Raw genomic sequence first — 55,542 nt, 5'->3', positions numbered from 1 at the left:
GCGGCCTGCAGCTTGCCGTTCTCGCCCTTCAGGCCGGTGACCTGGCCGAGCTTCATGTCCATCTTGCCCTCGGCGACGAGGCTGCGCATCTGTTCGACCGAGTGCGGCGCGGCGCGAAAATCGTCGCGGCGGTGCATCAGCGTGACGCGCTTCGCGATGGGCTGGAGGTTCAGCGTCCAGTCGAGAGCGGAATCGCCGCCGCCGACGATCAGGATGTTGCGGCCACGGAAGGTTTCCATCTTGCGCACGGCGTAAAAGACGGAGCCGTTCTCATAGGTCTCGATGGCGGGGATCGGCGGCTTCTTCGGCAGGAATGACCCGCCGCCGGCGGCGATGATCACCGTCTTGGTGTCGAAGACCGTGCCGGCATCGGTGACGACGCGGAAGCGCGGCGCCGCGGCGGTGCCTGTCGGCTCCAGCGTTTCGATCATCTGGTTCAGATGGAAGGTCGGCCCGAACGGCTTGATCTGCTCGAGCAGGTTGTCGACCAGCGCCTGGCCCGTCACCATCGGGAAGCCCGGAATGTCGTAGATCGGCTTCTCCGGATAGAGCTCCGCGCACTGCCCGCCGACCTTGGGCAGGATGTCGACGAGATGCGCGCGGATGTCGAGCAGGCCGAGTTCGAATACGGTGAAGAGGCCGCACGGACCGGCGCCGATGATGACGACGTCGGTGGTGATGACCTCATTCTCGTTGGCGGCAGCCGCTTCGCTCATGATCTACCTTCGATCCGGTCCAAACTGTCCGATTTAACGAACCTGGTGACGGTGAGGAGATGAGCTCTCGATAGCCGGATGACAAGTGCAAAAACGCGGGTCAAGCCCCCGTATCGGCGCTGAGGCCGGCCGCTGCGATGCCCGTGCAGGCCGCCGCTTCGTCATTGTCGGAAGTGTCGCCGGAGATGCCGATGGCGCCGAGAACCGCGCCTTCGGGCGAGCGGATCAGCACGCCGCCGGGCACCGGCACCAGCGAGCCGCCGACGGCGTGCGTCGCCGCCTCGACGAAGTAGGGCCGGTCCAGCGCCATCTTGTGCAGCGCGCGCGAGCCGATGCCCAGCGCGATCACGCCATGGGCCTTGCCGAGCGCGATCTCGCCGCGCTTCAGGCTGGTTCCGTCCTGGGCTGCGAAGACCTTCTGGGCGCCGCGCGAGTCCAGGATCGCGATGGCGAGCGGCTTGAAGCCATTGGCTTCGCCGTGGGCGAGGGCTGCCTGGAGGATGGTCTGGGCCTGGGCGAGGGTCAGCATGGGGAACTCCCGTTTCGATACGGCGTTCTTGCCAGTCGCCGGGCGGGCAGGGAAGAGCCCTCTCGCCAGGCTGTCGCGCGCGACCGTCTCTCGAGAAACGTCGGCTGCTTGCGTGCGACGCCACGACAGGGCTTGATAGTCACCCGAGACAAGGAGGGCATACCATGGGTTTGTTCAGTTTCATCAAGGAAGCCGGCGCCAAGATCTTCGGATCGGGCGCGGCGAAGGCGGCCACCGCCGATGACCTGCAGAAGGAACTGGCGGGGCACGGCCTGCCATCCGACGTCAATATCCAGATCGACGGCGACAAGGTGAAGGTGTCCGGCAAGGCCGTTTCGACGGAAGAGGCGGAGAAGATCATCCTTGCGCTCGGCAACACCACCGGCGTCGCGCAGGTCGAATCCGACCTCGCCGTCAACAAGGAGGCGCCGGCCGCCGTGTTCTACACGGTGAAGAAGGGTGACACGCTCTGGAAGATCGCCGAGGAGCATTACGGCAAGGGCCAGGGCGCGAAATATACCGAGATCGTCAAGGCCAACACGCCGCCGGTGAAGAACCCCGACCTGATCCAGCCCGGCTGGGTCCTGCGCATCCCGCCGAAGGCTTGAGGATTTCGCATCGGCGCAGCCGCGGGCCGGTCCCGCGGCTGTTTTCATTTGTTCGGTTTCCCGGAGCGCCTCGCGCTGGCCATGGCCGTCGCGCCGCCTTATCTGGGCGGTACGACGAGTCTGCGCGAAAGAGCTGCCCATGATCGTGAACGACCTCGACATCGACGACATCAAGGCGGGCCTGAGCGACGGCTCGATCCTGCTCGTCGATGTCCGTGAGCCGTATGAATTCGCCGCCGGCCATATCCCCGGCTCGGTCTCGCGGCCGCTCTCGCAGTTCGACCCGGCGGATCTGCCGAATGAGCCGGGCAAGCGACTCGTGCTGTCCTGCGCCGCCGGAGTGCGCTCACGGCGGGCGCTGGAATTCGCGCAATCGGCCGGTCTAGACATCGACAGCCATTATGCCGGCGGCTTCAAGGACTGGCTGATGCATGGCGAGCCGGTCGTGCAGGATTGACGGCGCATGCCGCGCTCTCCCGAGATTTCGCCTACCAGGGATCGGACCATGTTGACCCGAGCGTTCTTCTTCGGCGCTGCCTGCGCCGCCGCCGCCCTTCTTGCCGCGCCGAATGCCACCCTGGCCCAGCCGGCCGCGACCGTCCCGGCCGGCAGCGCGAGCAAGGCGGGGGACGAGGATCTCCAGGCCGCGATCACCAAGTCGAACGCCTATACGGCGCTGATGAACCGCACGCTGCGCGCGATCCAGTCCTGGGAGCGCTATGCGAGCTGGGTCGACATGAAGAAGGGTCCGACCGGCAAGGAGCGCTACATCACCTACGGGCTCTACAGCCTTTATGACGTCGCGGGCGAGATCAAAAAGGCCGAGGAGGCGATGGCGCGCGAGCCGAAGCTGCCGGCAATCGACGCCACCGTCGGGAACTACATCAAGGCCTATCAGGAGCTGGCGCCGTCGATCACCCGGGCCGAGCGCTATTACGACCGCAAGGACTATCGCGACGACAACCTCGCGGAGGGGCAGAGGCTGCACGCGCTGATGGTGCCGGCCGCCAAGACCTTCCTGGAGGAGCGGGCCAAGCTCGATGCGCTGATGCGCGTCTACAAGAAGGGGCTGGACCAGCGCGAGCTTGCCTCGGTCGAGCAGCGGGAAGGGCGCTCGGCGCGCTGGCAGGTGCGCAACATCATGATCAATGCGCGCGCCGTGATGGATCTGATGCCGAGCAACGAGAGCCCGGTCGTCGACCTGAAGGTCTTCAATGCCGCCATCGCCGACTATGCCGGCGCGGTGCGCGAGATGGACGCGTTCAAGGACAAGAACCCGTCCGGCGTGCCCTTCATCGAGAGCCAGGCGAGCTCCTGGCTCGGCAAGCTGCGCGACTTCAGCGACAAGCTGGCCAAGAGCAAGGGCGATGTCCGGCGTGGCGCCGCGAGCGACGCGAACTGGATCGTCAACAACTATAACACCATGGTCTCGCTCTCGGAGACGGCAATCCGGACCGCGCGCTGAGAGTAATGCGCTGAACGCAGCCCCCGCGCCACGTGCCGGGGGCTGACGTAGCGCCGTTTCTGTTCCAGTCTTTCATCAGACCAAGGGTCTGTACGCACTATGGACGTTGCTCTGACGCTGGGCATTTTGGTCGGCGGCCAGGAGCGTGGACGCCGCAAACCGCCCGGTTTGCAAGGCCGCGCGACGCCGCAGCCGACCAAAAGGCCCGCGCCCCTTCGGGGTCGGGCGAAAACGGCCGATGGCTGCGTCGGTCCCTTGCCCGATGCCTGAGGCATCGGGCGGCGGGCGCCTCCTGGGCGTCGGCCGTTTTGGCCCGATCAGAACAGCGTCCATAGTGCGTACAGACCCTAACTGAGGATATGCCTCATGCGTCCCATGAAATTCGGTTTCGGCCAGCCTGTGCGGCGGGTCGAGGATCAGCGCCTGACGACCGGCACGGGCCGGTATACCGACGACATCGCCTCGGAAGGGGCCCTGCACGCCTTTGTGCTGCGCTCTCATTATGCCCATGCCCGCTTCACGATCGGCGACACCGGGACCGCCCGCCAATTGAAGGGCGTGAAGCTGATCCTGACCGGCAAGGACGTGGCCGATTATGGCGACCTGCCCTGCAAGGGGGTGATCAAGACGACCTCCGGCGAGATGGTGAAGCCGCTGCCGGTCCCGGTCCTGCCGACCGACACCGTGCGCCATGTCGGCGAGGCCGTGGCCTTCATCGTCGCCGAAACGCTGGCGCAGGCGCGCGACGCGGCCGAAGCGATCGAGATCGACTGGGACCCGCTGCCGGCCATCACCGGCATCGCCGAGGCCTTGGCCGAGGACGCGCCGCAGGTCTGGGCGGACCGGCCGGGCAATGTCGCCTTCGAAGCCGAGCAGGGCGACCGCGAGAAGACCGAGCAGGCCTTCGCCAAGGCGGCGCGCACGGTTTCATTGACCGTCGTCAACAACCGCCTCGCCTCCAACTACATGGAGACGCGGGCCTGCATCGCCGAATACGACAAGGCCGAGAAGCGCTGGACGCTGACGCTGGGCAGCCAGGGCAGCCATGGCATGCGCGACCTGATCGCGAATTATGTGCTGAAGGTCGATCCCAAGCGCATCCGCGTGGTGACGCCGGATGTCGGCGGCGGCTTCGGCACCAAGATCTTCCTCTATCGCGAATATCCGCTGGCGATGATCGCGGCCGAGAAGCTGAAGCGCCCGGTGCGCTGGGTCTCCGACCGCAACGAGCATTTCCTCGCAGATACCCATGGCCGCGCCAATCTCGCCACGGCGACGATGGCGCTCGACGCGAAGGGCAGGTTCATCGGCCTCAAGGTCGATCTCTCGGCCGAGATGGGCGCCTATCTCTCGCAGTATGGGCCTTTCATTCCCTGGGTCGGCACGACGATGACGCCGGGCTGCTACAGCATTCCGGCCGTGCACGTGCTGTTCCGCGGCGTGCTGACCAACACGACACCGGTCGACGCCTATCGCGGCGCGGGGCGCCCGGAGGCGGCCTATCTGATCGAACGGCTGGTCGATGCCATCGCGCGCGAGACCGGCAAGACGCCGGAAGCGGTGAGGATCCAGAACTTCGTCAAGCCTACAGAGATGCCGCACAAGACGCAGACCGGGCCGGTCTACGATTCCGGCGAGTTCGAGGGCCATATGCGCCGCGCCATGGACGTGGCCGACTGGAAGGGCTTCAAGGCGCGCCACAAGGCCTCGGCCAAGGCCGGCAGGATCCGCGGCATCGGCTTGGCCTGCTATATCGAGGCCTGCGGCGGCGGCGGGCCGGAAAGCTCGACCGTGATCCTCGAGAAGGACGGCACGGTCACCGTGCTGATCGGCACGCAGTCGAACGGGCAGGGGCATGAGACGGCCTACTCCCAGCTCGTCTCGCAGCATCTCGACATCCCGATGGACCGCATCCGCGTGATCCAGGGCGACACCGATCGCGTCGAGACAGGTTCGGGCACCGGCGGTTCGCGCTCCATCCCCGTCGGCGGTGCGGCGCTCAACAAGGCGACCGAAATCCTGACCGACAACCTCAAGCAGCTCGCCTCGGAGAAGCTGGAGGCGGCGGTCGGCGATCTCGAACTCGTCGATGGTGCGGTCAGGATCGTCGGCACCGACAAGGCGCTCGACCTCGCGGCCATCGCCGCGCTGCCGGGAGCATCTCCCGCCCTGCTCAAGGTGCACCAGAGTTGGCAGCCGCCGGAGGCGACCTATCCGAACGGCACGCATGTCTGCGAACTGGAGATCGATCCGGGCACCGGGGCGACCGAGATCCTCAACTATGTCGTGGTCGACGATTTCGGCGTGACGCTGAACCCGCTGATGCTGCAGGGACAGGTGCATGGCGGCGCGGCGCAGGGCATCGGCCAGGCGCTGATGGAGGAAATCCGCTTCGATCCGGACGGGCAGATGCTGACCGCGACCTTCATGGATTACGCCCTGCCGCGCGCGATCGACATCCCGAACTTCCATTTCGAGACGCGCAATGTCCGCTGCGTCACCAACGCCATCGGCGTGAAGGGCGCGGGCGAGGCGGGGGCGATCGGTGCCTGCCCGGCGGTGATGAACGCGATGGTCGATGCGCTCGATCGCGCAGCCGGCATCAAGGCCATGGACATGCCGGCGACGCCGCTCAAGGTCTTCAACGCGCTCAAGGAAGCGGGCTATCCGCTTTGATGCAAGGGCGGGTTTGCGCAGGTGCAAATCCGTTCACGCAAAAGCGACTGGCTTACGTCGCGATCATCGTTTGATCTGGACGAGTTCAAAACGGCGCCGTCCGGCACCGGCTTGCCTCAAAGGGGATAGGGATGATCCGCACTGCTTTCGTGCTCGCCGGCCTTGCGCTCGGCCTCTCCGCCGTGACGGCGCAGTCGAACCCGATCGCGGAGCGCCAGCAGGCGATGAAGGCGATCGGGGCTGCGACGCGCGAAGGCGCGGCCATCGCGAAGGGAGACGTTCCCTTCGATGCGGCCAAGGCGCAGGCCGTCTTCAAGACATATGCCGATGCGGCGAAGAAGGTGCCGGGGCTGTTCCCCGACAATTCCAAGACCGGCGAGACCACGGCTTCGCCGAAGATCTGGGAGGATCAGGCCGGGTTCAAGGCCGCTTTCGCCAAGTTCGAGGCTGACGCCGCGGCGGGCGCCGCCGTCACCAGCCTCGACGGTTTCCGCCCGGCCTTCGGTGCGGCGACGAAGAATTGCGGCACCTGCCACGAGGCCTATCGCGTCAAGAAATAGGCCGACCCGGCCACTTGTGACGTGCACCGAAGCGGGCGCCAGTGATGGCCGCCCGCTTTTTCGTGACCGAGGCAGCCTTGGCTGCTCCCTCGCCGTCATGCTCGGGCTTGACCCGAGCATGACGGAAACCAGCGCCTTCTCGTCATGAGATTCCCGGGTCTGCGCTTCGCTTCGCCCGAGAATGACGCCTTTTGCCGGGCGGCAGCGTGGTTCTATGGAAGATCGTCACGCTCAGTTTGGAATTGCTGCGTTTTGAGGGTTGCCGATGAGACGCCGGCCCGTCCAATCTGGCGGACGCGCCTTGTGGAGATGCCGATGCTGTTGCTGCGCCGCATGTTCGTGACCCTCGTCGTGTTCGTGGCGCTGGCCTTCGCCGGCTTCTACGTCCTTACCGATCCGCGCGTGGTCTCGCCCTCGCCGGAGGTCGGCGCGCTGCCGGCGGCGGATATCGAGAACGGCAAGCTGCTGTTCGCGGCGGGAGGTTGCGCCTCGTGCCATGGGACGCCGGGGCAGGACGACAAGCTCCGGCTCGGCGGTGGGCTCGCGCTCGCCTCGCCCTTCGGCACCTTCCATGCGCCGAACATCTCGCCGCATACACGCGACGGCATCGGCAATTGGGGTGTGCAGGACTTCGTCGATGCGATGGCGGCCGGCGTCTCGCCGAAGGGGCAGCATCTCTACCCAGCCTTCCCCTACACCTCCTACCGGCTGATGCCACCGCGGGCTCTGGCCGATCTCTTCGCCTATATCCGCACCCTGCCGCCGGTCGAGGGCCGGGCGGCGGCGCATGACCTGCCATTCCCATTCAACATCCGCCGTCTGGTCGGCGGCTGGAAGCTGCTGTTCTTCGAAGGGGCGTCCTTCCGTCCGGACCCGACGAAGAGCGAGGCGTGGAATCGCGGCGCCTATCTCGTCAACGGCCCCGGCCATTGCGCCGAATGCCACTCGGCTCGCAACGCGCTCGGCGCGATCATCCCGGCGACCCGCTTCGCTGGCGGCCCCGATCCTGAAGGTAAGGGCTGGGTGCCGAATATCACGCAGTCCGAAAACGGCCTCGCCAAATGGTCGAAGGAGGAGATCGCGGAGCTGCTGAAGACCGGCTTCACGCCGAGCTTCGACAATGTCGGCGGCACGATGGCGGCAGTGGTGCGCAACATCGCGCAACTCCCGGACGCCGACCGGATGGCAATGGCGGAATACCTGAAATCGCTGCCGGCGGTGGAAGGGCCGGCACGGCCGCAGGCGAAGTGAGGAGAGGCCGGCTCGACCAACCCACGGGCGCAGAGGCTGCTATCGGTGAAAAGAAGCATTCGCCCTATCATCAGCGGATGCGCTTCAAGGCCTTAATGCTCGACGTCGACGGCGTCGTAATCGTGCACCCTGATCCCCGCGGCTGGTCGGCGCATCTTGAACGCGACCTCGACCTGTCAAGCGAGCTGTTGCATGCGGCTTTCTTCCAGCCGCACTGGCAAGACATCATTCTGGGACGCGCCGATCTGCGAGCGCGCCTCGAACCGGTACTTGCCGAGATCGCGCCGCATCTCAGCGCGGAGACATTAACGCGATACTGGTTCGAAAACGATGCTCACCTCAATCATGGTCTGCTTGCGCAACTTGACCCGATCAGGTCGGCCGGAGTGAAGCTTCACCTCGCCACGGTGCAGGAGCATCAACGAGCCCGGCACATCTGGCACGGGCTGGAGCTGAAGCGCAGCTTCGACGATATGCACTACGCGGCAGAGCTTGGTTGCGCCAAACCCGATGAGCGCTTCTTTCGCGCGGTAGAAGCAAAAAGCGGCTTTTCTCCTTCGGATATATTCTTCATCGACGATAAGCAGGCCAACGTCGATGCAGCACATGCGAGGGGGTGGAGTGCGGCTTTGTGGAATGGGACGCGGTCGGTTACTGCCTTGATGGAACAGGCGGCTGATTGCGGTCCGTCTACTCCATCACCGCCGCCTTGAGATGCAGCCCATCAAGGCGTGGCCGGGTTCGTTGCCGACGCAGCGGACGACGTGGCGGCGGTCGCAGCGTTTCGCCGACCTTGGCGCGCTGGACGATGTTGCTGACCTCGACCTCGAATTCTCCTGCGGTGACCGAGAGCGCTTCGATCGAGCGCCGTCGCGAGAGTGGCAAAGCTAGCTTTGGCGAACGCCGCTGGTCGCAGTCGTATGCCACCTTTGCGCATGGCGCTCCCTATTTTGAGTGCCTCGCATCGACTTATCCTTTCTCCTGCCTCGGACTAGACTTACCCCGTCGGGCCAAAGCTTCGGGAGGGTGAATAGTGGCTGGAAAGGAAGATGTTCACCTTCTTTGCGCATCCAATACCCGGTATATCATGCCGCTCACCGTGATGTTGACGTCAGTAGTGTGCAACTACAAATCAGATCGGCCGTTGCATATCCATGTTCTGACCTCCGATATCGAGGCTGCCGCGCGGCTCGAGCTTGAGCGGGTGATCGGCGAGATGGCGCGCGAGAAGGTCGAGATCACCTTCCACTGGTCGCCAGTCGATCTCTCTTCTTTCGAGGCGTTTTTCTCACAAGGGGATCTGAAGTACATCTCGCCAGATGCCTATTCGCGACTGCTGGCCCCCCATGTCCTGCCAGCCGATTGCGAGCAGGTCATCTATCTCGACTGCGATCTCGTCGTCCTGGCGGATCTCGCTTCGCTCAGCGATGCAGCGAACCCCGAATTCGCGATTTCGGCTGTATCGAACGTTTGGTATCCTTACGTATCGTCGAAGCTGGATGCGCCACCGGCATTGAATACGTCGTCGACATCGGAATCCGATCCCGTTGTGTTCAACTATGCCGAGCTCGGCATCCCGCCATCAAACCGCTATTTTCAAAGCGGTGTACTCGTCATTAATCTGAAGCTCTGGCGAGAACGTAACGTGTCGGAGCGCGTGTTTCATTATCTCGCCGAGCACAAGGACCGCGTTCAGTTTCTCGATCAAGGCGCGCTCAACGCAGTCCTCTTCGATGACTGGTTCCGCCTTGACCAGCGCTGGAACCAGGTGTCCACCTCCCTGCTTCCGGAGCGATGGGTTGCGCCAGCCTACAGCCGTGCCGAATGGATCTCTTCCAGAAACAGCCCATTCATCGTGCACTATGACGGCAAGTACAAACCATGGAATGCTGACTACAAAAAACCGCGGTCATCATTTTTCGTCAGATACCTGAAGATGACGCCATACTGGCGCAGGGTTGATATTTCGCCTTTTGCGAAGCTTGAAAGCGTGATCGGCTATCGAGCCTTCTACGCGCTGTGGCGTCTCAAGAGGGCGGCAGTCGGCTTGCTGCAGACGGCTTTGCGGCCTGCCTGACAAATCTGTGTCCGGCGGGCGCGAGGCTCTCGTTGCATGGCCGGGGGCCTGCATCGGCCTTTCGCGCCGTGCTGGTCGAGGCCTGCTTCAACGTTGTCGCGGTCTATCTGGCGGGGGGCGTTCGCGTCGCCGGCTGATCGAGAGGAGGGGGCAGACCCCGCGCCCCGCGCCTCGCAGCGCTCCGCTGCCCTCGAATATAAACGCCCGCGCGATGCGCGGGCGGGAAGATGCGTGCGCGGGAGCCCCGGCCGCCGCCTACTCCATCACCGCCGCCTTGAGGATGCAGACCATCAGGGCGTGGCCAGGTTCGTTGCCGACGCAGCGGACGACGTGGCGACGATCGCAGCGGTAGCGCAGCGTCTCGCCGGCCTTGGCGCGCTGGACGATGTCGCCGACCTCGACCTCGAACTCGCCGGCAGTGACCGAGAGCGACTCGATCGAGCCGCGCTGATGCCCCTCGGAGTCGAGCTCCCCGCCGGGCTCGGACGAGACCTCGTACCATTGCAGCCACTCGACCGTCTTGATCCAGCCGACGATCGCGAGCCTGAGCTTGCCGTCCTCGGAAACGAGGATCGGCGTGTCGGCTCGTGTGGTCTTGTCGATGAAGGGCTCTTCCTCGCCGCTGGAGAGCACGCGCTCGATCGAGATGTCGAGTGCCTGCGAGAGCCGCCAGATCGTCGCCAGCGTCGGGTTGGTCTCGTTGCGCTCGATCTGGCTGATGATCGACTTGGCGACGCCCGACTGCTCGGCGAGATCGGAGAGCGAGAAATTATAGGCCTTGCGCAGGCGCTGGATCGTCTTGCCGAGCTGGCCCGAGATCACCTGAGCTCCGGACTCAAGCTCCCGCCCGCCGCGCTCTTTCGTCTCGATTCCCATGCATCCGGCCCCGTTTCGACTGATGTGTCGTTTGTAACGGCGGACGATCGTTTGAACAAGCGAACAATGCCCATGCGGGCGTCAGGTTATGCGGCTGGGGCCGACCTCGCGCTGCTCGCGCCGTGCGAGGCCGAGCTGGCGTTCGCGCAGGATCACATAGATGCCGGAGGTGATGACGATGAAGGCGCCGATCAGGATCGTCATCGGTGGCCATTCGCCGAACCAGAACCAGCCGATCGCCACGGCCCAGAGCATCGTCGAGTACTCGAACGGCGCGATCAGCGAGGCATCGCCGTAGCGATAGGCCTGCACGATCAGGATCTGGCCGAGCCCGCCGAGGATGCCAATGACGACCATCAGCAGGGCGTCCTGGAGATCGGGGATGTTCCAGCCGAGCAGGATGGTCGAGAAGCCGAGCAGGCTGGTCAGCAGCATGAAGTAGAAGACGATGGCGCCGGTGCGCTCGGTCTGGGTCAGGAGCCGGACCTCGACCGAGGCGAAGGCCGAGCAGAAGGCGCCGGCGAGGCCGAGCGCGGCGCCGATGGCCGAGCCCGTGCCCATCGGATGGGCGCCGGCGCCGAGATGTGGCGAGAGCATGATCAGCACGCCGACGAAACCGATCGCCACCGCGCTCCAGCGATAGATGCGGACCCGTTCCTTGAGGACGAGCGCGGCGAGCATGACGACGGCGAGCGGCGCGGCGTAACCGATCGCCACCGCTTCCGACAAGGGCAGGAACTGCAGCGCCGCGAAGCCGCAGAACATGCCGGTCGAGCCCATGATGCCGCGCTTGAGGTGGCCGCGCAGATTGCTCGTCTTCAGCGCCGCCGGCAGCTCGGAGCGCCAGGCCAGCCAGATGAGCAGGGGGATCATCGCGAAGAAGGAGCGGATGAAGACGATCTCACCCGTCGGATAGCGCGTCGAGATCGACTTGATCGCCGCCGACATCAGGGTGAAGGCCAGTGCCGAAACCAGCTTGAGGGTGATGCCGAGAAAAGGGGACAACGGAACGGTGCGCCAGGGGAGCAGGAACGGTTTCGAGCGAAACCGTTCCTGTGCTTAGACCATGTCCAGGCAGGGCGGCGAAGCGTGAACTCTGCAACCCCGCCAAGCCCGCGGCGCGCGGCTCAGAACGTGCCGCGGAAAGAGCCCCCGTCGATCAGGAAATTCTGGCCGGTAATGTAGCCGGCATGGTCGCTGGCGAGGAAGGCGCAGAGCTTGCCGAATTCGTTCGGCGTGCCGAGGCGGCCGGCCGGGACCGCGGCGAGCCGCTTCTTCGTGGCCTCCTCGATGCTGATGCCCTGCATTTCGGCGACCTTGGTGGTCGCGGTCTTGATCCGGTCGGTGTCGAACACGCCGGGCAGGATGTTGTTGATGGTGACGTTGGCATGCGCGACCTCGCGGGCCACGCCGGAGAGAAAGGCGGTCAGGCCCGCGCGGGCGGCGGAGGAAACGTCGAGGCCGGTCAGCGGCGTCACCACGCTCGCGGAGGTGATGTTGACGATGCGGCCGAAGCGGCGCTCGATCATGCCGTCGATGACGCGCTGAACCAGCTCCAGCGGCGTCGCCATGTTCTGCACGACGCCTTCCAGCAGTCCGTCGCGCGTCACGTCGCGGAAGGGCTTGGGCGGCGGGCCGCCATTGTTGTTGACGAGGATGTCGGGGTTGGGCGCGGCGGCGAGCAGGGCGTCCTGTCCGGCGCGGGTCGAGACATCGGCGACGACGGCGATGATCGTCGCGCCGGTCGCGGCGCGGATGGCGCTTGCGGTGGCCTCGAGGGTCGTGGCGTTGCGGCCGTTGATCACGACGGTGCAGCCGGCTTCCGCCAGGGCTTCGGCGCAGCCGCGGCCGAGCCCCTTGCTGGAGGCGCAGACGATGGCCGTACGGCCGGCGATTCCGAGATCCATTGCGTTCTCCGATGAGCAGGGAGGCTTTCGAGGCCCTCACCCAGACCATGGATTGGCCTCGCCGTCATCAAAGCGCAACGCAAATCAGACACACGCCCCGAGCATCGCAACAGCAGGGGCTGTCCGGTATGGGCGACGAGGACGACGCGAAGCAGGTCCGCAGCATCTTCATCTCGGATCTGCATCTGGGGACACGCGGAGCGCAGGCCGATCTCGTCCTGGAGTTCCTGCGCGCCTACGACGCGCCGCAGATCTATCTCGTCGGCGATATCATCGACGGCTGGCGGCTGAAGAGCGGCTGGTATTTCCCGCAGGCGCATAACGACGTGATCCAGAAGCTGCTGCGCAAGGTGCGCAAGTGCTCGAAGCTGATCTACGTCACCGGCAACCACGACGACTTCCTGCGCGATTTCACCGGCCTGCAGTTCGGCGGCATCACGCTGGTCGACGACATCGTCCACGAGACCGCCGACGGCAAGCGCCTGCTCGTCATCCATGGCGACCTGTTCGATCTCGTCGTGCGCAACGCCAAATGGCTCGCCCTGCTGGGTGACTGGGCGTACACGCTGGCGCTCGGACTCAACATGGCGCTGAACAAGGTGCGCCGCTGGCTGCAGCTGCCGCACTGGTCGCTCTCGGCCTGGGCCAAGCACAAGGTCAAGAACGCCGTGAACTATATCGGCGAGTTCGAAACCTGCCTTGCCGCCGAGGCGCGCCGGCACCATGCCGACGGCGTGATCTGCGGCCATATCCACCACGCGGCCCATCGCGAGATCGAAGGGCTGACCTACATCAACACTGGGGACTGGGTCGAAAGCTGCACGGCGTTCGTCGAGCACCATGACGGGCGTTTCGAGCTGATCCGCTGGCCGCAGGACCGGCTGAGGGGCGAGGCCGCCGCGCCGGTCGTCGTGCCGGTGCGCCCGGTCGCCGTGCCGGAACTGGTCGAGGCGGCCCGGAGCAAGCTCGGGCCTTTTGAGCTGGCGCGCATTCTTGGCGTTCGGCCGGAAACGGCTGAACGGAAAGCGCGCTGATGCGCGTCCTCGTCGCCACCGATGCCTGGCGCCCGCAGATCAACGGGGTCGTCCGCTCGCTGGAGCGGATGATCGCGGCGGCGCCGGATTTCGGGGTGACCGCGCAGGCGCTGACACCGGAAGGCTTCCACCAGATCGGCCTGCCGAGCTATCCCGATATCCGCCTGGCGCTGGCGACGCGCCGCGCGCTTGCCGCCCGCATCGCGGAGTTCGCGCCGGATCATATCCATATCGCGACGGAGGGGCCGATCGGCTGGCTGACGCGCGCCGTCTGCCTCGCCCAGAAGCGCCCGTTCACGACGAGCTACCACACCCGCTTTCCGCAATACATCGCCGCCCGCTGGCCGATTCCGGAGAGCTGGAGCTACGGGCTGCTGCGCCGTTTCCATGGTCCCGCCGCAGCCGTGATGGTCTCGACAGCGACGGTGGAAGAGGAACTGCGCCAGCACGGCTTCCAGCAGCTGGTGCGCTGGGGGCGCGGGGTCGATCTCGGCCAGTTCCATCCGCGCCCGCAGAGCCTGCTCGACCTGCCGCGGCCGATCTTCCTCAGTGTCGGACGCGTGGCGGTCGAGAAGAATCTCGACGCCTTCCTCTCGCTGCGCCTACCGGGCAGCAAGGTCGTCGTCGGCGATGGGCCGGCACGGGCCGATCTGCAGCGCGCCTATCCCGAAGCGCATTTCCTCGGCATCAAGGAAGGCGAGGAACTGGCGGGAATCTACGCCTCCTCCGATGTCTTCGTCTTCCCGAGCCTGACCGACACCTTCGGCATCGTGCTGCTGGAAGCTGCGGCAAGCGGACTGCCGGTCGCGGCGTTCCCGGTGCAGGGGCCGCGCGACGTCTTCGCCGGCAGCGACGCTGGCGTGCTGGACGAGGATCTCCGCAGTGCCGCCATGCAGGCGCTGCGAGTACCGCGCGAGATCTGCCTGGAACTCGCCGCCCGCCATAGCTGGGCGCACAGCGCGGCGCAGTTCTACGGGCATATCAAGCGGGTGGCGCAGCAGGCGGGTTATGTACCGCGCGAGGCGGGCGCGGTGTCGCCGTCCAGTTTCACAGCCTTCGCGAACGGGCGTGGCGTGGAACGGCGGGGGCTGTCGCGGCGCCTGCCGGCTTGAGCTGGGCGCGGAAGCCGTCGCGCCGCTCGTGGACCGAGGCGATGACGAGGCCCATCGGCACACCGAGCCCGACCAGCGCCGCCTCCGACAGCTGCAGGCTGGCTTCGATCGTCTCCGGCACGGCATCGTTGACGCCGATCTCGTAGAGATGGCGGGCATGGGCCGCGTCGCGGGCGCGGGCGACGATGACGATGTCGGGCCTCAGGGTGCGGGCGGCTTGGACGATCGCATCGACGGCGCGGGAGCCGTCGATCGTCACGATCAGCGCCGTCGCATCTTCCAGACCGCAGAGGCGCAGGAACTCCGGCTCGGTCGCGTCGCCGTAGAAGGCCGGGCGGCCGGCCCGGCGTTGCGTCGTGATCAGCGAGGCATCGGAATCGATGATGATGTGGGACTTGCCGTGCTCGTCCAGCATCGAAGCGACGAGCCGGCCGACGCGCCCGCCGCCGACCACGATGGCGCGCGGCGCATGGTCGTCGGGCGGGAGCACGGAGGCCTCGTCCGGCAGGATGACCGGCCGCGCGAACTTCTGGGCGAGGTTGCGGGCGATCCTGGCCTGCAAGGGCAGCGCGACCATCGTCAGCGAGACGGCGGCGAGAACGATGCTGGTGGCGCTCTGGTCGATCAGTCTCGCACCCGTCGCGGCATTGAGCAGCACGAAGGCGAACTCGCCGCCGGGCGCGACCATGAGCGCGGTTTCGAGCGCGGTCGCCGAGGACAGCCGGAAGCGGCGGGCGAGCGCAAAGGTGATGGCCGCCTTGACCAGAATGAGACCCGCCGACGCGCCGAGAATCGCTCCGGGATGTGCCGCGATCTGCCCCGGGTTCACGCTCATGCCGACGGCGATGAAGAAGACGCCGATCAGCAGCGACTTGAACGGGTCGATGGTGACTTCGATGGCCCGGCGGAATTCCGTCTCGGCGAGCAGCAGCCCGGCGATGAAAGCGCCCAGTCCCATCGAGAGCCCGGCCGTCGCCGCGATCAGGCCGGTGCCGAGCGCGGTGAGTAAGGTCGCCGCCATGAAGCTCTCGGTCGAGCCGGTCGAGGCGACGAGTCGGAAGAGCGGCCGCAGCGCCAGCCGGCCGATGACGATGATGGTGGCGATCGCAGCGAAGGCCTGGATGAACGCCTGCGCGAGGCCCGCGAGCAGGGAACCCGTGCCGTTCTGCGCGTCGAGGACGCTGATCAGGAAGAGCAGAGGGATGACCGCGAGGTCCTGGCAGAGCAGGATCGCGAAGCTGGCGCGGCCGGCTGAGGTCGTCATCCGCTTCTTGGCGGCGAGAAGTTCGACCACCATCGCGGTCGAGGAGAGGGCGAGGCCGAAGCCGATGATGAGGGCGGCCGCCGCCGGCTGGCCGACGGCATAGGCGACGAGCCCGATGGCGGCGGCACTCAGGCCGACCTGGCCAAGACCGAGGCCGAAGACGAGGCGCCTCATCGTCATCAGGCGCTCGAAGGACAATTCCAGCCCGATGACGAAGAGCAGGAAGGCGACGCCTAATTCGGCCGGCCCGGCCAGGGCTTCCGGACTCGAGATGGTGACCGTGCCGAGAAGCGGCACCTTCGACACGAGGCCGCCCAGTCCGAACGGGCCGAGAAGGGCGCCGCATGCGACGAAGGCGATGATCGAATTGACCTTGAGGCTCTTGGCGAGAGGCACGATCACGCCCGCCGTCGCGAGCACGACGACGACGTCCCTATAGGCGGAAGGATCGACTGTTCCGGCCAAAGCCTGACCTTACGATTCGAGGAGTGAGGTATGCCGATAATTCTTGCGGTTCGCGGCGGCGCAACACAACCTTGGAATCGCGTGGGCGGAAAGAAATTCGCGTTGCCTGATGAGGCTTTACGCCGGAGGTCTCGATCCGCGTCGACAAAAGCGGTTTCCGGCCCGAGGCAGGATGGGCTAGCGTCCGCCGGTTCGCTCAGAAGGATCGTCCATGCGCTTTTCCGGCACCGAGAACTACGTCGCGACCGAGGACCTGACCGTTGCCGTCAATGCCGCGATCCGGCTTGAGCGTCCGCTGCTGGTCAAGGGCGAGCCCGGCACCGGCAAGACCGTGCTGGCTGAGGAGATCGCCGCCGCGCTCGGCGCGCCGCTCATCACCTGGCACATCAAGTCGACGACCAAGGCTCAGCAGGGCCTCTACGAATATGATGCTGTCAGCCGCCTGCGCGACAGCCAGCTCGGCGATCCCCGCGTGTCCGACATCGCCAACTACATCAAGCGCGGCAAACTGTGGGAGGCTTTCGCCTCGCCCGTCCGGCCCGTGCTGCTGATCGACGAGATCGACAAGGCCGATATCGAGTTTCCCAACGACCTTTTGCTCGAACTCGATCGCATGGAATTCCACGTCTACGAGACCGGCGAGACGATCAAGGCGGCGCAGCGGCCGGTGATGATCATCACCTCCAACAACGAAAAGGAATTGCCGGACGCCTTCCTGCGCCGCTGCTTCTTCCACTACATCCGCTTTCCCGATGCGGAGACGATGCAGCAGATCGTCGAGGTGCATTTCCCCGGCATCAAGAAGCGGCTGATGGAGGAGGCGCTCAGGCTGTTCTTCGAGGTGCGAGAGGTGCCGGGCCTGAAGAAGAAGCCCTCGACCTCCGAACTGCTCGACTGGTTGAAGCTGCTCGTCGCGGAGGATATCGGCCCCGAGGTGCTGCGCGAGCGCGATCCGCGCAAGCTGATCCCGCCGCTGCACGGGGCGCTGCTCAAGAACGAGCAGGACGTCTCGCTGTTCGAGAAGCTCGCCTTCATGGCGCGGCGCGAGAGCCGCTGAGGCCGGCGACGGTTTCGCAGGGCGGGATCGCCGCTGCAAGATCGACCCCCGGCGCGATGGCGCGGACAGCCTCGCCGAGGTCGACATCACGCGTCAGCAGGACATAGTCCTGCGTCTCGGATGTCTTCAGATAGCTCGTCCAGGATCGGCTTGTCCGAGAGGTCGCCGAGCCGGCAGGCCTTTTCGGCCGTCAGGGCCAAGCTGCCGCGATTGCCGCTGTTCTGCGGCCCGACGAACATCTCTTCCCGGAAGGCGCCGATTCGGATGGCGTCGCTCTCGCTCAGCCTGAACACGCTGAAGCGGCGCCCGGGAGCTGTCATGGTCGGCAGCTTCGCGAGCTCGCTCGCTTCACGGAGGGAAGCGATCCGGCTTTCAGACAAAAATCAAAGTTTCGTGTAACGCAACGCCATGCCCGTCGTCGTCGAACTCGATGTCATGCTGGCGCGTCGCAAGATGCGCTCGAAGGAACTCGCCCAGCGCATCGGCCTGACCGAGCAGCAGGTGTCGCAGCTCAAATCGGGAAAGGTGCGCGGCATGCGCTTCGACACGTTGGCGCGCATCTGCGTGGTCCTGCAATGCCAGCCGGGCGATCTGTTGCGCTACGAGCCGGATGCCGAAATCGGCGGCGGCTGACCCCTCGCAAATCCTGCACGGCATCGCTAGGTTCTTCCCATGCGACGCCTCATGCTTCTGCGCCACGCCAAGTCGAACTGGCCTACCGGTGTGGCCGACCGCGACCGTCCGCTCGCCACGCGCGGGCATGAAGCCGCGCCCGTGATGGGGCGCTATCTCGCCGATGAACTGCTGCTGCCCGACCTCGTACTGGTCTCGCCGGCACGGCGGACCGTCGAGACCTGGGAGCTGGTGGCTCCCATGCTGCCGGAAAAGCCGCCGATGCATTTCGAGCCCCGCATCTACGAGGCCAAGATGGAGCGGCTGCTGGAAGTTGTGCAGGACATCGAGGGCAATGTCCGGACCCTGCTGATGGTCGGCCACAATCCCGGCTTCGCCGAACTCGCGACACTGCTCACGGGCCATGGCGACCGCTACGCGGCGGCGCGCATGAGCCAGAAATACCCGACCAGCGGCCTCGCGGTGCTCGATTTCGCGGTCGACGACTGGGGCGACGTGGCCGCGCGCGGCGGGCGGCTCGACCGCTTCGTAACGCCGGCTTCGCTGGGCGAGGGGCCGGACGAGTGATGCCGGCGTCGTCGTGAGCGACCCCTCCTATCTCGACAATGCCCGCAACGCGGCGCTGGCCTTCGGTGACAGCCTGCTCGGGCTGGCGCGGCCGCGCCTGCGGATCGGCGTCACCGGCCTGTCGCGCTCGGGCAAGACCGTCTTCACCACGGCGCTGATCCAGAACCTGATCGAAGGGGCGAAGCTGCCGGTGCTGAAGGCGGCCTCGGAAGGTCGTATCGCCCGCGTGCGGCTGGTGCCGCAGCCCGACCCGCAAGTGCCGCGCTTTCCCTACGAGGCCCATCGCGCCGCCATGAACGGGCGGGATCGGCGCTGGCCGGAATCGACGCGACGCATCGCGGAGCTGCGCGTCGAGATCGACTACGAACGCGCCGCCGGCTGGTTCAAGGGGCCGGCGACGCTGACGCTCGACATCGTCGACTATCCCGGTGAATGGCTGCTCGACCTCGCCCTGATCGGGCAGGACTACAAGAGCTGGTCGGCGCAGGCCGTGGCCGATGCGCGCAAGCCGCACCGGCGCGCGGCCGCCGAAGCCTGGCTTGCCGATCTGGAGAAGCGCGACCCGGGTGGGCCGCCGGACGAACTCGCGGCTGAGGCCGCGAGCGATGTGTTCAAGGATTATCTCGCGCGGTTGCGGGCCGATCCGGAGGCCGTGGCGGTGACGCCGCCCGGGCGCTTCCTGATGCCGGGCGATCTCGAAGGCTCGCCGGCGCTGACCTTTGCGCCGCTCGATCTCGGCCATGACCACGAGCCGCAGCCCGGCACGCTCGCCGGGCTTATGGCGGAGCGCTTCGAGGCCTATAAGCGCGTCGTCGTAACCCCCTTCTTCCGCGATCATTTCGCCCGGCTCGACCGGCAGATCGTGCTGGTCGACGTGCTCGCCGCGCTCGATGCCGGCGCCCCGGCGCTGGCCGATCTCGAAACGGCGCTGGGGCAGGCGCTCGCCGCCTTCTCGGTCGGCCGCAATTCCTGGCTGTCGAGCCTGTTCGCGCCGCGCATCGAGCGTGTGCTCTTCGCTGCCACCAAGGCCGACCATATCCACCACAGCAGCCATGACAGGCTCGCGGCGGTGATGTCACATCTGGTCGGGCGGGCGATGGGGCGGGCGCAGGGTGCGGGCGCGCGCGTCGAGGCGATGGCGCTTGCCGCCGTGCGCGCGACGCATGAGGTGCGGATCAGGCAGGGTCGCGAGGAACTGCCGGCCATCGCCGGCGTGCCGGAAGCCGGCGAGGAGATCGACGGGCAGGTCTTCGACGGCCTCACTGAGGCTGCCATCTTTCCCGGCGATCTGCCGGAGCGGCCGGAGGCGATCTTCGACCAGAAGGCGCATTGGCAGGTCAGGGCACCGCGCTTCAGGCCGCCATTGGTCGAGCCCGACGCAGGCGGGCGATCGAAGCCGCCGCCGCAGATCCGCCTCGACCGTGCGCTGGAGTTCCTGATCGGGGACCGGCTGGCATGAGGAGGTTGCGCCCATGAGCAAGGCACCGCGCGCGATCCTTTTCGGCAACAAGGCCGCGGACGCTGTGGCTGTCGACGATGGAGCCCTTCGCCGCGGCGAGGTCGCGATCCTGCCCGAGAGCGAGCCGATCGATGCCGTCGAGCCGGCGGTGGCGCCCGCTGCCAGGCGCCGCTTCTCATGGGGCACGCTTTTCGTCACCGGTCTCTCGGGCTTCCTGGCGCTGGCGGCCGGCGTCTGGGTCGAGAACACGATTCGGTCGCTGATGAGCCAGAATCCGGCGCTCGGCTATGCGGCTCTGGCCTGTGCCGCCGCTGCCGCGCTGGCGCTCCTCGTCATGCTGGCGCGGGTGCTCCGCGACATTCTGCGCGAGCGGAAGGTCGAAGCCCTGCGCGAGCGCGCGATCCTGGCGCTTGTGGGCGGAACGCCGGACGAGGGCAGGGCGATCGCGGAGGAACTCGTCGGGCTCTACAAAGGCCGCGCGCAGACGGCACAAGGCCGCGCGGCGCTGCAGGAGGCGCTGCCGCAGCTCTTCGCGGCGCGTGACATGCTGACGGTGGCGGAGCGCAGCCTGCTCACGCCGCTCGATGCGATGGCGCAGGCGCAGATCGCGATCGCGGCGCGGCGCGTCTCGCTTGTCACGGCGGTCAGCCCGCGCGCGCTGGTCGATGTCGTCTTCGTACTGGTCGCCTGCGCGCGGCTGTTGCGCTCGATCGCCGGCATCTATGCCGGGCGGCCGGGCACGCTCGGCCTGCTGCGGCTGGCTCGACAGGTCTTGAACCATCTCGTCCTGACCGGCGGCATCGCGGCGGGTGACGCGGTGATCCAGCAGGTGGTGGGGCAGGGGCTCGCCGCGCGGCTTTCGGCCAAGCTCGGCGAAGGCGTCATCAACGGCATGCTGACGGCCCGGATCGGGCTCGCGGCGCTCGAGGTCTGCCGGCCTTTGCCCTTCGTCGAAGCGAGGCCGCCGACGCTGGCCGAAGTCGCGGGCGATCTGGCCTCCTGGCGCGGGAGCAAGGACTCCGACGGCTGAGCCCGGCAGAATCTGCCGGGCCTGGGCGAATCTGCCCGGTCAAGAGTGTCCGAAAACCCTTCGTAAACGATATAACCCTCTGAAATTAAACGAACACTCGCATGGCATGGGCCGTGCAGATCAGGCCTCGAGTTGTGGCAGCCCTTGGGGGGCGGCCGGTCGAGGTGAGGGTTCCATGGGTGTTTTCAGTGCGCTGACGACGGCGGTTTCGGGGATGACGGCGCAGTCCTATGCGCTCGAGAACATCTCCGGAAACATCGCGAATTCGCGGACGACCGGCTACAAGCGCGTCGACACGACCTTCGCCGATCTGGTGCCGGATGCGGCGCTGAACCGGCAGATCGCCGGCTCCGTCGCGGCCTTCAGCCAGGCCACGAACTCGATCCAGGGCGACCTCAACGCCACCCGCATCGACACCAACGTCGCGATCAACGGCGACGGCTTCTTCGTGGTCGACCAGCGGGCGAGCGGCGTCGGCGCGAACACCCAGTTCGCCAACCAGAACCTCTACACCCGCCGCGGCGATTTCGATTTCGACGCCAACGGCTATCTCGTCAACGGCGCGGGCTACTACCTCAAGGGCCTGAAGATCGACCAGGTGACCGGCCAGCTCGTGGGCACCCAGCCCGAGGTGCTGCGCATCACCAAGGAGCAATTCCCGGCCAAGGCGACGACCTCGATCGAGTACCGCGCCAACATCCCGGCCTATCCGAAGACCAACAATGCCGACAGCACGGTTCCGGGCTCGGAACTGCTCAGCCCTGCCGCGTTCCCGGCGAGCAACCCGCTCTCGACCACGCAGGGCGGCACCGGCATCGTCGTCGGCAGCGAGGTGACGAACTTCCTCAGCCGCTCGATCCCGGGCGGCTCGGTCACGGTGTATGACCAGCTTGGCCGGGCGACCAGCGTCGAGCTGCGCTGGGCCAAGACCACCAACGCTTCGGCAGGCCCGCCGGCGACGACCGACACCTGGAACCTGTTCGTCGCCGAGAATACCGGCGCGACCGGCACCGCCGTCGCCTATCGCAACGCCAATGTCAGCGTCACCTTCGGCTCGACCGGGCAGATGACCAACCCGGCCAGCGGCGACATCCCGATCCCGACCATGACGATCGGCGGCACGACGATCACCGGCATCAACCTGACGACGGGCGGCAACGGCCTGACCCAGAACGGCGACGTCAGCGGCCAGATCGACGCCCGCAGCATCCGCCAGGACGGCTACACCGCCGGCACGCTGGATCGCGTCTCCGTCTCGGCGGAAGGGCAGGTCATCGGCACGTTCAGCAACGGCCAGGTGGTGGCGCTGGCCCAGCTCTCGGTGGCGCGCTTCAATGCCGACAATTCGCTCAAGCGGCTCGATGGCGGCGCCTTCGAGGAGACGATCGAATCCGGCCCGCCGATCATCGGCCTCGGCACCTCGCAGCTCGTCGGCGGCAGCGTCGAGCAGTCGAACACCGACATCGCCGACGAATTCTCGAAGATGATCGTCACTCAGCAGGCCTATTCGGCCAACACCAAGGTCATCACCACCGCGCAGGAGATGCTGAGCGCGGTGTTCAACATCATCCGCTGAGCCGTTTCGGCAAGGTCGGCGCGGCCCAGGAGGGCCGCTGCTAGCGACAGGAGTTGGCGATGGGTCTGAGTACCTCCCTCAATACGGCGATCGGCGGACTCAACGCCACGCAGGTCGGCATCGGCGTCGTTTCGCAGAACGTCGCCAATGCGGGGACGACGGGCTATGTCCGGCGGTCGGTCTCGACCAATGACAGCCTGTCCGGGCTAACCATCGGCGTGCAGAACACGCAGGTGCAGCGGCTGCTCGACAAGATCGTCCAGCACCAGCTCTGGCAGGAGTCCTCGGGCGCCGCCTACACCTCGACGCGGGCGAGCGCGATGTCGAACCTCGACAAGCTCTACGGCGCACCTGGCAGCGCGACGGCGCTCGACACGATCTTCAGCAAGTTCACCGGTGCGCTGCAGGCGCTCCAGAACGACCCGTCTTCCTACAGCCTGCGCTCGCAGGTAATCGACAACGCCACGCAGCTCGCGAGGCAGCTCAATACGCTCTCCAACGGCGTGCAGGCACTGCGCAGCCAGGCCGAGAGCGGCATCGCCAACGGCGTCACCAAGGTCAACGACCTGCTCGGCGCGCTGACCAAGGTCAATGCGCGCATCGTCGCGAGCCCCAACGACAGCGCGACCGCCAGCCTGCGCGACCAGCGCGACCTGATCCTGTCCGAGCTGTCGCAATACATCGACATCAAGACCACGGAAGATGCGCGCGGCTCGATCAGCGTCGTCACCGGCTCGGGCACGCAGCTCTTCGACGGCAAGCCGGCCGTCACCTTCAGCTTCGACGAGCATGCCGGGCTCGGGCCCGACGATCAGTGGAACATCGACCCGGCGAAGCGCGGGGTCGGCACGATCACGATGAAGGACGCATCCGGGAATGCCTCGGATGCGATCGCCAACAAGATCTTCCGCTCGGGCGAGATCGCCGCCAACATCGAGCTGCGCGACAAGACGCTGGTGCAGGCGCAGGCCCAGCTCGACGAGATCGCCGCGCAGATGTCGAAGGCGCTCTCGGACCGCGAAATCGCCGGCACGGCCGTGACGGCGGGCGCCGCCTCCGGCTTCGATGTCGATTTGGGAGGTCTGCAATCCGGCAATACGGTCACGCTCGACTACAAGGCGACGCCGGGCGGCCAGACGCAGCGCTTCACCTTCGTCAGGGTCGATTCCGCCGCTTCGCTGCCGCTGCCGGCATCGGCCGGCGGCGATGCCAACAATCGCGTCATCGGCATCGACTTCTCCGGCGGTCCGGCTTCGGTCGCGGCCCAGATCCAGGCCGCGGTGGGTGGCGGCTTCACGGTCTCGAACACGGGCTCCACCCTACGCATCGTCGACGACGGCGCCGCGGGCACGCGCGACGTGCTCGGCCTGACCTCGCGGCCGACGAACACGGCGCTGTCATCGGCCGGCGGAACGCCGGAGCTGCCCTTCTTCGTCGATGGCTCGGCCGGGACGCCCTTCACCGGCTCCTATGAAGGCGGCTCGCAGACCGTCGGCTTCGCGGGGCGGATCGCGATCAACCCGGCGCTCGTGGCCGATCGCTCGCTGCTCACCGTCTACAACACCTCGCCCCCGACGGCACAGGGCGACGCGACCCGGCCCAAGCAGATGCTAGAGCGGCTGACGCAGAGCCAGCGCTCCTTCACCAATGCGGTCGGGCTCGACGGCAACAGCGCGACCTCCAGCACGACGATGGCCAACTTCGTCCAGCGCGTGGTCTCGTCGCAGGGACAGGCGGTCGAGGCGGCCCAGCGCCTCGACGAGGGCCAGCAGGTCGCGCTTGCCTCGATCCAGAGCCGTTTTCAAGCGACCGCGCAGGTCAATGTCGATCAGGAGATGTCCATGCTGATCGAGCTGCAGACCGCCTACGCCGCCAATGCCCGCATCATCTCCACCGTCAAGGAGATGATGGACGTGCTGCTGAGAGTGTGAGCCCGCCATGACCATCACCTCCTATGGAACCGGTGCCTATCGCACAGCCAAGCCCAACGAGTTTGCCTCGACCCGCGCCCAGTTCGACGATCTCCAGCGCCAGCTCGACACGAAGAAGCGCAGCACCAGCTATGGCGACCTCGGCATCGACCGGCGCGTCAGCCTCGACCTGAACGCGAAGGTCTCGACGATCGATTCCTGGCTGAGCGGCATCGAGCTCAGCAATGTGAACGTGAAGCTGCAGACGACATCGGTCGAGAACTTCGCGAAGCTCGCGAGCGAAACCCGCAACGACACGCGCTCCAACAGCTATGTGCCGAGCGCCAGCGGCCGTTCCTCGCCGCAGGTCCTGGCCGAGGAAAAGTTCAAGCAGACGCTCGACCTGCTGAACATCGCGGTCAATGGCCGCTACCTCTTCTCCGGCAAGACCTCCGACACCCAACCGACGGCCGGCTTCGGCGAGATCATGAACGGGGACGGGGCCGGCAAGGCCGGGCTGAAGCAATTGATCGACGAACGCCGGCAGGCCGATCTCGGCTCCGGCCTCGGCCGGCTGACGACGGGCGGCACCGGCGCGACGGCGACCATCGCCGAGGAAGCGACGGTTCATCCCTATGGTTTCAAGATCGCCGGCGCCTCCAGCAGCACGGCCGCGATGACGACGACCTTCAATGCCGGCCCGCCGGCCGATGTCGCGGTCAATGTCGCGTCGCAGCCCGTGGCCGGCGACACGGTGCGGATCAAGCTCAACCTGCCCGACGGGACGCAGGAGGAGGTGGTGCTGACGGCCCGTGCGGCGGGCACCACGGGTTCGGACACCGATTCCTTCGAGATCGGCGCCGATGCGAACGCGACGGCCGCCAATCTGCGCGCCTCGATCGCGGCGGGGCTCGGCAAGGAGGCGAAGACGACGCTTTCGGCCGCTTCCTCACAGGTGGCGGCGCAGGACTTCTTCGCCGGCAGCCTCGGCAACCCGCCGAAGCGTGTTCCAGGACCGCCTTTCGACACCGCGACCTTGCCGCCGACCAATGCCGGCGCGGCGGCCACGACGGTGATCTGGTATCGCGGCGACGATGGGGCAGACCCGGCGCGTAGCACGGCCACGGTGCAGATCGACCAGGGGCAGATCGTCGGCACGGGTGCCCGCGCCAATGAGGAGGCGTTCCGCGTCGGCCTCGCCCAGTTCGCGATCATGTCGGCCGAGAATTACCCGGCCGGCGACGCGAATTCGCAGGCGCGCTACGAGGCGATGACATCGCGTGTCAGCGAGAAACTGGGCTTCGGCGGCAGCACCCAGAAGCCGGCCGAGATCATCACCGAATTCGGCTCGGCCCAGACGGCGCTCGCCAGCGCCAAGGAACGCCACCAGGCCACCAAGGGCTATCTGACCACGACGCTCGAGGGCATCGAGAACGTCACGACGGAAGAGGTCGCGACGCAGATCCTGGCGCTGCAGACGCAGCTGCAGGCGAGCTATCAGGTGACGTCGATGCTCTCGAAGCTGTCATTGACGAACTTCCTCTGATCATACTGATTCTTTGCGGGGCCGCGGTCATCCCGGGCTTGCCCCGGGATCCATCGGAGGGCTCCGGAGCTCTATGATGGATCCCGGATCGGCGCTGCTGCGCAGCTTGTCCGGGATGACGCTTTTGTGCTCCAGGCAAAGTCCCGAAGCGTCCCCCAAAACAGAAACGCCGCCCCGAAAGGGCGGCGTTTGTCCAACGTCGGCGGTTCGGTAGGCGCGTCAGCGCCCGCGCAGGCCGGCCGCGATGTCGCGGTTGATGTTGATGAGGATGCCGAGACTTTGCGGCTGCGGATCGGACGAAATCCGGAACGTCTGGTTGAAGATGAAATTCGCGAGGCCGAGGATGTTCTGCTTGATGCCGACCGGCAGCGGATTGTCCTCGGCGATCACGGCCGAGACCAGCAACGTCCAGAGGCGGCGATTATAGGTGAGGACCTCGTCGAGTTCCCGCTCGCGCATGCTCCAGTCGTCGGCGACGGCCTGGAGCCGGGTGGCGGCCTTGATCAGGAGGGAGGCTTCGAGCTCGCGAGGCGAAACGACGGATTGAGCTGTCTTGGCAGCGGCGGCGTAGGCGTTAAACCCGTTTTGCATTCTCGATCAATTCCGCTTCGTAGCCGATCAGCTTCTTGGCCGCCTTGAGAGCTTTGTAGAGGTCGTCGCTTAAAATGCGGTTATTGATCTCATGAACATGCGGCAGAGCGCTGGGCGCCGCGGTGATGAAATCGCGCACCAGCTGGAAATAGGTCTCGTGCTGATGCGTCGGGTCCTGAGCCAGATACATCAGCTGGATGGCGAGATAGATCTTCTTGGCCGGGCTGTCCGCGGTCGCGGCCGTGAGGATGTCCTTCTCGCGCAGGATCGGGGCGTCGCCCTCGATGAAGAAGCGCGTGCGCTGCTCGTCGTTGCGGATCACCACCTGGCCGATGATGATCCGTTCGCGCGGTTTGAGCTCGACCTTGAGGGCCATGTCTGTGCTGCCTTCTGGCGAGGGGAGGGCGGCGATCGCGGAAGCGTCAGCCGAAGAGACGCAGGACGCCCTGGTCGGCCTGGTTCGCCAGCGAGAGCGCGGTCTGCGAGAGCTGCTGGCGGGTGTTGAGCGCCAGCAGGCTCGCGCCTTCCTCGTTCGGATCGGCCAGCACCAGGTTGCCCGCGCCGGTGGTCAGCACGTTGGCGAGTTCCTTGGTGAAGTCCTGCCGGGTCTGCGCGACCGAGAGGTTGGAGCCCAGCGTCGAAGCCAGCGACTTCAGCGAGGTCAGGGCGCCGGTGAGGGCCGAGGCAGCCTTGTCCAGGTCATTGTCGTTCTGGAAATTGACGAAGCCGGTGAGCTGGGTGTTGATCGCCTGGCTGATGCCGAGGTTATCAGCGGACAGGGTCGAACCCTGGATGTCGAGCTTGGTCTGGTTCTGGCCGGTCTTCTCGTTGAACTGGATCGAGAGGCGGTCGCCCTGCAGCAGGTTGATGCCGTTGAAGCTCGAGTCCTTAGCAAGTTGATCGATCTGCGTGCGCAGATCGTTGTACTGTTGGATGAGGTTGGAACGGACGGCCGAGGTGATGTTCTGGCCCTTGATCGCACCCAAGGCAGTGGCGTCGGCGCCCAGGAAGCCGATGGCGGTGTTGTTCGTGCCGGTGCCGGCGGCGGTGATGGCCGCCGCGTTGGCAGTGGCGATTTCCGCCGGGGTGGGCGCACCCGGAGCGGCGGCGGTCACGCCGACCGAGGCGAAGCCGAACTGGACATCGTCAGAGCCCGCGCCCTTGACGTTGAGCTGGCCCTTCTCGTCGATAAAGGCAGTGGCGACGCCCGACTTGTTGATCTCGTTGACGACGTCGCGAACCGTGGTGTTCGCACCGTCGAACGAGGCCGTGTAGGTCGTCGAGCCGGCCTTGATCGAGATCGCCATCCGCACGCCATCGGCGTCGGTTGGGAGGCCGAGGTCGCCCGAGCTTGTGGCGGTCGCGGCGTCAGCGGTGGCAGCGGTGCCGCCAGCGACGTCGACGAGACGCTTGTCGAGCGCGACATCCTTCAGGCTCTTCGAGGTCACTGCTTGCTCGGCGGCGGTCGCCAGCGCCGTGCCGGCCTTGGTCGGGCGGTTCTGGGCCGCGTCGGCTTGGGCCTGCTTGATCGTCGACTGCAGGGAGCCCACCAGCTTGGTGATGCCATCGATGCCCTTGGAGGCGGTCTGAATGGTCTGGATGCCGTTCGAGATGCCGTCGAGCAGGCCCGTGAGCTGGCTGGAACGATCGTTCAGCGAGAGCGCGGTGAAGTAGTTCACCGGGTTGTCGATCGCGGAATTGACCTTCTTGCCGGTGGCGAGGCGGTTCTGGATCACGCTCTGCTGCGCCGTGGTCTGCTGGAGCGTCAGCAGGTTGTTGCGAACGCCGCTGGAAAGGATCGTGCTGGCCATCTTCGGTCCCCTGAACGCGCGATTCCGGCGCGATGCAACCTGATTTCAGGGGAGATCATCACTCGTTAAGGATAATAAAAAGTTAATCGCGGGTGCAGCTGCAATCGCCTACGCCGAAACGAAAAGCGGCGGAGCCGTAGCTCCGCCGCTCTTTGACTTCGTCCCGCGTTCTGCGGGTGGATCCGCTTCTGCGGACCGAAGATCAGAACAGGCGCAGGACCGCCTGTTCGCTCTGGTTGGAGAGCGACAGAGCCGTCTGCGAGAGCTGCTGACGGGTCTGCAGCGCGAGCAGGCCGGCAGCTTCCGAGTTGGCGTCGACATTCACCAGGTTCGAGGCACCTGTGCTGAGCACGTCGGCCATGTCCTTGGTGAAGTCTTGACGGGTCTGCGCGACCGAGAGGTTCGCACCGAAGGTCGAGGACAGCGACTTCAGCGAGGTGAGGGCGCCGGTCAGAGACTGCGTGGCGTTCTCGAGATCCGTGTCGTTCTGGAAGTTGACTTGGCCGGCGAGCGTGGTGTTGCCAGCCTTGACGAGGCCGAGGTTGTCGGACGTGACGTCCGAGCCCTGGATGTCAAGCTTGGTCTGGTTCTTGCCGGCCTTCTCGTTGAACTGGATCGAGAGACGGTCGCCCTTCAGCAGGTTGACGCCGTTGAAGCTGGCATCCTTGGCGAGGTCGTCGATCTTGCCGCGCAGGTCGTTGTACTGATCGATCAGGTTCGAACGCACCGCCGAGGTGACGCTCTGACCCTTGATCGCGCCGAGCGTGGTGGCGTCAGCCGCCAGGAAGCCGATAGCGGTGTTGCTGCCGCCGGTGCCGGCAGCGGTGACCGCGGCGTCGTTGGCGGTGGTGATTTCCGAGGGGATCGGAGCGCCCGGCGCGGCGGCGGTCACGGCGGCGGTGCCGAAGCCGAACTCGACGTTGTCGGAGCCGGTGCCCTTGACGTTGAGCTGGCCCTTCTCGTCGACGAAGGCGGTGGCGATGCCCGACTTGTTGATCTCGTTGACGACGTCGCGGACCGTGGCGGTCTTGGCGTCGAACGAGGCGGTATAGGTCGTCGAGCCGGCCTTGATCGAGATCGCAGCGCGGACGCCGTCGGCGTCGTCGGCAACGCCGAGGTTACCGGCGTAGGTCGCTGTCGCGTCGTTGGCGACGGCGAGGTTGTCGTCGACGATCTTCTTGTCGAGGGCGACGTCCTTCAGGCTCTTCGAGGTCGCGACCTGCTCGGCCGCAGTGGCAATAGCGGTGCCGGCCTTGGTCGGGCGGTTCTGGGCAGCGTCCGACTGGGCCTGCTTGATCGTCGACTGGAGCGAGTTCACCAGCTTGGTGATGCCGTCGATGCCCTTGGAAGCGGCCTGGACGGTCTGGATGCCGTTCGAGATGCCGTCGAGCAAACCGGTGAGCTGGCTGGAACGCTGATCGAGCGAAGCGGCGGTGAAGTAGTTGACGGGGTTGTCAACTGCGCTGTTGACCTTCTTGCCGGTCGCCAGCTTGAACTGGGAGGCCTGGGCCTGGGCGGCGGTCGACTGCAGGGACGAGAGAGCGGCGCGAACGCCCGAGGAGATAGAGACGGCCATCTGTGTTTTACCTTCTGGTATGGTGCCTTCTGGCGCCCCGGCCGTTCTGGCCAGGACGGGGCGACCCTGGCGGCCCAGCCGGTAACAACCGGTAAATTTCAGCGGGCGAATTGCAGAGAGGGCCGGCCTTGTAGGGCTATGGTTAAGCGCCCGCTAACGGCTCGCGGTGCCAGGAGAGTCAGGCTTTAGCTCAAACGCAAACCGCCCGCGCAGGGGCGCGGGCGGTGTGTTCAAGAGCGGTAAGGAAGAGGGAAGACGTCAGGCCGTGCGCTCGACCTGATGGCGGGTGTCCTCGGCTTCGCGAGCCCGCTCTGTAAGCTCGCGCGAATAGGCGCGCAGCTTCAGCAGGGTTTCGTCCGGCAATTGCGAGACCGTCTCCCCGGTTTCGCGGTCCTTCTTCTGCAGGACGATCGCGCGGGTCTGCGGGTCGATGATCAACTTGCGCTCGACGGTTTCGTCGAGGGTGCGATTGGCGGCGCGCCCGTTCTGATCATTGATCAAGGCGCGGCGCTCCCCGTTCGCGCGGCTCTGCGCATCGCGCGCCTCGGCCCGGACCTCGACATTAACGGCCGCTCCGGCGGATGCCGACTGGACGGTCTTCTCGGGCGGGAGATCGACGGCGACGCTGCCCGGCTGGGCGGTGACGTCGGAACGGGTGACGGCCGGCGCGCCGGGCGCGGCCACGATCCGGGGTGCGTTGCCAAATTCCACAGCCACTCCTTCTGGAGCTTTCACGGCACCGTCGCGCCGCGTTCGTCGATCGCCGGTAACAGGACAGACCTGCCCGACGATGAAAACATGACAGAAAAGATTGAATCCGCCGTTAGGAAGTTAGGTAAATATTGAGGGTTTCCGACGCAGCCGCGCCGGAAAGTATCGTGGAGAGCCGGGCTGGCGGAGGCTGGCTACAGGCGCCGCGAGACGACGAGCGGGCCGGAATTCGGACGGGCGAAGGCGCCGGCGCCGACCGAGGCCGCGGGGCCGTAGCCGTTGGCGCGCATCGGCTTGTTGGCGTCGGCTGCCAGGTCGCGGATGACGGATTCGGAGACGGCGCGGGCCGTCGCGAGCACGATCTGATTGGTTTCGATCAGGCCCTGGAAGGCGAGGTGGGCTTCCTTCAGGCGCTTCACCTGATCGGGCACGAAGCGGGCGAGCGCGACCGCATTGAGCTTCACCTGCTCGACGCCACGCATATAGATGCCGGCGAGTTCGGTCTTGCGCGGCTCGCGGCTCATCGCCTCCGGCAGGCGGCCGGCCCGGACGAGTTCGGTCTCCTCGCCGACGAGATGCGACAGGGACCCCAGCGCCTCGAGCACGGCCTCGACCAGCGCGCGGGCGCTCAGCGCATCGGCGATGCGCGGCCTCTCATCCAGGATCAACTTAGCCGCCGACATTCTGTGCCCCGCCGGCGGCCTTTTCCTGCAGGCTGATCAGGTCGCGCATGATCTGGTCGGACAGGCCGATGCCGCCGGCCTTCTGGATCTGCTTGGCGTATTGCTGGCTGAGCTGCGAACGCCAGATGCCGCCGCCCGTGCCGTTTTCGCCAAGCGGACCTTCGGTGCCGTCGCTGGCGGTCAGGCGGTCGGTCATCTGTTCGAGAAACATTGTCTCGAAGTCGTCGGCCTGCTTCTTCGCCTTGGCCTTGGCCGGATCGAGCGCATCGGCGATGCCACTGGCGACCTTGCCGGCGATACCGAGGGCGAGATTGGCGGCGGGAAGCGCGAGGGCAGCAGTCATCACATCACCTCGATTTCGGCCTGCAGCGCACCTGCCGACTTGATGGCCTGGAGAATGGAAATCAGGTCGCGCGGGCCGATGCCCAGCGCGTTGAGCCCGTCGACGAGCTCGGCCAGCGTCACGCTTTCCTTGACGAGGGCGAGCTTGTTGCCGCCGCCGGTGTCGACCTTGACGCTGGTCTGCGGCGTCACCACCGTCCGGCCACGGGCGAATTCGTTGGGCTGCGAGACTTGCGGCGTCTCGCTGATGGTGACGGTCAGGTTGCCCTGCGCCACCGCGACAGTGGAGACGCGGACATCCTTGCCCATCACGATGATGCCTGAGCGCTCGTCGATGACGATGCGGGCGAGCTGGTCGGGCTCGATGCGCAGCTGCTCGATATCGGTCAGCAGCCGGATCATGTTGCCCTTGAAGCGCGGCGGGATCTGGAGGACCACGGTCGAGGGGTCGGTCGGCTCGGCCGAGTCGCCGCCGACGAAGTCGTTGATCGCGGCGGCCATGCGGCGGGCCGTGGTCAGGTCCGGGTTGCGCAGCGAGAGGCGCAGCGTCGAGAGCTTGTTCAGGGCGAAATCGATTTCGCGCTCGACCACGCCGCCATTGGCGATGCGGCCGACGGTCGGCACGCCGCGGGTGATCTTGGTGGCATCGCCCTCGGCCGAGAAGCCGGAGATCGCCACGGGCCCCTGCGAGACGGCGTAGACCTCGCCATCGGCGCCGAGCAGCGGTGTGACCAGCAACGTGCCGCCCTGCAGCGACTTGGAGTCGCCCATCGCCGAAACGGTGACGTCGACGCGGGTGCCCTGCGTCGAGAAGGGCGGCAGGTTGGCGGTGACCATCACGGCGGCGACGTTGGCGGTGCGCATGTTGGCGCCGCGCGTGTTGACGCCGAGGCGCTCCAGCATCGCCTGCAGCGACTGCTTGGTGAAAGGCGTGTTGTTCAGCGTGTCGCCCGTGCCGTTGAGGCCGACGACGATGCCGTAACCGAGCAGCTGGTTGGTGCGCACGCCCTCGACCGCGGCGAGATCCTTGATCCGAGACAGCCCGAACACCGGCTGTGCCGACAGGCCGACCGCCACGGCCAGCAGGGCGGCCAGCGGCTTCAGCAGCGTCGTCAGGGCGGAGTTGCGGAACATGCTTCGGCACCAGGGGACAGGTTCAAGTTCACCATCCCTTGCGAGCCGCGTGCCATTCAGGTCAAAATTGAAAAGCCTTGTTTGTCAGTCGTTTGGAGTTTTGAGGCATCCTCGGGGCAGGCTTTCGCGGGCTGCGCTTCCTGCCGGGGCGGCAGTTTCTGCCGGGTCATTTACCGGCTGTTAACCATGCCGAGCGAGGCTTGGGCCACTCTTGCACAAGGCCGCCATGATCAGGATCGACCAGCGCGCGCCGGTCTCGAATGCCGGCCCGGCCAGTTCCGCGAGGCGCTCGAGCGGCGCCTCCTTCGCGCTTCCGACAGAGGATTCAGCCACCGCGACCCGCAGTGCCGGCGTCGGCACGACCGGGCCGCTCGATACCTTGCTGGCCGTACAGGCGCAGGAGGACCCGCAGGAGCGCAAGCGCCGGCAGGCTCGCCGCGGGAACGATCTGCTTGACGGGCTCGACCGGCTCAAGGCGGCGCTGCTCGCCGGCCGCGTGCTGCCCTCCGAACTCGAGCGCCTGCGCACGACGCTGGCGCTGCGGCGCGAGACGACCGACGATCCGCGCCTCGACGAGGTGCTGGCCCATATCGAGCTGCGCGCCGCCGTCGAGCTGGCGAAGCTGAAGCGGTAATGGCGTCATGCTCGGGCTTGACCCGAGCATCTCGGAAACCAGCATTGACCCTCACGAGATTCTCGGGTCTGCGCTTCGCTTCGCCCGAGAATGACGCTCAAGCAAATGTTGGCTCAGCGAATGAACTGGTCGACATACTCCGCGCCGAGGCCGTTCTGCGCGTAGTGGGCGCGGCATTTGTCGATGCGGGTGAAGACGTCGTCATAGCCGAGGCATTTGCCGTCCGGGTCGACATAGATCATCGCGCCGTTCACCTGGAACATGGTGATCATCTCCTCGACATCGGGATCGACCACTAGCGTATGCGTCTCGCCCGGCGCCTCGTAGACATAGGAGCCCTCGGTCGCGACCCAGTCATGCTCCAGGTAGCGCCACTTGCCCTTCAGCACATAGCCGTGGACCGGCAGCGGATGGCGATGGCGCGAGAGCACGCCGGCGCGCCGGACCTTGAGCAGGTTCATCCAGTAGCCGCGCGAAACACACAGGAGCAGCGGGCGGAACCAGACATTGTCGTCGACCGGCACCCAGACGCGCTCGTCGGTCGGGATGACGTTGGGTACGATCAGCTCCGGCGGCGATTCCTTCGGCTGCGGGTGGCGATAGGGCGTCCAGCGCTCTTCCTGCGTGGCTGCGACGGGTATCGGGCTCGTCGTGTTCATGGCGTCTCTCCCGTGCTGATCTTCTGATTCAAGTGATGCGCAATCTGATTCAACGCTTTCGCCGAACCCTTTGAGCGGGATCGGTTTTCTAGACTGCGAGATAGCCGCCATCGACCGGCAGGATCGCGCCCGTGATAAACTGCGCCGCATCCGAAAGCAGGAACGCGATGGCGCCGCCGACGTCGCCGGGCTGGCCCCAGCGGCCCATCGGCGTGCGGGCGAGGATCGGGGCGGAGCGTTCGGCGTCCTCGACCAGCGGCCTTGTCAGTTCGGTTTCGATCCAGCCGGGCGCGACCGCGTTTACGCGGATGCCGTCCGTCGCCCAGGCGGCGGCGAGCGATTTGGTGAGTTGGCCGATACCGCCCTTCGAGGCCGCATAGCCCGGCGCGAAGGCCGAGCCGTGGAAGGTCAGCATCGATGCGATGTTGACGATGGCGCCGCCGGCCTTGGCTGCGAGCTTGTCCTTTGCGGCGAGGCACATCCGCATGCTGCCGTTGAGGTTGACCTCGATCGTCAGGCGGAAGGCGTCGATCTCGAATTCCTTGCCACCGCGCTGGATCATGCCGGCGCAGTTCACGAGCGCATCAAGGCGCGGACAGGCCGCGACGATGGCGGCGACCTGATCGTCGCGCGTCACGTCGAGCCGGGCATGGCGGATGGCGGGATGGGCGGGAGCCGCCGCGACCTCTTCCTCCGTCAAACCGGTGGCCAGGACGTCGTAGCCGGCCTGGGCGAGGGAGAGTGCGGCGCCAGCGCCGATGCCGCGCGTGCCGCCGGTGACGAGAGCGAATTTGGTCGAAGTCGAGTGTGTCATGGCCTGGAGGCTAGTGCGGCAGGCACCCGTGGGAAAGGGCGCTGCCCGCAGGCCGGCATGCCGTGACGGCCGGTCGAATCAGCGCCACTCGTATTTCAGGGAGAGCATGGCCCGGCCGCGTGTCTCGTAATCGCTGGCGACGAGCGGGAGCTTGCGTGCCAGCGTGACATCGAAGGAGGTCTGCCAGGGCAGGTCCGCGAGCTTGGCGAGGTCGACGGAGAGCTTCATCTCCGGCGTCAGTGCCGAATGCAGGCCATCGCCCGGCGCGAAGACGTAATTGCCGGCCATGGCGAGCTGCGATGTCAGCGTGAGATGCGGCAGCAGTTCCTGGCGGTAGCCGATCAGCGCTTCGCCGATCTGCTCCGGGCTGGAGTAGAGCGAGCTGCCGCCGCCGGTGGCGACGCCCCAGATGAAACCCGCTCCCGAGCCGACCGGCTGGGCCAGCCGCCAGTTCAGCCGCGCATCGCGCGTCGCGCCCACGCTCGCCGGGGCGGACAACGTGGTCGAGAGCGAGAAGACATCCTTGCCGAGCTTGAAGCCGACGGAGCGATCCTGGGCGGCGCTCATCGTATCCTGCCGCGCAGCGAAACCGTTGCGGACGATGTCGACGGGGATGGGGGTGCGGGCGCGCAGATGCGCGCCGGAGGCTGCGTTCGCGCGGCCGATCGCGGCCAGCGCCGGATTGAAGACGATCGCGTCGGCATCGCCCGCAGTGGGCGGGGCGGCGTCCATTTCGCCGGCGTCCAGATCCTGCAAGGCCGCGCGCGGAATCGGCAGCTGCACGGCATCCGGCGGGGAGGCCTGAGCGGAGGCCGCACCCGGGAGCAAAATGACTGCGAGAAGCAGCGCGGCCGGCGGCATCGCGGCGTTGCCGGCAATGATGAATCTGAACACGTCGTTCGTCCTGTCGCTATGACGAGCGGCAGGTCAGGCTAGGGTGGGAAGGTGCCGATTTTGCGGCAGTGCAGCATAGCCGGCTGCGGCGCGCATTGCCCAAAAGCGGCGCTTCCCCCTCGGCCCCGAACCCGCTAGGAAGCGACCAGCCGCGAACCGCGGCCAAAATGCTGCGGTTTCGGATTGTTCTATCTGGAGAGCACAGGGATCATCGCATGAGCAAGATCAAGGTCGCCAACCCGGTCGTCGACATGGACGGCGACGAGATGACCCGCATCATCTGGCAGAAGATCAAGGACACGCTGATCTTCCCGTATCTCGACCTCGAGCTGGACTATTACGACCTCTCGGTCGAGAACCGCGACGCGACCGACGACCGGGTCACCATCGACGCCGCGAACGCCACCAAGAAGCATGGCGTCGCCGTGAAGTGCGCCACCATCACGCCGGACGAAGCCCGCGTGAAGGAGTTCAATCTCAAGTCGATGTGGAAGTCGCCGAACGGCACGATCCGCAACATCCTCGGCGGCGTGATCTTCCGCGAGCCGATCATCTGCAAGAACGTGCCGCGCCTCGTGCCGGGCTGGACGCAGCCGATCGTGATCGGCCGCCACGCCTATGGCGACCAGTATCGCGCGACCGACTTCAAGTTCCCGGGCAAGGGCACGCTTTCGATCAAGTTCGTCGGCGAGGACGGCGCGGTGATCGAGAAGGAGGTCTTCAAGGCCCCCGACGCCGGCGTCGCCATGGCGATGTACAATCTCGACGAGTCGATCAAGGACTTCGCGCGGGCTTCGCTCAACTACGGCCTGATGCGCAAGTACCCGGTCTATCTCTCGACCAAGAACACCATCCTCAAGACCTATGACGGCCGCTTCAAGGACATCTTCCAGGAGATCTACGAGAAGGAGTTCAAGGCCGAATTCGACAAGCTCGGCATCACCTACGAGCACCGCCTGATCGACGACATGGTGGCGTCGGCGATGAAGTGGTCCGGCGGCTATGTCTGGGCCTGCAAGAACTACGATGGCGACGTGCAGTCCGACACCGTGGCCCAGGGCTTCGGCTCGCTCGGCCTGATGACCTCGGTGCTGATGACGCCGGACGGCAAGACCGTCGAGGCCGAGGCCGCCCACGGCACGGTGACCCGCCACTTCCGCGAGCACCAGAAGGGCCGGGAGACCTCGACGAACTCGATCGCCTCGATCTTCGCCTGGACGCGCGGTCTCGCTCACCGCGCCAAGCTCGACAACAATGCCGAGCTCGCCAAGTTCGCGAGCCTGCTCGAGAAGGTCACGGTCGACACGGTCGAGGCCGGCGACATGACCAAGGACCTCGCCTTGCTGGTCGGCCCCGACCAGAAGTTCCTCTCGACCACCGGCTTCCTCGAGAAGGTCAGCGAGAACATGCGCAAGGCGATGGCGGCCTGACGCAGCCTTTCCTGCGGATATTATAAGAGCCCGGCCGAGAGGCCGGGTTTTTTTGTCGGCGATTGAGCCACTCGGAACGTGCTGGTCGGCTCGGCGTTATCGCTCACGGACTCATCGGAGACGGACGAACGCCGGAGGCATGCCATGCCGAAGATCGATCTCGCCGTCGTGCCCGAGGTAAAAGGAGCGGGCTATCCGCCGCCCTTCGACCGGCCCTGCGAGGAGCGGGTCAGGCAGCGGCTGGGCAATGCCGGCGGATTGCAGGATTTCGGTGTGAACCTCATGCATCTGCTGGCCGGCGGCTGGTCCTCGCAGCGCCACTGGCATTCGCATGAGGACGAGTTCGTGCATGTGCTGATGGGCGAGCTGGTTCTTGTCGAGGACGACGGCGAGACGCTGTTGCGCGCCGGCGACTGTGCCGCCTTTCCAAAGAACAGCGGCAACGGCCATCACCTGATCAATCGCTCGGATGCGACGGCGGTCTATCTCGAAGTGGGCTCGCGCTGGCCCGCCGACGTGACCACCTGTTCCGATGTCGATATGATCAGCGCCAACGCTGACGGACGCTTCGTGCACAAGAACGGCGAACCTTATCCCGACCGGTAGCGTTATGCTGTTCGAGCCGGCAGCAATCCTCTGGCGATCGGCGGATACGGAGAAGCAAAGATGCCTGAGAACGCCTCGGAACTCGACGACCGGATCGCCATCGCCAGGAAGAATATCTCCGAGCTCATGGAGCAAGCGACCGGTGCATCCGGCGCTGCCGTCGAGGAGAGCCTCGCCACGCGGCTCAACGAGCAGCAGGATCTGCTCAACGACCTGCTGAAGAAGCGCGAGGCGATGGGCTAAAGCCTGCCGACCTTTCACGGAGACACGCAGTCATCTCGGGCTTGACCCGGGATCCGTGCCGGAGCGCTACCGATAGAGGTTCAGGCATGGATCCCGGATCGCCGCTTCGCTCTGTCCGGGACGACCCGCTTTTCGACGAAAACGCAGCAAGCTCCAGGATGCCGGTTAATCAGCCCGAGCGTCTTTGTGGGATGGCGCCCGTCACATCCCGTCATTCCACGATGACGCGATGGCGCGCGAGGATGCGCAGCCCGCTAACCGGCGCGTTCATCACATAGCGCAACTCGTAGGTGCCGGGCTGGTCCGGCGCCTCCAGCACGGCCTCGACATTCTCTGCCGGAAAGAAGCGCGGCCCTTCCGCATCCACAGGCGCATCGGGAAAGACCAGCGCGACGCGGTCGAGTTCGCCGTTCGGGCCGATGCCTCGGACCGGCAATCCCTGGCCCCGACTGACGCGCGCAGGCGCCGCGAGCGTAGCGCTCGGCTCGGTCGTGACGAGCGGCTGGCGCAACAGGATGGCCGGCGCGCCATCCTTCTCGACTGTAAGGCGCAGCTCGTAGGTTCCGGCCAAGCCGGGCGTCGGCAGCACGGGAACCGTGTTCCTCGGTTCGATCACGACGATCGCGGTGGCATCCGGATCATCCGGGCGGGCGATGGCGAGGCGGGCGCCCTGCGGCGGGCGGCTCAGGAAGACGCTGAGCGGCGCGCCCGCGACGATGGTGCGCGCCGCCGAAAGCGCGGGGCCTTCGGCCTTGCGCGGTGTCGGCCTGGTCTGTGCCGCAGCGAGCGCCGGCCAGAGGCCGGCCGCCAGCAGCAGGGCACGGCGGGAGAGGGCGCCGGTCTGGCGCTGCCCGCCGGCCGTCATCAGCCCATCGCGGCCGCGACGGCGTCGAGCGCGGCCTGCGCCTTGCTGCCATCCGGCCCGCCGGCCTGGGCCATGTCGCGACGGCCGCCGCCACCCTTGCCGCCGAGCTGCTCGGACGCCGCGCGCACCAGCGCGACCGCGTCGAAGCGCTCGGTCAGATCGGGCGTGACGCCGACGACGACGCCGGCCTTGCCGTCATCGGCGACGCCGACGATGGCGACGACGCCGGAGCCGACGCGGGCCTTGGCCTCGTCCGCGAGGCTCTTAAGATCCTTCATCTCGATGCCGGTGACGGCGCGGGCCAGGAGCTTCGCCCCGGCGATCTCGCGCACCGGATCCTCGGCCGCACCGCCGCCGCCCATGGCGAGCTTCTTGCGAGCCTCGGTCAGTTCGCGGTCGAGCTTGCGACGCTCCTCGATCAGGGCGGCGAGGCGGTTGCCGGCCTCGGAAGCCGGAACCTTGAGCAGGCCTGCCAGCCCGTCGAGCAGGCGCGATTCCTCGTTGAGGCGGAGCCGCGCGCCGTTGCCGGTCATGGCTTCGAGGCGGCGCACGCCGGCCGCGACGGCGCCTTCGCCGACGATGCTGACGAGGCCGATATCGCCGGTGCGTGCGGCATGGGTGCCGCCGCAGAGCTCGACCGAATAGGCCCGGCCTGCCGGATTCGTGCCCATCGCCACGACGCGGACCTCATCGCCGTACTTCTCGCCGAAGAGGGCGCGGGCACCCGATTCGCTCGCCTCGTCGACGCTCATCAGCCGGGTCGTGACCGGCTCATTCCTGAGCACGATGGCGTTGGCGATCTCTTCGACCTCGCGCAGCTCCTCGTCGCTGATCGGCTTGGGATGCGAGAAGTCGAAGCGCAGGCGATCGGGCGAAACGAGCGAGCCCTTCTGCGCGACATGGTCGCCGAGGACGAGACGCAGCGCCTCGTGCAGCAGATGCGTCGCCGAATGGTTGGCGCGGATGGCGGTGCGCCGGTCATGGTCGACGATCAGCTCGACGGCCTGGCCGAGCTTGAGCTCGCCTTCCTTGACGGTGACGCTGTGGGCGAAGACATCGCCGAGCTTCTTCTGGACATCGCCGACCTCGACCAACGTGCCCGGCGCCTTGATCAGGCCGGCATCGCCGACCTGGCCGCCGGACTCGCCGTAAAACGGCGTCTGGTTGACCAGCAGGAAGCCGCTCTCGCCGGCCTTGAGCGATTGCACCTCGGCGTTGTCGCGGATCAGCGCGGTGACCACGCCCTCGGCGGTCTCGGTGTCGTAGCCGAGGAACTCGGTAGCGCCGAGCTTGTCGCGCAGCGGATACCAGAGCGTCTCGGTCGCGGCCTCGCCGGAGCCGGCCCAGGCGGCGCGCGCCTTGGCCTTCTGCTGCTGCATGGCGGCATCGAAGCCCTCGGTATCGACGGTGATCTCGCGGGCGCGCAAGGCGTCCTGCGTCAGGTCGAGCGGGAAGCCATAGGTGTCGTAGAGCGTGAAGGCGACGTCGCCCTTGAGGCTCTGGCCGGCGGTCAGATCCTTCGAGGCGTCGTCGAGAAGGGTGAGCCCGCGCGCCAGCGTGGTGCGGAAGCGGGTCTCTTCCAGCTTCAGCGTCTCGGTGATCAGCGCCTCGGCGCGCAGCAATTCGGGATAGGCGCGGCCCATCTCGCGGGTCAGTGCCGGCACGAGCTTATAGAGCAGCGGCTCCTTGGCGCCGAGCAACTGCGCATGGCGCATGCCGCGGCGCATGATCCGGCGCAGCACATAGCCGCGGCCCTCGTTCGACGGCAGCACACCGTCGGCGATCAGGAAGGACGAGCAGCGCAGATGGTCGGCGATGACGCGATGGCTCGCCTTCATCGGTCCGTCCGCATCGACCGAGGTCAGGTCGGCGATGGCGCCGATCAGGGCGCGGAACAGGTCGATGTTGTAGTTGTCATGCGTGCCCTGGAGCACGGCGGCGATGCGCTCCAGCCCCATGCCGGTGTCGATCGAGGGGCGGGGCAGGTCGGTCCGGATGCCGCCCGCAGCTTCCTCGTACTGCATGAAGACGAGGTTCCAGATCTCTATGAAGCGGTCGCCGTCTTCCTCGGGCGAGCCGGGCGGGCCGCCCCAGATATGGTCGCCGTGATCGAAGAAGATCTCGGAGCAGGGGCCGCAAGGGCCGGTGTCGCCCATGCGCCAGAAATTGGCCGAGGTCGGGATGCGGATGATCTTGTCGTCGGTCAGCCCGGCGATCTTCTTCCAGAGGGCATGCGCCTCGTCGTCCTCGGAATAGACGGTGACGATGAGCTTGTCCTTGGGCAGGCCGAATTCGCGGGTGACCAGCGTCCAGGCGTGATGGATCGCCTGGTCCTTGAAATAATCGCCGAAGGAGAAGTTCCCCAGCATCTCGAAGAAGGTGTGGTGGCGCGCGGTGTAGCCGACATTATCGAGGTCGTTGTGCTTGCCGCCGGCGCGCACGCATTTCTGGGCGGTGGTGGCGCGCGAATAGGGGCGCCTTTCCTGGCCCGTGAAGACGTTCTTGAATTGCACCATGCCCGAATTGGCGAACATCAGCGTCGGGTCGTTGCGCGGCACGAGCGGGCTCGACGGCACGACTTCGTGGCCGTTGGACTTGAAGTAGTCGAGGAAGGTCGACCGGATATCGTTGACGCCGCTCATCGGTTCTTGCGCTTCTCAACACGGGCAAAGGGCCGGGTGCGCCCGGCGGGAACGACCGGTTCTAGTCAGGCGGCTCGCCCCTGTCCAGAAAGCTGGTTGCAGCGCACAGGCCGCAAGGCCTCATCTGCTAACGAAAACGGGCGACCCGAAGGCCGCCCGCGTTTCTCAGCACGTAATTCTCGGGCGAGGCAAAGCCGATACCCGGGAATCTCTTGCAGGAGATGCTCGGGTCGAGGCCGAGCAGGACGAAACTGGACTTCTCAGGCTTCGCCTTCGTCGAGATCGTCCGCGCCCGGGGTGGCTTCGTCGAGGATGCGGTCGGCGACCAGGCCGGAGTTCTGGCGGATCGTGGCCTCGATCTTGGCGGCCATGTCGGGATTGGCCTTGAGGAAGGTCTTGGCGTTCTCGCGTCCCTGGCCGAGGCGCTGGCTGTCGAAGGAGAACCAGGCGCCTGCCTTCTCGACCATGCCGGCCTTGACGCCGAGGTCGATCAACTCGCCGACCTTGGAAATGCCCTCGCCGAACATGATGTCGAACTCGACCTGCTTGAAGGGCGGCGCGACCTTGTTCTTGACGACCTTGACGCGAACCTGGTTGCCGGTCGCCTCGTCACGCTCCTTCAGCGTCGAGACGCGGCGGATGTCGAGGCGGACAGAGGCATAGAACTTCAGTGCGTTGCCGCCTGTGGTGGTCTCCGGGCTGCCGTACATCACGCCGATCTTCATGCGGATCTGGTTGATGAAGATGACCATGCAGTTCGAGCGCGAGATCGAGGCGGTGAGCTTGCGCAGCGCCTGGCTCATCAGGCGGGCCTGCAGACCGGGCTGGACATCGCCCATCTCGCCCTCGATCTCGGCGCGGGGCGTGAGCGCGGCGACGGAGTCGACCACGAGCACGTCGATCGCGCCGGAGCGGACGAGCGTGTCGGTGATCTCGAGCGCCTGCTCGCCGGTGTCGGGCTGCGAGATCAGGAGATCGTCGAGATTGACGCCGAGCTTGCGGGCATAGATCGGGTCGAGCGCATGCTCGGCATCGACGAAGGCGCAGACGCCGCCCTTCTTCTGGGCTTCGGCGATGGTGTGGAGCGCGAGCGTGGTCTTGCCCGAGGATTCCGGCCCGTAGATCTCGATCACGCGGCCCCTGGGAAGGCCGCCGACGCCGAGCGCGATGTCGAGGCCGAGCGAGCCGGTCGAGATGGTCTCGATCTCGATCGAGGGCGAGTTCTTGCCCAGGCGCATGATCGAGCCCTTGCCGAAGGCGCGTTCGATCTGGGAGAGCGCCGCATCGAGCGCCTTGGCCTTGTCCATCGAGGAGCCTTCCACGAGCTTGAGATTTGCCTGATTCACGGTTCGGGCTCCTTATGGCAGGGCTACGGGGACATCTCAATGCGTCTTGACAGGAGGATGGTCACGCTTTGTTCCAGGCAGCAAGTTCTTTTTTTGTTCCCTCTGTCAGTTTGTGTCAGGAGGAGCCGAGTAATGGTCGCGCCATGCTCGTGGAGCTGACGCCAATAGTTATTATCGTTCCATTATGCGTATGATGCATATCAAGCCATGGCATTTCCCATGCCGCGGCCTTTCGTTTCCTGTTATTGCGCCCGGCTTCCGCATTTGTTCGCGAAAGTTGCCAACGTGTCTCCCGCCCCTGCACCTGCCGCCCTGAACTCGCCGCGCCGCATCCTGCTCGCCAGCCTGATCGGCACGACGATCGAGTTCTTCGACTTCTACATCTATGCGACGGCGGCGGTGATCGTGTTCCCGAAGCTGTTCTTCCCGGGCGGCGATCCGACCACCGCCATGCTCCAGTCCTTCGCGACCTTCGCCATCGCCTTCTTCGCGCGGCCGATCGGCGCGGCGATCTTCGGCCATTTCGGCGATCGCATCGGCCGCAAGGCCACGCTCGTCGCCGCGTTGATGACGATGGGGCTTTCGACCGTCGCGATCGGCCTGCTGCCGACCTATGCCGCTGTCGGCGTGCTGGCGCCGCTGCTGCTGGCGTTGTGCCGGCTCGGGCAAGGCCTCGGGCTCGGCGGCGAATGGGGCGGGGCGGTGCTGCTCGCCACCGAGAACGCGCCTCCCGGAAAATCTGCCTGGTACGGCATGTTCCCGCAACTCGGCGCGCCCGTGGGCTTCATCTGCGCCACCGGCAGCTTCCTGGCGCTCGATGCGTTGCTCACCGACGAGCAGTTCTTCAGCTTCGGCTGGCGCATCCCGTTCATCGCCAGCGCGCTGCTGGTCTTCATGGGGCTCTATGTCCGCCTGCGCATCAGCGAGACGCCCGCCTTCCGCAAGGCGATGGAGAAGCATGAGCGCGTGCAGGTGCCCTTCGTCAGCATCTTCGCCGAGCACAAGCTCGCGCTGCTCTGCGGCACCTTCGCGGCGCTGGCGACCTTCGTGCTGTTCTACCTGATGACCGTGTTCTCGCTGAGCTGGGGCACGACCAAGCTCGGCTTCTCGCGCGATCAGTTCCTGCCGCTGCAGATGATCGGCGTCGTGTTTTTCGGCCTGACGATCCCGGTCTCGGCCGTGCTGGCCGACCGCTTCGGCCGCCGCCAGACCTTGCTGGCGACGACGCTCGGCATCGCGATCTTCGGCTTCCTGCTGGCGCCGCTCTTCGGCTCGGGCAGCACGCTCGGCGTGCTCGCCTTCTTCGTGGTCGGCCTGTCGCTGATGGGCTTTACCTACGGGCCGCTGGGCACGGCGCTGGCCGAGATGTTCCCGACGGCTGTGCGCTATACCGGCGCTTCGCTGACCTTCAATCTCGGCGGCATCGTCGGGGCGTCGCTCGCGCCCTATGTCGCGACCTGGCTCGCGACGGAGAAGGGGCTCGCCTATGTCGGCTACTATCTCAGCCTCTCGGCCGCGTTGACGATCCTGGCGCTGCTCGGGGTCGGGGCGCTGGCCGGGCGTGACGCCAAAGATGCCAGTACAGTGCCGGCGGCGCACTGAGCCAGGTCAGCCGTCATGCTCGGGCTTGCAGGAGGAGGCTCCTGCAGCTGTTCCGGCATGAGATTCTCGGGTCTGCGCTTCGCTTCGCCCGAGAATGACGCCCGCACTCAACTCCGGGCTTGAAACCCGTCAGCCCATCGCGGCTTTCACCGTCTCGACGAGCTGCTTCATGGTGAAGGGCTTGGGCAGGAAGTGGAAGCTCTCGCCCTCCGGCAGGTTCTTGCGGAAGGCCTCCTCGGCATAGCCGGAGACGAAGACGACCTTGGTGTTCGGGTTGCGCTGGCGCAGCTCGCCCAGCAGCGTCGGGCCGTCCATCTCCGGCATCACGACGTCCGAGACGACGAGGTCGATCCGGCCATCGTTCTTCAGGAAGATGTCGAGTGCCTCGACACCGGAGGCGGCTTCGTGGACGGTGTAGCCGCGTGAGACCAGCATGCGGGCGTTGAGCGCGCGCACCGCGTCCTCGTCCTCGACCAGCAGGATGACGCCGGCGCCGGTGTGATCGGCGGCGAGCTTCTTCGGCGCTTCCTTGGCGGCGGCCTCGGCGGCGATCTCTTCCTGGCTCGGGACGTGGCGCGGGAGGAATATCTGGAAGGCCGTGCCCTTGCCGACGGTGGAATCGACGAAGACGTAGCCGCCGGTCTGCTTGACGATGCCGTAGACCATCGAGAGGCCGAGGCCCGTACCCTTGCCGACTTCCTTGGTGGTGAAGAACGGCTCGAAGATCTTGTCGAGATGCTCCTGCGGGATGCCGGTGCCGCTATCCTCGACCTCGAGCAGCACATAATCGTCGGTGGGCAGGGCGGCATGCCCGAAGCTCACGCAGTCCTCGCGGGCGACGTTGCGGGTGCGCACCGTCAGCTTGCCGCCATTGGGCATGGCATCGCGGGCGTTGACGGCGAGATTGACGATGACCTGCTCGAGCTGGCCGAGATCGGCCTTTACCGGCCAGAGGTCGCGGCCCTGGCGGACGTCGAGCGTCACCTTGTCGGCGACGACGCGCTTCAGCATCAGCGAGAGGTCGGACAGCACCTCGCCGAGCTCCAGCACCTGCGGGCGCAGGGTCTGGCGGCGCGAGAAGGCGAGCAGCTGCCTGACCAGCGCTGCGGCGCGGTAGGCGTTCTGCTTGATCTGCATGATGTCCGGGAAGGACGGATCGGTCGGCCGGTGGCTGGCGAGCAGGAACTCGGAGGCGTTGATGATGACCTGCAGCACGTTGTTGAAGTCGTGCGCGATGCCGCCGGCGAGCTGGCCGACGGCCTGCATCTTGCCCGCCTGGTCCATGTTGTCGCGCAGCTTGCGCTCGGCCGTGGTCTCGAGCGCGTAGACGATGGCGCGCTCGCCGTCGCCGTCCTCCGAGGCCGCGACGGGGGTGAGGTAGAGCTTGGCCGAGCGGCCATCCTCCCCGGCGAGCGTCAGGTCGAGTGGGTTCACGCCGGCGCTGCCGTCCACGACCTCCGCGAGGGCGCGTTCGAGGCCGGACTCGGGCGCGACCAGATCGTGGATCGTCTGTGGCTGCGCGCCGGCCGGCGTCAGACGGGCGAAGGCGGCGTTGGAGCGCAGGATCGCGCCGGTCTTGTCGACGGTCGCGATCGCCATCGGCGTCGAGTGGAAGAAGCGGGCGAAACGGACTTCGGCATCGCTGCCAACGTCGATGCCGGCCTCCCCGGAGGCCCGGTTGAGGACGAGGGTGCGGGAGGGGCCGGCGCGGCCATCCTGCCCGAAGGCGACCTGATGGTGCAGGCGCACGGGCAGGGGGGCGCCGTTGCGGCGCTTCAGGTCGACGTCGAGAACCTCGACGCGGACATCGCCCGGCTGACCACGGATCGCCTGGATCAGCGCGGCGGCGGCGGGCGTGCAGATGTCGTCGAGATGCAGGCCGCCCGAGCCGAAGCGGGCGAGATCGAAATCGAGCCAGCTCGACAGCGTGGCGTTGAGGTAGGAGACCTCGCTATCGGCATCGATCGAGATGAATCCCGCCGGTGCGTGGTCGAGATAGTCGATCGCGTGCTGGAGTTCCTGGAAGGCGTTCTCCTGCCGCTCGCGCTCAGGCGTGATGTCGGTGACCGACCAGAGCGTCGCATTGCCCGCCTCGCGACGGACCGGCGAGACGCGCACGCGGTACCAGCCGACCTCGCCGCGCCCGTTCAGGGCCGGCTCGAGGCGGACCTCCTCGATCAGGCGGCGGTTCTCGCGGGCTGCGGCCGCAAGCCGGTAGATCGCCTCCGAGACATCGGCGCGGCCGGTGAGCAGCCGCCCGACCGGCTTGATGTCGTTCGCGCCGGTGGCGCCCGCCAGCGCGAGGTAGGTCTCGTTGGCGTAGACGATGTCGTTCTCGCCTTCGGTCACGACGATGCCTTCATCGGCGGCGTCGACGATCGTCTTGGTCAGGTCGTTGCGGGCGGCGCGGCCGGAGAACTGGACCAGGCCGATGGCGAAGGCGAAGAGGCCGAAGACGCCGACAACGGACAGAATGGCCAGCAGGCCGAGGATGAGCGGCTGCGCCCATTCGTTGGCGATGAAGCCGAGCGCGATGGCGGCGCCGACCAGCAGGCCCGCGACCAGCAGGATGACGCCGATATGGCCCGGCTTGTCGGAGCGATCGATCGTTGTGGTCGCCGTGGTGCCGCTCATGCGGTGAAGTCCGTTCCCTTGCGGCCGCGCCGAAAATTCGCGGCCAACCTTCCTTCGCATCCGTGCCGAGTTAGGCGCGCCGACCCTTCAGGCGCAAGACGTAACCGATGACTTCCGCCACCGCCTGATAGTGTTCGACAGGAATTTCTTCGTCGATGCGGACGGTAGCATAGAGCGCACGCGCCAGCGGTGGGTTCTCGATGATCGGCACGCGATGCTCGCCGGCGACCTCGCGGATCTTCAGCGCCATGGTATCGACGCCCTTGGCCAGGCAGAGCGGGGCGGCCATGCCGGGCTCGTATTGCAGGGCGACGGCGAAGTGGGTCGGGTTGGTGATGATCACGGTGGCCTTCGGCACGGCCGCCATCATGCGCTTGCGCACGCGCTGGGAGCGGATCTGACGCAGCTTGGCCTTGATCTCGGGATTGCCTTCGGAGTTCTTGAACTCGTCCTTGAGCTCCTGCTTCGTCATCTTCTGGCGCTGGTACCAGGAGAAGCGCTGCCAGCCGAAGTCGCCGATGGCGACGTTGGCGAAGAGCGCGAGCACGGAGCCCATCAGCTTGATGGCGAGCGTGAGCGTTGCCGGCATCAGGGCAGCGACGTTCATCTGCACGAAGGCTTCGAGCCGGTCGTGCTGGTTCCAGAGCGTGAACCAGACCACGGCGCCGATCAGCGCCGTCTTGGCGAGGCCCTTGGCGAAATTGACCCAGGCTTCCTTGCCGAACATGCGCTTGGCGCCGGCCATCGGAGAGAGGCGGCTGAACTTCGGCATCAGCGGCTCGAAGGTCCAGAGCGGCTTGTGCTGGAGCATGGCGCCCACGAGCCCGGCGCAGAGGATGAACGCGAAGGGCATGCCGAGCGCCATGAAGCCGGTCAGCACGCCCTGCCGCGTGACCTGCATGAAGGCTGCGCCATCGGAGGGAACCTGATGGGCGTTCATCAGGAAGGAGCGCAGCGACAGCATGGCGTCACGGGCCGACCAGCCGGCGGCCACCAGCAAGGCGAGGGTGAAGCCGCTGAGCACGAAGAACGTGCCGATTTCCTGCGATTTGGGTACGTCGCCCTTGTCGGTGGCCTCGTCCAGCTTTCGCTGTGTCGGGTCTTCTGTCCTGTCTTCGTTTTCGGCATCTTCGGACATGGCGCCCTCAATTGCCGGTGAACTGGCGCAGGAAGGCGCCGAGATCGTTCAGGAAGACGCTCATCATCACACTGACGACGACGAGCAGGACGAGCATGCCGCCAATGATCGAGGCCGGCACGGCGAGGAAGAAGACCTGCAACTGCGGCATCATCCGCGCCAGCACGCCCAGCCCGAGATTGAACAGCAGGCCGAAGACGAGGAAGGGCGCCGAGATCTGGATCGCCAGGGCAAAGCCGCGCGCCGCCGACTGCACCGCGAGCGTCAGGATGTCCGTGAGATCGGGCACGCCGCCGGGCGGCAGCAGGCGGTAGCTCTCGTGGATCGCGGCGATGGCGACGTGGTGCAGGTCCGTCGTCAGGACCAGCGTGATGCCGAGCATGGTCAGGAAGTTGCCGATCGACGGGTTCTGCATGCCGCCGGTCGGGTCGACCGTCATGGCGAAGCCGAGGCCCATGGTCTGCGCGACGAGCGTGCCGGCCGTCTGCAGGCAGGCCATCACCAGCCGGGCGCAGACCCCGATGATCAGGCCGACCAGCAATTCGCCGATCAGGAGCGTGACGACGCCGGAGATGTCGGCGGGGATACGCAGGGAAGGGCGCGCCACGGGCAGGATCATCAGCGCGATGAAAAAGGCGAGTGAGAGCCGGCCGCGCGAGAAGATGAAGCGCTCGCCGATGCCCGGCATGAGCATGACGAGCGTGCCGACGCGCGCGAAGACGAGCACGAAAATGGCGCTGAGCTCGGGCAGGATCGCGATCTGCATCGTGCCGCAGGCACCCTTACGCCAGCGCGGGTGCCGCGAGGCTGCTCCGGCCAGGGCCGGCTGCAGTCGCGACAGGCTCATCCGCCCGTGGCGATTCGGACGGCGACTCGCCCCATATAACCCGCCAGCGCGTCACCCATGAACGGCAGAAACAGCAGCAGCGCGGCAAAGACCGCGACGATCTTCGGAACGAAGACCAGCGTCTGCTCCTGGATCTGCGTCAGCGCCTGGACCAGCGAGACGACGAGGCCGACGACGAGCGCGATCACCATCAGCGGCCCACCGACCTTGAGGAAGACGACGATGCCGTCGCGGGCGACGTCGAGAATGGCTCCGGAGGTCATGATGTTCGTCCGATCGCTGTGTGCATAGGTTTGTTGGGTTTCCCAGCCGTCAGACCGGCATCCGCATGATTTCCTCATAGGCCGCGATGACGCGGTCGCGCACCGCGACCAGCGTCTCGATCGCAGCCTCGCTCTCGGCGACGGCGGTCACGACATTGACGATGTCGGCCCGCCCGCCGGCGACGCTCGCCGTCTGGGTGTCGGCCTTGCGGCCGGCATCGGCGGTGGCGTCGATCGCCTTGCCCAGCAGAGCGGAGAAATCCGGCCCGGCGGCTTCCGCGCCGCCCAGGGCGGGCGGCTTGCGCATCAGATTTCCGGCGCCCATCCCCTGGATGGAGGCATAGGCTCCCGCGGCGAAGCTGGACGTGGCCATGGCGTGCTAACCCTTCAGGCGCGCAGGATGTCGATGGTGCGCTGGATCATCCGGCGCGTCGAAGAGATCAGGTTGAGGTTGGCCTCGTAGCTGCGCTGGGCCTCCCGCATGTCGACCATCTCGACCAGCGAGTTGACGTTGGGCATCGCGACGTCGCCCTTGGCGTCGGCGGCCGGGTTGCCCGGCTCGTGCTTGACCTTGAAGGCGCTCTGGTCACGCTGGACCTTGCCGAGCGCGACGAGCTGGGCGTCGAGACTGCGGTCGAAATGACGCTGGAAGGTCGGGACCTTGCGGCGGTAGGGGTCGGCGCCGGCGCGCTCGGGGCCGGAATCTGCGTTGGCGATGTTCTCGGAGATGACGCGCATCCGGCCTGACTGGCTGCGCAGGCCGGAGGCGGCGATGGCGATGCTCTTGATCAGGTCCATGACTCAGCGACCCTTGCCGATCGCGATCTTCATCAGGCCGAGACCCTTGCTGTAGAGCGAGGCGGCCAGCTGGTAGTCGGACTGGTTCTGCGCGACCTTGAGCATCTCGTCCTCGAGGTTCACGGCATTGCCGTTCGGGGTGGTCTCGAAGCGGGGGGCGCCGGTGCCGTCGAAGCCGCCATTGGCTGTGGACAGGCTCATATGCCCGACGCTGGTGCGGGCAAGCGCGACGCCGGCGCGAGCCGGGTCGACACTCGGCGGCTTGAGGTCGGCCGGGCGGAAGCCGGGGCTGTCGGCGTTGGCGACGTTTTCGGAGAGGATCTTCTGGCGCGATTGCTGGTATTGCATGCGCAGCTTCAGCGCCTGCATCAGGCCGCCACCGATGCTCAAGCCGTCATTCGCCATGGCTCCAGCCCCTCGTTCCGCTGCCGGTTACTAGGCAAATCCTGCCGGGCTCATGGTTAACAGCGGGTTAACCTCCTTGCATTTCGCAGGTGCGGTTAACCACGCGTTCACCATGTTTCCCGATAGTGAAAGCGTTATGCTATAGCCAAGGTGTTGAACCTCGTGCGGAACTTCGGCCGCCCGAGGCCGTCGTCGAAGATGAGGCAGACCTTGCAGAGCTTGTTCGGATTGGAACTCTCGACCGCGCAGAAGGTGATCGTCGCCTCTGTCGTCATCCTTGTACTTCTCGCCCTGCTCGGACTTTTCGTGCGACAGATCCAGGGCGGCCGGCTGCGCCTGCGCGGCCAGGCCGGGGGGCGCCAGCGCCAACCCCGGCTCGGCGTCGTCGACACTTACGATCTCGACCGCCAGCGGCAGCTCGTACTGATCCGGCGCGACAACATCGAACACCTCGTCATGATCGGCGGCGCCTCCGACGTCGTCGTCGAGACCAATATCATGCGCAGCGGGGGCAGGGCGGCGTCTCCGAGCTACGTCGATACGGCGATGCCGGACCGTCCGCTGCCGCCATTCGACACGCTCGTTCCTCCGGCCGAGCCCGCGCTGCGAACCGGCGAGGATGTCCGCAAGGCCGGCGCGATTGTCGAAGCGCCCGATGTCCTGCCGCCGTTGCCGAGCCGCCCGTCCTCGGCTCACGGCGACATTGCCGCCGCTGCAGCAGCCAGCGCCGGTGTTGCCGCTGCTCTCGGCTTCCCCGATTCGGAACCGCCGCCGGCACCGGCAAAGCCCGTTGCGCCTCCGCCGCCGCTGCCGATGACATCCGTCACGACCGGGCCGGCGCCGAGCTTCGCACGCGAGCATGCTCCGGCCCCGGCCGTCAGCGCCGGTGAGCTCGACGACATGACGCGCCAGCTCGAGGAGGCGCTGAAGCGCCCCTTCTCGGCCGTGCGCCCCGCCAATCTTCCGGGCGAGCCCCCGCAGGAAAGCATGGCTCCGCCGGTGAGATCGCCCGCCGCAGCGCTCAAGCCTGCCGAGAAGCCCGTCGTCGAAGCGCCGAAGCCTGCCCTAGAGCCGTTCCAGCCCGTGGCGCAGCCACCGATACCGGAGTTCAAGCCGGAATTCAGGCCTGAGCCGAAGACCGAGTTCAAGCCGGAGCCTGCGCCCATCCCGACGCCGACCCTTGCCCCTGCGCCGCGCCAGCCGATGCTCGCCAGCGACGTCGAGGCAGAACTGGCGGCTGCGCTCGGCCTGACGCCGGAGCGTGCGACTCCGACGGCCTTCGCACCCGTTCCCAAGGTGCCGGAGCCCAAGGCATCCGAAGCCAAGGCTCCCGAAGCCAAGGCTGCCGAGGTGAATACGCCCGAACCCAAGCCCGCCGAGGCGAAGGTCTCGGAGCCGACCAAGCCGGAGCCACAGCCGGCGGACGTTCCCGAGCCTGCCGTCGAGGCCAAGCCGGTGTCCGGCGAGTCTGGGTCGCTCATCGACACTGACGAACTCGATGAAGCCTTTGCCGCCGTCGAGAAGCCCGCGCCCGAGGCGAAGCCGAAGGCCGACAAGCCGGCCGAGACGGAATCGAAGGAAATCGACCCGTTCTCGGTCGATGCCATCGAAGCCGAGTTCGCTCGTCTGCTCGGGCGCGATCCCAAGGCGAAATCCTGAGCGGATAGCGAGCTGAAGGCTGTCGCCAGTCTGGCGGCGGCGACCATCAACAGGAATGTCGGGGCTCCGGCCTGCAGGCGCCGCGCAACCGTTGCGCGGCGTTTTCCCGCGACTAGCTTCGTGCTGTCCGATCGCGTGAGTCGGACGTAGCAACGGCCGCGCGTGACTCCCAGTTCCAGACCCGTGAGACGCTATCGATATGGCCGCGCCGCGCTGGCCGCGATGGTGCTGCTCACCCTGCAGGCCAGCCCGGCGCTGGCGCAGACGCTGTCGCTCGATCTCGGGCAGGGCGGAGGCGTCGCCGAGCGGGCGCTTCAGCTCATCGCCGTCATCACGGTGCTGTCGCTGGCGCCGTCGATCCTGATCATGGTGACGTCGTTCACCCGGATCGTGGTGGTGCTGTCGTTGCTGCGCTCGGCGCTGGGCACGCAGACGGCGCCGCCGAATGCCGTGATCATCGGGCTCTCGCTGTTCCTGACCGGCTTCGTCATGGCGCCTACGCTGCGCGAGGCCTACACAAATGCGGTGCAGCCGCTGGTCGCGGGGCAGATCCAGCCGCAGGAGGCCTATAACCGCGGCGTGGTGCCCTTCAAGACCTTCATGCTCCGGCATGTCCGCGAGAAGGATTTGTCGCTCTTCCTCGACATGTCGCAGGGCCCGCGGCCGCAGCAGCCGCAGGATGTCGGCGTCGAGGTGCTGGTGCCGGCCTTCATGATCTCGGAGCTGCGGCGTGCCTTCGAGATCGGCTTCCTGCTGTTCGTGCCCTTCCTGATCATCGACCTCGTCGTCGCCTCGATCCTGATGTCGGTGGGCATGATGATGCTGCCGCCGGTGACGGTGGCGCTGCCGTTCAAGCTGATCTTCTTCGTGCTGGTCGACGGCTGGGGGCTGGTGACCAGTTCGCTGGTCAAGAGCTATGGCGTCGGGGGCTGACGAGTAGAGTCGTCAGCGCTTCCTTGCGATTTCATAGACCCGCGAGCGTTCGCGCTTGCCGATCACGACGACGACGATCGTAACCGCTTCGTCCTCGACACGGTAGACCAGCCGGTAGCCGGCGGCGCGTAGCTTGATCTTGTAATGGTCGGGCATGCCGTGAAGAGCATCGGCCTGCACGCGAGGATTCATCAGCCGCTCGGCCAGTTTCCTCTTGAACTGCTCGCGCAGGGTCGCGCCAAGCTTGTCCCACTCCTTCCGTGCCGAGGGCAGGAATGCGAGCCTATAGGTCGTCAAGGCTGACGGGCTCGCTCTTCTCGTTCGCCCGCGCCTTGGCGACCTCTATGAGCGCCTGATCGTCAAGCGCGTCCATCATCGCCTCATAGGTCTCGGCGGGTACCACATAGGCCATGACACGATTGTGGTTCAGGATCGCGATGGGGTTGCCCCGCGCGCCGGCGACGACGGCGGTCGGATTCTTCTTGAGATCGGAAACGCTGACCGCGATCTCCGCTTCGACACGTTGCATGGTCCGACCTCCGGCTATCCTGAAGCAGGAGTTTTATATAGCACGAAATTTAGACCTATGTAGCGCTCTATTTAGGTTGGGCCGAGTCCTTCAGCTCACCACGACACGCCCGCGCTGGACGCGCAGGCTGAGCGAGCCGTTCTTGAGTGCCAGCGCCTTCTCGCCAAAGACCTCCCGTCGCCAGCCCTTGAGCGCGGGCACGTCCGAAAGCTCGTCGGACGCGATGGCCTCCAGGTCGTCGCTGGTGGCGATGATCTTCGGCGCGACGCGCTCGGCATCGGCAACCGCCTTGAGCAGCACCTTGAGCAGGTCGAGCACGGCACCGTTGGTCGGCCGGCCGCGCTCGCGCTCCAGCCGAGGCACGGTCTTCGGATCGATGTCCGCGGCGCGTTCGATCGCGGCAAGGACCTCGGCGCCGTTGCGCGAGCGCTCGAAGCCGTTGGGGACCGAGCGCAATTCCGCCAGCCCTTCCGTGGTGCGCGGGCCGCGCTGGACGATATCCATCAGCGCGTCGTCTTTCAGCACGCGCTGGCGCGGCACGTCGCGGGTCTGCGCCTCCCGCTCGCGCCAGGCGGCGAGCTCCATCAGGACCGGCAGCTCGCGCGGCTTGCGGACGCGGCCCTTCAGGCGAAGCCAGGCATTCTCCGGCTTGACCTCGTAGGTCCCGGGCGAGCTCAGCACCGCCATTTCCTCGGCAACCCAGCTCTCGCGGCCGCTGGCATCGAGATCGGCCTGCAGCGCGAGGTAGATATCGCGGAGATGGGTGACGTCCGACTCGGCATAGGAAAACTGAGCCTCGGTCAGCGGGCGCCGCGACCAGTCGGTGAAGCGCGAGGACTTGTCGATGCGGGCCTTGGCGAGGTCGTTGGCGAGCTGCTCGTAGCCGACCGAGTCGCCATAGCCGCAGACCATGGCGGCGACCTGCGTGTCGAATAGCGGGACGGGCAGCACCCGGCCGAGCAGCCAGACGATCTCGAGATCCTGCCGGGCGGCGTGGAAGACCTTCACCACGGCGTCGTTGACCATCAGCCCGAAGAAGGGGGCGAGATCGAGATCCGGCGCCAGCGGGTCGACCAGAACCGCCTCTTCCGGCGAAGCCAGCTGGATCAGGCACAGCTTCGGATAATAGGTCGTCTCGCGCAGGAACTCGGTGTCGACCGTCACGAAGGGATGGGCGGCAAGGCGATCGCAGGCGGCGGAGAGTTCAGCGGTGTCGGAGATCAGATGCATGGCTTTCGGCTCTTAGCAGACAGCGAGGCCGCATGTCGCGGGCGTTCTTGACATTCCGCGCCCGCGCGTGTGGTTAGCCTCAAGTTTCGGCTGGCGTTCGCGCCGGCACCCGACGCATTTCCGAAAGACCGATCCCGTGACCCTCCATCGCTATCGTTCCCACACCTGCGGCGCGCTCCGTGAGAGCGACATCGGCCAGAACGTG

Annotated in this window: 57 protein-coding genes (2 of these 57 cut by a window edge); 26 read left to right on the top strand and 31 right to left on the bottom strand. The window is 66.4% G+C overall.

All coding sequences use genetic code 11. The features are described 5' to 3' along the window. Window positions 1-716: the 5' portion of an NAD(P)/FAD-dependent oxidoreductase gene (locus AC1DVA_RS02235; RefSeq protein ID WP_265054044.1), read on the bottom strand. Its footprint begins 346 nt before the window's first position; only the first 716 of its 1,062 coding nucleotides appear in the window; the start codon lies at window positions 714-716; the stop codon falls past the left edge of the window. A gap of 100 nt (window positions 717-816) precedes the next feature. After that, entirely contained in the window at window positions 817-1,245 is a 429-nt protein-coding gene (locus tag AC1DVA_RS02230; protein ID WP_265054043.1) for a GlcG/HbpS family heme-binding protein, read from the bottom strand. Between the two features lie 164 nt (window positions 1,246-1,409). Between AC1DVA_RS02230 and lysM the strand changes: the two genes are divergently transcribed. The 8 genes from lysM (at window position 1,410) to AC1DVA_RS02190 (ending at window position 9,882) form a co-directional block, all read left to right on the top strand. Then, window positions 1,410-1,853 carry a peptidoglycan-binding protein LysM gene (lysM, locus tag AC1DVA_RS02225; RefSeq protein WP_265054042.1) on the top strand — a complete coding sequence of 148 codons (444 nt, stop codon included), beginning with the start codon at window positions 1,410-1,412 and terminating at the stop codon, window positions 1,851-1,853. A 139-nt stretch (window positions 1,854-1,992) separates the two neighbouring features. Continuing rightward, window positions 1,993-2,310 carry a rhodanese-like domain-containing protein gene (locus AC1DVA_RS02220; RefSeq protein ID WP_265054041.1) on the top strand — a complete coding sequence of 106 codons (318 nt, stop codon included), beginning with the start codon at window positions 1,993-1,995 and terminating at the stop codon, window positions 2,308-2,310. Between the two features lie 48 nt (window positions 2,311-2,358). Beyond that, window positions 2,359-3,318 carry a YiiG family protein gene (locus tag AC1DVA_RS02215; RefSeq protein ID WP_476804825.1) on the top strand — a complete coding sequence of 320 codons (960 nt, stop codon included), beginning with the start codon at window positions 2,359-2,361 and terminating at the stop codon, window positions 3,316-3,318. A 366-nt stretch (window positions 3,319-3,684) separates the two neighbouring features. Continuing rightward, on the top strand, window positions 3,685-5,994 hold the full coding sequence (locus AC1DVA_RS02210) for a xanthine dehydrogenase family protein molybdopterin-binding subunit (protein ID WP_476804824.1): 2,310 nt from the start codon (window positions 3,685-3,687) through the stop codon (window positions 5,992-5,994). Window positions 5,995-6,125: 131 nt separating this feature from the next. Continuing rightward, window positions 6,126-6,554, top strand: a complete 429-nt coding sequence (locus AC1DVA_RS02205; protein ID WP_265054038.1) for a c-type cytochrome — start codon at window positions 6,126-6,128, stop codon at window positions 6,552-6,554. Window positions 6,555-6,875: 321 nt separating this feature from the next. Next, window positions 6,876-7,805, top strand: a complete 930-nt coding sequence (locus AC1DVA_RS02200) for a c-type cytochrome (RefSeq protein WP_476804893.1) — start codon at window positions 6,876-6,878, stop codon at window positions 7,803-7,805. Between the two features lie 95 nt (window positions 7,806-7,900). Then, entirely contained in the window at window positions 7,901-8,518 is a 618-nt protein-coding gene (locus AC1DVA_RS02195; protein ID WP_476804823.1) for an HAD-IA family hydrolase, read from the top strand. Window positions 8,519-8,838: 320 nt separating this feature from the next. Beyond that, window positions 8,839-9,882: a glycosyltransferase family 8 protein gene (locus AC1DVA_RS02190; protein WP_265054035.1), complete on the top strand. Its 1,044-nt coding sequence runs from the start codon at window positions 8,839-8,841 to the stop codon at window positions 9,880-9,882. A gap of 255 nt (window positions 9,883-10,137) precedes the next feature. Here the strand turns inward: AC1DVA_RS02190 and AC1DVA_RS02185 are convergent, their stop codons facing one another. From AC1DVA_RS02185 to AC1DVA_RS02175, 3 genes are all read right to left on the bottom strand, one after another. Then, window positions 10,138-10,758 carry a helix-turn-helix domain-containing protein gene (locus tag AC1DVA_RS02185; protein ID WP_265054034.1) on the bottom strand — a complete coding sequence of 207 codons (621 nt, stop codon included), beginning with the start codon at window positions 10,756-10,758 and terminating at the stop codon, window positions 10,138-10,140. A gap of 81 nt (window positions 10,759-10,839) precedes the next feature. Then, window positions 10,840-11,763 carry a DMT family transporter gene (locus AC1DVA_RS02180; protein WP_265054033.1) on the bottom strand — a complete coding sequence of 308 codons (924 nt, stop codon included), beginning with the start codon at window positions 11,761-11,763 and terminating at the stop codon, window positions 10,840-10,842. A 122-nt stretch (window positions 11,764-11,885) separates the two neighbouring features. Beyond that, window positions 11,886-12,665, bottom strand: coding sequence for an SDR family oxidoreductase (locus tag AC1DVA_RS02175; RefSeq protein WP_265054032.1), 780 nt, complete (start codon window positions 12,663-12,665; stop codon window positions 11,886-11,888). Window positions 12,666-12,793: 128 nt separating this feature from the next. Between AC1DVA_RS02175 and AC1DVA_RS02170 the strand changes: the two genes are divergently transcribed. Next, complete coding sequence (locus tag AC1DVA_RS02170; protein WP_476804822.1) at window positions 12,794-13,699, top strand: UDP-2,3-diacylglucosamine diphosphatase; 906 nt, start codon at window positions 12,794-12,796, stop codon at window positions 13,697-13,699. Further along, the gene (locus tag AC1DVA_RS02165; protein ID WP_320109562.1) at window positions 13,699-14,811 is read left to right on the top strand and encodes a glycosyltransferase family 4 protein; all 1,113 of its coding nucleotides are present in this window, start codon (window positions 13,699-13,701) and stop codon (window positions 14,809-14,811) included. The genes AC1DVA_RS02170 and AC1DVA_RS02165 overlap by 1 nt, the downstream gene beginning before the upstream one ends. Here AC1DVA_RS02165 and AC1DVA_RS02160 read toward each other — a convergent pair. Beyond that, window positions 14,747-16,540, bottom strand: a complete 1,794-nt coding sequence (locus AC1DVA_RS02160; protein WP_265054030.1) for a cation:proton antiporter domain-containing protein — start codon at window positions 16,538-16,540, stop codon at window positions 14,747-14,749. The genes AC1DVA_RS02165 and AC1DVA_RS02160 overlap by 65 nt on opposite strands. Before the next feature lie 211 nt (window positions 16,541-16,751). On the opposite strand from AC1DVA_RS02160, the gene AC1DVA_RS02155 reads away from it, so the two are divergent. Then, on the top strand, window positions 16,752-17,597 hold the full coding sequence (locus AC1DVA_RS02155) for an AAA family ATPase (protein ID WP_265054029.1): 846 nt from the start codon (window positions 16,752-16,754) through the stop codon (window positions 17,595-17,597). 86 nt (window positions 17,598-17,683) lie between these two features. Here AC1DVA_RS02155 and AC1DVA_RS02150 read toward each other — a convergent pair whose 3' ends face one another. After that, window positions 17,684-17,917, bottom strand: a complete 234-nt coding sequence (locus AC1DVA_RS02150) for a hypothetical protein (protein ID WP_265054028.1) — start codon at window positions 17,915-17,917, stop codon at window positions 17,684-17,686. A gap of 88 nt (window positions 17,918-18,005) precedes the next feature. Here AC1DVA_RS02150 and AC1DVA_RS02145 point away from each other — a divergent pair, with 88 nt between their 5' ends. From AC1DVA_RS02145 to AC1DVA_RS02115, 7 genes are all read left to right on the top strand, one after another. Continuing rightward, complete coding sequence (locus tag AC1DVA_RS02145; RefSeq protein ID WP_265054027.1) at window positions 18,006-18,230, top strand: helix-turn-helix domain-containing protein; 225 nt, start codon at window positions 18,006-18,008, stop codon at window positions 18,228-18,230. 39 nt (window positions 18,231-18,269) lie between these two features. Further along, window positions 18,270-18,797, top strand: a complete 528-nt coding sequence (locus tag AC1DVA_RS02140; protein ID WP_265054026.1) for a SixA phosphatase family protein — start codon at window positions 18,270-18,272, stop codon at window positions 18,795-18,797. A gap of 13 nt (window positions 18,798-18,810) precedes the next feature. After that, complete coding sequence (locus AC1DVA_RS02135) at window positions 18,811-20,256, top strand: YcjX family GTP-binding protein (RefSeq protein WP_476804821.1); 1,446 nt, start codon at window positions 18,811-18,813, stop codon at window positions 20,254-20,256. Between the two features lie 13 nt (window positions 20,257-20,269). Further along, window positions 20,270-21,286 (top strand): YcjF family protein, encoded by a 1,017-nt coding sequence (locus AC1DVA_RS02130; RefSeq protein WP_476804820.1) that lies wholly within the window; start codon window positions 20,270-20,272, stop codon window positions 21,284-21,286. A gap of 175 nt (window positions 21,287-21,461) precedes the next feature. Further along, a complete protein-coding gene (locus AC1DVA_RS02125) occupies window positions 21,462-22,862 on the top strand; it encodes a flagellar hook protein FlgE (RefSeq protein ID WP_265054024.1) in 1,401 nt (466 codons plus the stop codon). A gap of 59 nt (window positions 22,863-22,921) precedes the next feature. Further along, window positions 22,922-24,793, top strand: coding sequence for a flagellar hook-associated protein FlgK (gene flgK, locus AC1DVA_RS02120; protein WP_476804819.1), 1,872 nt, complete (start codon window positions 22,922-22,924; stop codon window positions 24,791-24,793). Window positions 24,794-24,800: 7 nt separating this feature from the next. Then, entirely contained in the window at window positions 24,801-26,318 is a 1,518-nt protein-coding gene (locus AC1DVA_RS02115; protein ID WP_265054022.1) for a flagellin, read from the top strand. A 219-nt stretch (window positions 26,319-26,537) separates the two neighbouring features. On the opposite strand, the gene flaF is transcribed toward AC1DVA_RS02115, so the two are convergent. The 8 genes from flaF to AC1DVA_RS02075 form a co-directional block, all read right to left on the bottom strand. After that, complete coding sequence (flaF, locus tag AC1DVA_RS02110) at window positions 26,538-26,909, bottom strand: flagellar biosynthesis regulator FlaF (RefSeq protein WP_265054021.1); 372 nt, start codon at window positions 26,907-26,909, stop codon at window positions 26,538-26,540. After that, window positions 26,893-27,285 (bottom strand): flagellar biosynthesis repressor FlbT, encoded by a 393-nt coding sequence (gene flbT, locus AC1DVA_RS02105; RefSeq protein ID WP_476804818.1) that lies wholly within the window; start codon window positions 27,283-27,285, stop codon window positions 26,893-26,895. The genes flaF and flbT overlap by 17 nt, the downstream gene beginning before the upstream one ends. A 46-nt stretch (window positions 27,286-27,331) precedes the next feature. After that, on the bottom strand, window positions 27,332-28,720 hold the full coding sequence (locus tag AC1DVA_RS02100) for a flagellin N-terminal helical domain-containing protein (protein ID WP_476804817.1): 1,389 nt from the start codon (window positions 28,718-28,720) through the stop codon (window positions 27,332-27,334). 202 nt (window positions 28,721-28,922) lie between these two features. After that, window positions 28,923-30,296 (bottom strand): flagellin N-terminal helical domain-containing protein, encoded by a 1,374-nt coding sequence (locus AC1DVA_RS02095; protein WP_476804816.1) that lies wholly within the window; start codon window positions 30,294-30,296, stop codon window positions 28,923-28,925. 258 nt (window positions 30,297-30,554) lie between these two features. Next, a complete protein-coding gene (locus tag AC1DVA_RS02090) occupies window positions 30,555-31,007 on the bottom strand; it encodes a hypothetical protein (RefSeq protein ID WP_476804815.1) in 453 nt (150 codons plus the stop codon). A gap of 194 nt (window positions 31,008-31,201) precedes the next feature. Continuing rightward, window positions 31,202-31,690, bottom strand: a complete 489-nt coding sequence (locus AC1DVA_RS02085) for a hypothetical protein (RefSeq protein WP_265054016.1) — start codon at window positions 31,688-31,690, stop codon at window positions 31,202-31,204. Next, window positions 31,677-32,033: a rod-binding protein gene (locus AC1DVA_RS02080; RefSeq protein ID WP_265054015.1), complete on the bottom strand. Its 357-nt coding sequence runs from the start codon at window positions 32,031-32,033 to the stop codon at window positions 31,677-31,679. The genes AC1DVA_RS02085 and AC1DVA_RS02080 overlap by 14 nt, the downstream gene beginning before the upstream one ends. Then, complete coding sequence (locus AC1DVA_RS02075) at window positions 32,033-33,166, bottom strand: flagellar basal body P-ring protein FlgI (protein ID WP_265054014.1); 1,134 nt, start codon at window positions 33,164-33,166, stop codon at window positions 32,033-32,035. Before AC1DVA_RS02075 ends, AC1DVA_RS02080 begins: the two co-directional genes overlap by 1 nt. A gap of 226 nt (window positions 33,167-33,392) precedes the next feature. Between AC1DVA_RS02075 and AC1DVA_RS02070 the strand changes: the two genes are divergently transcribed. After that, a complete protein-coding gene (locus tag AC1DVA_RS02070) occupies window positions 33,393-33,800 on the top strand; it encodes a flagellar assembly protein FliX (RefSeq protein WP_476804814.1) in 408 nt (135 codons plus the stop codon). A 113-nt stretch (window positions 33,801-33,913) separates the two neighbouring features. Here AC1DVA_RS02070 and AC1DVA_RS02065 read toward each other — a convergent pair whose 3' ends face one another. The 3 genes from AC1DVA_RS02065 to AC1DVA_RS02055 form a co-directional block, all read right to left on the bottom strand. Then, a complete protein-coding gene (locus AC1DVA_RS02065) occupies window positions 33,914-34,459 on the bottom strand; it encodes a 2,4'-dihydroxyacetophenone dioxygenase family protein (RefSeq protein ID WP_265054012.1) in 546 nt (181 codons plus the stop codon). Between the two features lie 88 nt (window positions 34,460-34,547). Continuing rightward, a complete protein-coding gene (locus AC1DVA_RS02060) occupies window positions 34,548-35,273 on the bottom strand; it encodes an SDR family NAD(P)-dependent oxidoreductase (RefSeq protein ID WP_476804813.1) in 726 nt (241 codons plus the stop codon). A gap of 78 nt (window positions 35,274-35,351) precedes the next feature. Further along, the gene (locus tag AC1DVA_RS02055) at window positions 35,352-36,167 is read right to left on the bottom strand and encodes a hypothetical protein (protein ID WP_476804812.1); all 816 of its coding nucleotides are present in this window, start codon (window positions 36,165-36,167) and stop codon (window positions 35,352-35,354) included. Window positions 36,168-36,382: 215 nt separating this feature from the next. On the opposite strand from AC1DVA_RS02055, the gene AC1DVA_RS02050 reads away from it, so the two are divergent. The 3 genes from AC1DVA_RS02050 (at window position 36,383) to AC1DVA_RS02040 (ending at window position 38,446) form a co-directional block, all read left to right on the top strand. Further along, a complete protein-coding gene (locus AC1DVA_RS02050; protein ID WP_476804811.1) occupies window positions 36,383-37,597 on the top strand; it encodes an NADP-dependent isocitrate dehydrogenase in 1,215 nt (404 codons plus the stop codon). Between the two features lie 144 nt (window positions 37,598-37,741). Continuing rightward, window positions 37,742-38,203 (top strand): cupin domain-containing protein, encoded by a 462-nt coding sequence (locus tag AC1DVA_RS02045; RefSeq protein ID WP_476804810.1) that lies wholly within the window; start codon window positions 37,742-37,744, stop codon window positions 38,201-38,203. A 60-nt stretch (window positions 38,204-38,263) separates the two neighbouring features. Next, a complete protein-coding gene (locus AC1DVA_RS02040; protein WP_476804809.1) occupies window positions 38,264-38,446 on the top strand; it encodes a hypothetical protein in 183 nt (60 codons plus the stop codon). Window positions 38,447-38,657: 211 nt separating this feature from the next. Here AC1DVA_RS02040 and AC1DVA_RS02035 read toward each other — a convergent pair whose 3' ends face one another. From AC1DVA_RS02035 to recA, 3 genes are all read right to left on the bottom strand, one after another. Then, complete coding sequence (locus AC1DVA_RS02035) at window positions 38,658-39,311, bottom strand: hypothetical protein (protein ID WP_476804808.1); 654 nt, start codon at window positions 39,309-39,311, stop codon at window positions 38,658-38,660. Next, on the bottom strand, window positions 39,311-41,953 hold the full coding sequence (gene alaS, locus AC1DVA_RS02030; protein ID WP_476804807.1) for an alanine--tRNA ligase: 2,643 nt from the start codon (window positions 41,951-41,953) through the stop codon (window positions 39,311-39,313). Before alaS ends, AC1DVA_RS02035 begins: the two co-directional genes overlap by 1 nt. A gap of 260 nt (window positions 41,954-42,213) precedes the next feature. Further along, window positions 42,214-43,299 (bottom strand): recombinase RecA, encoded by a 1,086-nt coding sequence (recA, locus tag AC1DVA_RS02025; RefSeq protein WP_320109561.1) that lies wholly within the window; start codon window positions 43,297-43,299, stop codon window positions 42,214-42,216. Between the two features lie 285 nt (window positions 43,300-43,584). Here recA and AC1DVA_RS02020 point away from each other — a divergent pair, with 285 nt between their 5' ends. Then, complete coding sequence (locus tag AC1DVA_RS02020) at window positions 43,585-44,901, top strand: MFS transporter (protein WP_476804806.1); 1,317 nt, start codon at window positions 43,585-43,587, stop codon at window positions 44,899-44,901. A gap of 129 nt (window positions 44,902-45,030) precedes the next feature. Here AC1DVA_RS02020 and cckA read toward each other — a convergent pair whose 3' ends face one another. The 7 genes from cckA to AC1DVA_RS01985 all read right to left on the bottom strand — a co-directional run bounded on the left by cckA (window position 45,031) and on the right by AC1DVA_RS01985 (window position 50,986). Beyond that, complete coding sequence (gene cckA / locus AC1DVA_RS02015; RefSeq protein ID WP_476804805.1) at window positions 45,031-47,535, bottom strand: cell cycle histidine kinase CckA; 2,505 nt, start codon at window positions 47,533-47,535, stop codon at window positions 45,031-45,033. A gap of 70 nt (window positions 47,536-47,605) precedes the next feature. Continuing rightward, window positions 47,606-48,673: a flagellar biosynthesis protein FlhB gene (gene flhB / locus AC1DVA_RS02010; RefSeq protein WP_476804804.1), complete on the bottom strand. Its 1,068-nt coding sequence runs from the start codon at window positions 48,671-48,673 to the stop codon at window positions 47,606-47,608. Window positions 48,674-48,680: 7 nt separating this feature from the next. Next, the gene (gene fliR / locus AC1DVA_RS02005; protein ID WP_265054856.1) at window positions 48,681-49,439 is read right to left on the bottom strand and encodes a flagellar biosynthetic protein FliR; all 759 of its coding nucleotides are present in this window, start codon (window positions 49,437-49,439) and stop codon (window positions 48,681-48,683) included. Between the two features lie 77 nt (window positions 49,440-49,516). After that, window positions 49,517-49,783 (bottom strand): flagellar biosynthesis protein FliQ, encoded by a 267-nt coding sequence (fliQ, locus tag AC1DVA_RS02000; protein WP_265054002.1) that lies wholly within the window; start codon window positions 49,781-49,783, stop codon window positions 49,517-49,519. Window positions 49,784-49,832: 49 nt separating this feature from the next. After that, on the bottom strand, window positions 49,833-50,156 hold the full coding sequence (fliE, locus tag AC1DVA_RS01995) for a flagellar hook-basal body complex protein FliE (RefSeq protein WP_265054001.1): 324 nt from the start codon (window positions 50,154-50,156) through the stop codon (window positions 49,833-49,835). A gap of 14 nt (window positions 50,157-50,170) precedes the next feature. After that, a complete protein-coding gene (flgC, locus tag AC1DVA_RS01990) occupies window positions 50,171-50,581 on the bottom strand; it encodes a flagellar basal body rod protein FlgC (RefSeq protein ID WP_265054000.1) in 411 nt (136 codons plus the stop codon). 3 nt (window positions 50,582-50,584) lie between these two features. Continuing rightward, window positions 50,585-50,986, bottom strand: a complete 402-nt coding sequence (locus tag AC1DVA_RS01985; RefSeq protein WP_265053999.1) for a flagellar basal body rod protein FlgB — start codon at window positions 50,984-50,986, stop codon at window positions 50,585-50,587. Window positions 50,987-51,196: 210 nt separating this feature from the next. Between AC1DVA_RS01985 and AC1DVA_RS01980 the strand changes: the two genes are divergently transcribed. Then, a complete protein-coding gene (locus AC1DVA_RS01980) occupies window positions 51,197-52,645 on the top strand; it encodes a flagellar biosynthetic protein FliO (RefSeq protein WP_265053998.1) in 1,449 nt (482 codons plus the stop codon). Between the two features lie 162 nt (window positions 52,646-52,807). Then, window positions 52,808-53,578: a flagellar type III secretion system pore protein FliP gene (fliP, locus tag AC1DVA_RS01975; protein ID WP_442864998.1), complete on the top strand. Its 771-nt coding sequence runs from the start codon at window positions 52,808-52,810 to the stop codon at window positions 53,576-53,578. Window positions 53,579-53,590: 12 nt separating this feature from the next. On the opposite strand, the gene AC1DVA_RS01970 is transcribed toward fliP, so the two are convergent. From AC1DVA_RS01970 to rnd, 3 genes are all read right to left on the bottom strand, one after another. Beyond that, a complete protein-coding gene (locus AC1DVA_RS01970) occupies window positions 53,591-53,875 on the bottom strand; it encodes a type II toxin-antitoxin system RelE family toxin (protein WP_476804803.1) in 285 nt (94 codons plus the stop codon). Beyond that, window positions 53,862-54,107: a type II toxin-antitoxin system Phd/YefM family antitoxin gene (locus AC1DVA_RS01965; protein WP_476804802.1), complete on the bottom strand. Its 246-nt coding sequence runs from the start codon at window positions 54,105-54,107 to the stop codon at window positions 53,862-53,864. Before AC1DVA_RS01965 ends, AC1DVA_RS01970 begins: the two co-directional genes overlap by 14 nt. A 90-nt stretch (window positions 54,108-54,197) precedes the next feature. After that, window positions 54,198-55,337, bottom strand: a complete 1,140-nt coding sequence (rnd, locus tag AC1DVA_RS01960) for a ribonuclease D (RefSeq protein WP_476804801.1) — start codon at window positions 55,335-55,337, stop codon at window positions 54,198-54,200. Window positions 55,338-55,473: 136 nt separating this feature from the next. On the opposite strand from rnd, the gene aspS reads away from it, so the two are divergent. Further along, on the top strand, window positions 55,474-55,542 hold the 5' end (the start) of the coding sequence (aspS, locus tag AC1DVA_RS01955) for an aspartate--tRNA ligase (RefSeq protein ID WP_265053994.1). It continues 1,716 nt past the right edge of the window; the window shows 69 of its 1,785 coding nt (coding positions 1-69); its start codon is at window positions 55,474-55,476; the stop codon falls past the right edge of the window.

The sequence above is a fragment of the Allobosea sp. P4_C6 genome (assembly GCF_056402015.1).
Note: the sequence above shows the minus strand (reverse complement) of the source record. Positions and strands in the feature narration are given on the sequence as shown.

Excerpts from the sequence above, each read along its gene's own strand:
- AC1DVA_RS02230 (WP_265054043.1), bottom strand. The coding sequence starts at position 1,245 with ATGCTGACCCTCGCCCAGGCCCAGACCATCCTCCAGGCAGCCCTCGCC.
- lysM (WP_265054042.1), top strand. The coding sequence starts at position 1,410 with ATGGGTTTGTTCAGTTTCATCAAGGAAGCCGGCGCCAAGATCTTCGGA.
- AC1DVA_RS02220 (WP_265054041.1), top strand. The coding sequence starts at position 1,993 with ATGATCGTGAACGACCTCGACATCGACGACATCAAGGCGGGCCTGAGC.
- AC1DVA_RS02215 (WP_476804825.1), top strand. The coding sequence starts at position 2,359 with ATGTTGACCCGAGCGTTCTTCTTCGGCGCTGCCTGCGCCGCCGCCGCC.
- AC1DVA_RS02210 (WP_476804824.1), top strand. The coding sequence starts at position 3,685 with ATGCGTCCCATGAAATTCGGTTTCGGCCAGCCTGTGCGGCGGGTCGAG.
- AC1DVA_RS02205 (WP_265054038.1), top strand. The coding sequence starts at position 6,126 with ATGATCCGCACTGCTTTCGTGCTCGCCGGCCTTGCGCTCGGCCTCTCC.
- AC1DVA_RS02195 (WP_476804823.1), top strand. The coding sequence starts at position 7,901 with ATGCTCGACGTCGACGGCGTCGTAATCGTGCACCCTGATCCCCGCGGC.
- AC1DVA_RS02185 (WP_265054034.1), bottom strand. The coding sequence starts at position 10,758 with ATGGGAATCGAGACGAAAGAGCGCGGCGGGCGGGAGCTTGAGTCCGGA.
- AC1DVA_RS02175 (WP_265054032.1), bottom strand. The coding sequence starts at position 12,665 with ATGGATCTCGGAATCGCCGGCCGTACGGCCATCGTCTGCGCCTCCAGC.
- AC1DVA_RS02170 (WP_476804822.1), top strand. The coding sequence starts at position 12,794 with ATGGGCGACGAGGACGACGCGAAGCAGGTCCGCAGCATCTTCATCTCG.
- AC1DVA_RS02165 (WP_320109562.1), top strand. The coding sequence starts at position 13,699 with ATGCGCGTCCTCGTCGCCACCGATGCCTGGCGCCCGCAGATCAACGGG.
- AC1DVA_RS02155 (WP_265054029.1), top strand. The coding sequence starts at position 16,752 with ATGCGCTTTTCCGGCACCGAGAACTACGTCGCGACCGAGGACCTGACC.
- AC1DVA_RS02150 (WP_265054028.1), bottom strand. The coding sequence starts at position 17,917 with ATGACAGCTCCCGGGCGCCGCTTCAGCGTGTTCAGGCTGAGCGAGAGC.
- AC1DVA_RS02145 (WP_265054027.1), top strand. The coding sequence starts at position 18,006 with ATGCCCGTCGTCGTCGAACTCGATGTCATGCTGGCGCGTCGCAAGATG.
- AC1DVA_RS02140 (WP_265054026.1), top strand. The coding sequence starts at position 18,270 with ATGCGACGCCTCATGCTTCTGCGCCACGCCAAGTCGAACTGGCCTACC.
- AC1DVA_RS02130 (WP_476804820.1), top strand. The coding sequence starts at position 20,270 with ATGAGCAAGGCACCGCGCGCGATCCTTTTCGGCAACAAGGCCGCGGAC.
- AC1DVA_RS02125 (WP_265054024.1), top strand. The coding sequence starts at position 21,462 with ATGGGTGTTTTCAGTGCGCTGACGACGGCGGTTTCGGGGATGACGGCG.
- flgK (WP_476804819.1), top strand. The coding sequence starts at position 22,922 with ATGGGTCTGAGTACCTCCCTCAATACGGCGATCGGCGGACTCAACGCC.
- AC1DVA_RS02115 (WP_265054022.1), top strand. The coding sequence starts at position 24,801 with ATGACCATCACCTCCTATGGAACCGGTGCCTATCGCACAGCCAAGCCC.
- flaF (WP_265054021.1), bottom strand. The coding sequence starts at position 26,909 with ATGCAAAACGGGTTTAACGCCTACGCCGCCGCTGCCAAGACAGCTCAA.
- flbT (WP_476804818.1), bottom strand. The coding sequence starts at position 27,285 with ATGGCCCTCAAGGTCGAGCTCAAACCGCGCGAACGGATCATCATCGGC.
- AC1DVA_RS02100 (WP_476804817.1), bottom strand. The coding sequence starts at position 28,720 with ATGGCCAGCACGATCCTTTCCAGCGGCGTTCGCAACAACCTGCTGACG.
- AC1DVA_RS02095 (WP_476804816.1), bottom strand. The coding sequence starts at position 30,296 with ATGGCCGTCTCTATCTCCTCGGGCGTTCGCGCCGCTCTCTCGTCCCTG.
- AC1DVA_RS02085 (WP_265054016.1), bottom strand. The coding sequence starts at position 31,690 with ATGTCGGCGGCTAAGTTGATCCTGGATGAGAGGCCGCGCATCGCCGAT.
- AC1DVA_RS02080 (WP_265054015.1), bottom strand. The coding sequence starts at position 32,033 with ATGACTGCTGCCCTCGCGCTTCCCGCCGCCAATCTCGCCCTCGGTATC.
- AC1DVA_RS02075 (WP_265054014.1), bottom strand. The coding sequence starts at position 33,166 with ATGTTCCGCAACTCCGCCCTGACGACGCTGCTGAAGCCGCTGGCCGCC.
- AC1DVA_RS02070 (WP_476804814.1), top strand. The coding sequence starts at position 33,393 with ATGATCAGGATCGACCAGCGCGCGCCGGTCTCGAATGCCGGCCCGGCC.
- AC1DVA_RS02065 (WP_265054012.1), bottom strand. The coding sequence starts at position 34,459 with ATGAACACGACGAGCCCGATACCCGTCGCAGCCACGCAGGAAGAGCGC.
- AC1DVA_RS02060 (WP_476804813.1), bottom strand. The coding sequence starts at position 35,273 with ATGACACACTCGACTTCGACCAAATTCGCTCTCGTCACCGGCGGCACG.
- AC1DVA_RS02050 (WP_476804811.1), top strand. The coding sequence starts at position 36,383 with ATGAGCAAGATCAAGGTCGCCAACCCGGTCGTCGACATGGACGGCGAC.
- AC1DVA_RS02045 (WP_476804810.1), top strand. The coding sequence starts at position 37,742 with ATGCCGAAGATCGATCTCGCCGTCGTGCCCGAGGTAAAAGGAGCGGGC.
- AC1DVA_RS02040 (WP_476804809.1), top strand. The coding sequence starts at position 38,264 with ATGCCTGAGAACGCCTCGGAACTCGACGACCGGATCGCCATCGCCAGG.
- AC1DVA_RS02035 (WP_476804808.1), bottom strand. The coding sequence starts at position 39,311 with ATGACGGCCGGCGGGCAGCGCCAGACCGGCGCCCTCTCCCGCCGTGCC.
- alaS (WP_476804807.1), bottom strand. The coding sequence starts at position 41,953 with ATGAGCGGCGTCAACGATATCCGGTCGACCTTCCTCGACTACTTCAAG.
- cckA (WP_476804805.1), bottom strand. The coding sequence starts at position 47,535 with ATGAGCGGCACCACGGCGACCACAACGATCGATCGCTCCGACAAGCCG.
- flhB (WP_476804804.1), bottom strand. The coding sequence starts at position 48,673 with ATGTCCGAAGATGCCGAAAACGAAGACAGGACAGAAGACCCGACACAG.
- fliR (WP_265054856.1), bottom strand. The coding sequence starts at position 49,439 with ATGCAGATCGCGATCCTGCCCGAGCTCAGCGCCATTTTCGTGCTCGTC.
- fliQ (WP_265054002.1), bottom strand. The coding sequence starts at position 49,783 with ATGACCTCCGGAGCCATTCTCGACGTCGCCCGCGACGGCATCGTCGTC.
- fliE (WP_265054001.1), bottom strand. The coding sequence starts at position 50,156 with ATGGCCACGTCCAGCTTCGCCGCGGGAGCCTATGCCTCCATCCAGGGG.
- flgC (WP_265054000.1), bottom strand. The coding sequence starts at position 50,581 with ATGGACCTGATCAAGAGCATCGCCATCGCCGCCTCCGGCCTGCGCAGC.
- AC1DVA_RS01985 (WP_265053999.1), bottom strand. The coding sequence starts at position 50,986 with ATGGCGAATGACGGCTTGAGCATCGGTGGCGGCCTGATGCAGGCGCTG.
- AC1DVA_RS01965 (WP_476804802.1), bottom strand. The coding sequence starts at position 54,107 with ATGCAACGTGTCGAAGCGGAGATCGCGGTCAGCGTTTCCGATCTCAAG.
- rnd (WP_476804801.1), bottom strand. The coding sequence starts at position 55,337 with ATGCATCTGATCTCCGACACCGCTGAACTCTCCGCCGCCTGCGATCGC.